This is a genomic window from Gracilibacillus ureilyticus (assembly GCF_900111195.1).
In the GTDB taxonomy this organism is placed as follows: Bacteria; Bacillota; Bacilli; order Bacillales; family Amphibacillaceae; genus Gracilibacillus; species Gracilibacillus ureilyticus.
Genome location: NZ_FOGL01000014.1, coordinates 1 through 51,485, shown reverse-complemented (window position 1 = coordinate 51,485; position 51,485 = coordinate 1). Strand labels below are relative to the sequence as shown.

Annotated in this window: 57 protein-coding genes and 2 pseudogenes; 41 read left to right on the top strand and 18 right to left on the bottom strand. The window is 36.2% G+C overall.

All coding sequences use genetic code 11. The annotated features are described in order from the left end of the window. A pseudogene (locus tag BMW36_RS20610) lies at nucleotides 1–64 on the bottom strand (helix-turn-helix domain-containing protein); the annotation flags it as partial. A 165-nt stretch (nucleotides 65–229) separates the two neighbouring features. On the opposite strand from BMW36_RS20610, the gene cbpB reads away from it, so the two are divergent. The 3 genes from cbpB (at nucleotide 230) to BMW36_RS13495 (ending at nucleotide 2,676) form a co-directional block, all read left to right on the top strand. Beyond that, the gene (gene cbpB, locus BMW36_RS13505) at nucleotides 230–673 is read left to right on the top strand and encodes a cyclic-di-AMP-binding protein CbpB (RefSeq protein WP_089741991.1); all 444 of its coding nucleotides are present in this window, start codon (nucleotides 230–232) and stop codon (nucleotides 671–673) included. A 67-nt stretch (nucleotides 674–740) separates the two neighbouring features. Next, complete coding sequence (gene dapD, locus BMW36_RS13500; protein ID WP_175480470.1) at nucleotides 741–1,463, top strand: 2,3,4,5-tetrahydropyridine-2,6-dicarboxylate N-acetyltransferase; 723 nt, start codon at nucleotides 741–743, stop codon at nucleotides 1,461–1,463. A gap of 94 nt (nucleotides 1,464–1,557) precedes the next feature. After that, nucleotides 1,558–2,676, top strand: coding sequence for an N-acetyldiaminopimelate deacetylase (locus BMW36_RS13495; protein ID WP_089741989.1), 1,119 nt, complete (start codon nucleotides 1,558–1,560; stop codon nucleotides 2,674–2,676). Nucleotides 2,677–2,704: 28 nt separating this feature from the next. On the opposite strand, the gene BMW36_RS13490 is transcribed toward BMW36_RS13495, so the two are convergent. After that, nucleotides 2,705–3,526, bottom strand: a complete 822-nt coding sequence (locus BMW36_RS13490; protein ID WP_089741987.1) for a mechanosensitive ion channel family protein — start codon at nucleotides 3,524–3,526, stop codon at nucleotides 2,705–2,707. Nucleotides 3,527–3,716: 190 nt separating this feature from the next. On the opposite strand from BMW36_RS13490, the gene BMW36_RS13485 reads away from it, so the two are divergent. From BMW36_RS13485 to BMW36_RS13465, 5 genes are all read left to right on the top strand, one after another. Then, nucleotides 3,717–4,259, top strand: coding sequence for a peroxiredoxin (locus BMW36_RS13485; protein WP_089741985.1), 543 nt, complete (start codon nucleotides 3,717–3,719; stop codon nucleotides 4,257–4,259). 74 nt (nucleotides 4,260–4,333) lie between these two features. Further along, on the top strand, nucleotides 4,334–4,783 hold the full coding sequence (locus BMW36_RS13480; protein WP_089741983.1) for a TlpA family protein disulfide reductase: 450 nt from the start codon (nucleotides 4,334–4,336) through the stop codon (nucleotides 4,781–4,783). Between the two features lie 250 nt (nucleotides 4,784–5,033). Beyond that, on the top strand, nucleotides 5,034–6,785 hold the full coding sequence (locus tag BMW36_RS13475; RefSeq protein ID WP_089741981.1) for an ABC transporter ATP-binding protein: 1,752 nt from the start codon (nucleotides 5,034–5,036) through the stop codon (nucleotides 6,783–6,785). Nucleotides 6,786–6,799: 14 nt separating this feature from the next. Further along, complete coding sequence (locus BMW36_RS13470) at nucleotides 6,800–8,638, top strand: ABC transporter ATP-binding protein (protein WP_089741979.1); 1,839 nt, start codon at nucleotides 6,800–6,802, stop codon at nucleotides 8,636–8,638. Between the two features lie 96 nt (nucleotides 8,639–8,734). After that, on the top strand, nucleotides 8,735–9,406 hold the full coding sequence (locus BMW36_RS13465) for a potassium channel family protein (protein WP_089741977.1): 672 nt from the start codon (nucleotides 8,735–8,737) through the stop codon (nucleotides 9,404–9,406). Nucleotides 9,407–9,434: 28 nt separating this feature from the next. On the opposite strand, the gene rnjA is transcribed toward BMW36_RS13465, so the two are convergent. Together rnjA and BMW36_RS13455 are read right to left on the bottom strand one after the other, a co-directional pair. After that, the gene (gene rnjA, locus BMW36_RS13460; RefSeq protein WP_089741975.1) at nucleotides 9,435–11,102 is read right to left on the bottom strand and encodes a ribonuclease J1; all 1,668 of its coding nucleotides are present in this window, start codon (nucleotides 11,100–11,102) and stop codon (nucleotides 9,435–9,437) included. 2 nt (nucleotides 11,103–11,104) lie between these two features. Continuing rightward, a complete protein-coding gene (locus BMW36_RS13455) occupies nucleotides 11,105–11,314 on the bottom strand; it encodes a DNA-dependent RNA polymerase subunit epsilon (RefSeq protein ID WP_089741973.1) in 210 nt (69 codons plus the stop codon). Between the two features lie 456 nt (nucleotides 11,315–11,770). Here BMW36_RS13455 and BMW36_RS13450 point away from each other — a divergent pair, with 456 nt between their 5' ends. After that, entirely contained in the window at nucleotides 11,771–12,547 is a 777-nt protein-coding gene (locus tag BMW36_RS13450; protein WP_175480469.1) for a Cof-type HAD-IIB family hydrolase, read from the top strand. A 53-nt stretch (nucleotides 12,548–12,600) separates the two neighbouring features. Here BMW36_RS13450 and def read toward each other — a convergent pair whose 3' ends face one another. Next, entirely contained in the window at nucleotides 12,601–13,155 is a 555-nt protein-coding gene (gene def / locus BMW36_RS13445) for a peptide deformylase (RefSeq protein ID WP_089741968.1), read from the bottom strand. A gap of 190 nt (nucleotides 13,156–13,345) precedes the next feature. Between def and BMW36_RS13440 the strand changes: the two genes are divergently transcribed. After that, on the top strand, nucleotides 13,346–13,990 hold the full coding sequence (locus BMW36_RS13440) for a YkyA family protein (RefSeq protein WP_089741966.1): 645 nt from the start codon (nucleotides 13,346–13,348) through the stop codon (nucleotides 13,988–13,990). Between the two features lie 63 nt (nucleotides 13,991–14,053). On the opposite strand, the gene BMW36_RS13435 is transcribed toward BMW36_RS13440, so the two are convergent. Together BMW36_RS13435 and BMW36_RS13430 are read right to left on the bottom strand one after the other, a co-directional pair. After that, complete coding sequence (locus BMW36_RS13435; RefSeq protein ID WP_089741964.1) at nucleotides 14,054–15,697, bottom strand: methyl-accepting chemotaxis protein; 1,644 nt, start codon at nucleotides 15,695–15,697, stop codon at nucleotides 14,054–14,056. A 19-nt stretch (nucleotides 15,698–15,716) separates the two neighbouring features. Continuing rightward, a complete protein-coding gene (locus tag BMW36_RS13430; protein WP_089741963.1) occupies nucleotides 15,717–16,685 on the bottom strand; it encodes a BMP family lipoprotein in 969 nt (322 codons plus the stop codon). 562 nt (nucleotides 16,686–17,247) lie between these two features. Between BMW36_RS13430 and pdhA the strand changes: the two genes are divergently transcribed. From pdhA to BMW36_RS13405, 5 genes are all read left to right on the top strand, one after another. After that, nucleotides 17,248–18,330, top strand: coding sequence for a pyruvate dehydrogenase (acetyl-transferring) E1 component subunit alpha (pdhA, locus tag BMW36_RS13425; protein WP_089741960.1), 1,083 nt, complete (start codon nucleotides 17,248–17,250; stop codon nucleotides 18,328–18,330). Between the two features lie 3 nt (nucleotides 18,331–18,333). Continuing rightward, nucleotides 18,334–19,311: an alpha-ketoacid dehydrogenase subunit beta gene (locus tag BMW36_RS13420; protein WP_089741958.1), complete on the top strand. Its 978-nt coding sequence runs from the start codon at nucleotides 18,334–18,336 to the stop codon at nucleotides 19,309–19,311. A gap of 26 nt (nucleotides 19,312–19,337) precedes the next feature. Continuing rightward, the gene (locus tag BMW36_RS13415) at nucleotides 19,338–20,630 is read left to right on the top strand and encodes a dihydrolipoamide acetyltransferase family protein (protein WP_089741956.1); all 1,293 of its coding nucleotides are present in this window, start codon (nucleotides 19,338–19,340) and stop codon (nucleotides 20,628–20,630) included. Between the two features lie 3 nt (nucleotides 20,631–20,633). Further along, entirely contained in the window at nucleotides 20,634–22,043 is a 1,410-nt protein-coding gene (gene lpdA, locus BMW36_RS13410; protein WP_089741954.1) for a dihydrolipoyl dehydrogenase, read from the top strand. A 75-nt stretch (nucleotides 22,044–22,118) separates the two neighbouring features. Further along, nucleotides 22,119–23,006, top strand: coding sequence for a polysaccharide deacetylase family protein (locus BMW36_RS13405; protein WP_089741952.1), 888 nt, complete (start codon nucleotides 22,119–22,121; stop codon nucleotides 23,004–23,006). A 27-nt stretch (nucleotides 23,007–23,033) separates the two neighbouring features. Here BMW36_RS13405 and BMW36_RS13400 read toward each other — a convergent pair whose 3' ends face one another. Next, a complete protein-coding gene (locus BMW36_RS13400) occupies nucleotides 23,034–24,506 on the bottom strand; it encodes an aminotransferase class I/II-fold pyridoxal phosphate-dependent enzyme (protein ID WP_089741950.1) in 1,473 nt (490 codons plus the stop codon). Between the two features lie 216 nt (nucleotides 24,507–24,722). On the opposite strand from BMW36_RS13400, the gene BMW36_RS13395 reads away from it, so the two are divergent. After that, nucleotides 24,723–24,995 carry a UPF0223 family protein gene (locus BMW36_RS13395; protein ID WP_089741948.1) on the top strand — a complete coding sequence of 91 codons (273 nt, stop codon included), beginning with the start codon at nucleotides 24,723–24,725 and terminating at the stop codon, nucleotides 24,993–24,995. Nucleotides 24,996–25,012: 17 nt separating this feature from the next. Here the strand turns inward: BMW36_RS13395 and BMW36_RS13390 are convergent, their stop codons facing one another. Next, the gene (locus BMW36_RS13390; protein ID WP_089741946.1) at nucleotides 25,013–25,630 is read right to left on the bottom strand and encodes a DUF1054 domain-containing protein; all 618 of its coding nucleotides are present in this window, start codon (nucleotides 25,628–25,630) and stop codon (nucleotides 25,013–25,015) included. 139 nt (nucleotides 25,631–25,769) lie between these two features. On the opposite strand from BMW36_RS13390, the gene BMW36_RS13385 reads away from it, so the two are divergent. Then, nucleotides 25,770–26,573: an inositol monophosphatase family protein gene (locus tag BMW36_RS13385; protein WP_089741945.1), complete on the top strand. Its 804-nt coding sequence runs from the start codon at nucleotides 25,770–25,772 to the stop codon at nucleotides 26,571–26,573. A 24-nt stretch (nucleotides 26,574–26,597) separates the two neighbouring features. Here BMW36_RS13385 and BMW36_RS20405 read toward each other — a convergent pair whose 3' ends face one another. Beyond that, nucleotides 26,598–26,771, bottom strand: coding sequence for a DUF5325 family protein (locus tag BMW36_RS20405; protein ID WP_175480468.1), 174 nt, complete (start codon nucleotides 26,769–26,771; stop codon nucleotides 26,598–26,600). A 92-nt stretch (nucleotides 26,772–26,863) separates the two neighbouring features. Here BMW36_RS20405 and BMW36_RS13380 point away from each other — a divergent pair, with 92 nt between their 5' ends. Further along, nucleotides 26,864–27,223, top strand: coding sequence for a YlaH-like family protein (locus tag BMW36_RS13380; RefSeq protein ID WP_089741943.1), 360 nt, complete (start codon nucleotides 26,864–26,866; stop codon nucleotides 27,221–27,223). 39 nt (nucleotides 27,224–27,262) lie between these two features. Here BMW36_RS13380 and BMW36_RS13375 read toward each other — a convergent pair whose 3' ends face one another. Beyond that, a complete protein-coding gene (locus BMW36_RS13375; protein WP_089741941.1) occupies nucleotides 27,263–27,469 on the bottom strand; it encodes a YlaI family protein in 207 nt (68 codons plus the stop codon). A gap of 122 nt (nucleotides 27,470–27,591) precedes the next feature. Here BMW36_RS13375 and BMW36_RS13370 point away from each other — a divergent pair, with 122 nt between their 5' ends. Continuing rightward, nucleotides 27,592–27,852 carry a hypothetical protein gene (locus BMW36_RS13370; protein WP_089741939.1) on the top strand — a complete coding sequence of 87 codons (261 nt, stop codon included), beginning with the start codon at nucleotides 27,592–27,594 and terminating at the stop codon, nucleotides 27,850–27,852. Between the two features lie 19 nt (nucleotides 27,853–27,871). Here the strand turns inward: BMW36_RS13370 and BMW36_RS13365 are convergent, their stop codons facing one another. Beyond that, complete coding sequence (locus tag BMW36_RS13365; protein ID WP_089741937.1) at nucleotides 27,872–28,465, bottom strand: YhcN/YlaJ family sporulation lipoprotein; 594 nt, start codon at nucleotides 28,463–28,465, stop codon at nucleotides 27,872–27,874. 87 nt (nucleotides 28,466–28,552) lie between these two features. After that, on the bottom strand, nucleotides 28,553–29,014 hold the full coding sequence (locus BMW36_RS13360; protein WP_089741934.1) for a hypothetical protein: 462 nt from the start codon (nucleotides 29,012–29,014) through the stop codon (nucleotides 28,553–28,555). 166 nt (nucleotides 29,015–29,180) lie between these two features. On the opposite strand from BMW36_RS13360, the gene BMW36_RS13355 reads away from it, so the two are divergent. Together BMW36_RS13355 and BMW36_RS13350 are read left to right on the top strand one after the other, a co-directional pair. Continuing rightward, nucleotides 29,181–29,462, top strand: a complete 282-nt coding sequence (locus tag BMW36_RS13355) for an Fpa/YlaN family protein (protein ID WP_425431952.1) — start codon at nucleotides 29,181–29,183, stop codon at nucleotides 29,460–29,462. Between the two features lie 153 nt (nucleotides 29,463–29,615). Further along, a complete protein-coding gene (locus BMW36_RS13350) occupies nucleotides 29,616–30,839 on the top strand; it encodes an FtsW/RodA/SpoVE family cell cycle protein (RefSeq protein WP_089741933.1) in 1,224 nt (407 codons plus the stop codon). Nucleotides 30,840–30,895: 56 nt separating this feature from the next. Here BMW36_RS13350 and BMW36_RS13345 read toward each other — a convergent pair whose 3' ends face one another. Continuing rightward, nucleotides 30,896–31,786 (bottom strand): COX15/CtaA family protein, encoded by an 891-nt coding sequence (locus BMW36_RS13345; RefSeq protein ID WP_089741931.1) that lies wholly within the window; start codon nucleotides 31,784–31,786, stop codon nucleotides 30,896–30,898. Between the two features lie 330 nt (nucleotides 31,787–32,116). Here BMW36_RS13345 and cyoE point away from each other — a divergent pair, with 330 nt between their 5' ends. The 7 genes from cyoE (at nucleotide 32,117) to BMW36_RS13310 (ending at nucleotide 38,638) form a co-directional block, all read left to right on the top strand. After that, nucleotides 32,117–33,055 (top strand): heme o synthase, encoded by a 939-nt coding sequence (cyoE, locus tag BMW36_RS13340; protein WP_089741929.1) that lies wholly within the window; start codon nucleotides 32,117–32,119, stop codon nucleotides 33,053–33,055. 81 nt (nucleotides 33,056–33,136) lie between these two features. Beyond that, nucleotides 33,137–34,192 (top strand): cytochrome c oxidase subunit II, encoded by a 1,056-nt coding sequence (gene coxB / locus BMW36_RS13335; RefSeq protein WP_089741927.1) that lies wholly within the window; start codon nucleotides 33,137–33,139, stop codon nucleotides 34,190–34,192. Between the two features lie 59 nt (nucleotides 34,193–34,251). Continuing rightward, entirely contained in the window at nucleotides 34,252–36,102 is a 1,851-nt protein-coding gene (ctaD, locus tag BMW36_RS13330) for a cytochrome c oxidase subunit I (RefSeq protein WP_245711690.1), read from the top strand. Further along, nucleotides 36,102–36,722, top strand: coding sequence for a cytochrome (ubi)quinol oxidase subunit III (locus tag BMW36_RS13325; protein WP_089741923.1), 621 nt, complete (start codon nucleotides 36,102–36,104; stop codon nucleotides 36,720–36,722). The genes ctaD and BMW36_RS13325 overlap by 1 nt, the downstream gene beginning before the upstream one ends. 3 nt (nucleotides 36,723–36,725) lie before the next feature. After that, on the top strand, nucleotides 36,726–37,049 hold the full coding sequence (gene ctaF / locus BMW36_RS13320) for a cytochrome c oxidase subunit IVB (RefSeq protein ID WP_089741921.1): 324 nt from the start codon (nucleotides 36,726–36,728) through the stop codon (nucleotides 37,047–37,049). A 207-nt stretch (nucleotides 37,050–37,256) separates the two neighbouring features. Beyond that, complete coding sequence (gene ctaG, locus BMW36_RS13315) at nucleotides 37,257–38,132, top strand: cytochrome c oxidase assembly factor CtaG (RefSeq protein WP_089741919.1); 876 nt, start codon at nucleotides 37,257–37,259, stop codon at nucleotides 38,130–38,132. Between the two features lie 50 nt (nucleotides 38,133–38,182). Beyond that, complete coding sequence (locus tag BMW36_RS13310; protein ID WP_089741917.1) at nucleotides 38,183–38,638, top strand: DUF420 domain-containing protein; 456 nt, start codon at nucleotides 38,183–38,185, stop codon at nucleotides 38,636–38,638. 24 nt (nucleotides 38,639–38,662) lie between these two features. Here the strand turns inward: BMW36_RS13310 and ytvI are convergent, their stop codons facing one another. Both ytvI and BMW36_RS13300 read right to left on the bottom strand, forming a co-directional pair. Continuing rightward, the gene (ytvI, locus tag BMW36_RS13305) at nucleotides 38,663–39,718 is read right to left on the bottom strand and encodes a sporulation integral membrane protein YtvI (RefSeq protein WP_089741914.1); all 1,056 of its coding nucleotides are present in this window, start codon (nucleotides 39,716–39,718) and stop codon (nucleotides 38,663–38,665) included. 93 nt (nucleotides 39,719–39,811) lie between these two features. Continuing rightward, nucleotides 39,812–40,180, bottom strand: coding sequence for a YugN family protein (locus BMW36_RS13300; RefSeq protein WP_089741912.1), 369 nt, complete (start codon nucleotides 40,178–40,180; stop codon nucleotides 39,812–39,814). A 150-nt stretch (nucleotides 40,181–40,330) separates the two neighbouring features. On the opposite strand from BMW36_RS13300, the gene BMW36_RS13295 reads away from it, so the two are divergent. From BMW36_RS13295 to coaD, 7 genes and pseudogenes are all read left to right on the top strand, one after another. Then, a complete protein-coding gene (locus BMW36_RS13295) occupies nucleotides 40,331–41,356 on the top strand; it encodes a CAP domain-containing protein (RefSeq protein WP_175480467.1) in 1,026 nt (341 codons plus the stop codon). Between the two features lie 89 nt (nucleotides 41,357–41,445). Then, the gene (gene ylbD / locus BMW36_RS13290; protein ID WP_245711684.1) at nucleotides 41,446–41,859 is read left to right on the top strand and encodes a YlbD family protein; all 414 of its coding nucleotides are present in this window, start codon (nucleotides 41,446–41,448) and stop codon (nucleotides 41,857–41,859) included. Nucleotides 41,860–41,871: 12 nt separating this feature from the next. After that, nucleotides 41,872–42,105: a YlbE-like family protein gene (locus tag BMW36_RS13285; RefSeq protein ID WP_089741907.1), complete on the top strand. Its 234-nt coding sequence runs from the start codon at nucleotides 41,872–41,874 to the stop codon at nucleotides 42,103–42,105. Between the two features lie 66 nt (nucleotides 42,106–42,171). Further along, complete coding sequence (locus BMW36_RS13280) at nucleotides 42,172–42,612, top strand: YlbF/YmcA family competence regulator (protein ID WP_089741905.1); 441 nt, start codon at nucleotides 42,172–42,174, stop codon at nucleotides 42,610–42,612. A 24-nt stretch (nucleotides 42,613–42,636) separates the two neighbouring features. Next, nucleotides 42,637–42,912 carry a YlbG family protein gene (locus BMW36_RS13275; protein WP_089741903.1) on the top strand — a complete coding sequence of 92 codons (276 nt, stop codon included), beginning with the start codon at nucleotides 42,637–42,639 and terminating at the stop codon, nucleotides 42,910–42,912. Nucleotides 42,913–43,170: 258 nt separating this feature from the next. Beyond that, nucleotides 43,171–43,728, top strand: a pseudogene (gene rsmD / locus BMW36_RS13270) (16S rRNA (guanine(966)-N(2))-methyltransferase RsmD); the annotation flags it as partial. Nucleotides 43,729–43,734: 6 nt separating this feature from the next. Beyond that, nucleotides 43,735–44,220 (top strand): pantetheine-phosphate adenylyltransferase, encoded by a 486-nt coding sequence (gene coaD / locus BMW36_RS13265; protein ID WP_089741899.1) that lies wholly within the window; start codon nucleotides 43,735–43,737, stop codon nucleotides 44,218–44,220. Here the strand turns inward: coaD and ylbJ are convergent. Then, nucleotides 44,211–45,401, bottom strand: coding sequence for a sporulation integral membrane protein YlbJ (gene ylbJ, locus BMW36_RS13260; protein WP_089741896.1), 1,191 nt, complete (start codon nucleotides 45,399–45,401; stop codon nucleotides 44,211–44,213). The genes coaD and ylbJ overlap by 10 nt on opposite strands. 142 nt (nucleotides 45,402–45,543) lie before the next feature. Here ylbJ and BMW36_RS13255 point away from each other — a divergent pair, with 142 nt between their 5' ends. Then, entirely contained in the window at nucleotides 45,544–46,557 is a 1,014-nt protein-coding gene (locus BMW36_RS13255; RefSeq protein ID WP_089741895.1) for a SepM family pheromone-processing serine protease, read from the top strand. A gap of 39 nt (nucleotides 46,558–46,596) precedes the next feature. On the opposite strand, the gene BMW36_RS13250 is transcribed toward BMW36_RS13255, so the two are convergent. Beyond that, nucleotides 46,597–47,796, bottom strand: coding sequence for a nucleotidyltransferase (locus BMW36_RS13250; RefSeq protein WP_175480465.1), 1,200 nt, complete (start codon nucleotides 47,794–47,796; stop codon nucleotides 46,597–46,599). A 184-nt stretch (nucleotides 47,797–47,980) separates the two neighbouring features. Here BMW36_RS13250 and BMW36_RS13245 point away from each other — a divergent pair, with 184 nt between their 5' ends. From BMW36_RS13245 to BMW36_RS13225, 5 genes are all read left to right on the top strand, one after another. Then, nucleotides 47,981–48,502, top strand: a complete 522-nt coding sequence (locus BMW36_RS13245) for a YceD family protein (RefSeq protein ID WP_089741892.1) — start codon at nucleotides 47,981–47,983, stop codon at nucleotides 48,500–48,502. A 14-nt stretch (nucleotides 48,503–48,516) separates the two neighbouring features. Then, nucleotides 48,517–48,690 (top strand): 50S ribosomal protein L32, encoded by a 174-nt coding sequence (rpmF, locus tag BMW36_RS13240; RefSeq protein ID WP_089741890.1) that lies wholly within the window; start codon nucleotides 48,517–48,519, stop codon nucleotides 48,688–48,690. A gap of 157 nt (nucleotides 48,691–48,847) precedes the next feature. Then, nucleotides 48,848–49,303 (top strand): RsfA family transcriptional regulator, encoded by a 456-nt coding sequence (locus BMW36_RS13235; RefSeq protein WP_089741888.1) that lies wholly within the window; start codon nucleotides 48,848–48,850, stop codon nucleotides 49,301–49,303. 174 nt (nucleotides 49,304–49,477) lie between these two features. Next, entirely contained in the window at nucleotides 49,478–51,100 is a 1,623-nt protein-coding gene (gene bshC / locus BMW36_RS13230; protein WP_089741886.1) for a bacillithiol biosynthesis cysteine-adding enzyme BshC, read from the top strand. Between the two features lie 168 nt (nucleotides 51,101–51,268). Then, nucleotides 51,269–51,485: transposase family protein (locus BMW36_RS13225; protein WP_139180322.1), on the top strand; the 217-nt coding region annotated here is incomplete at its 3' end.

Genomic DNA, 51,485 nt, shown 5'->3' with positions numbered 1-51,485 from the left:
CTAACATTTTGTTATAGACAAAGCGAACACAACCAAAGGTTTTATGCATCAACAAAGCCTGTTCCTCCGTTGGACTACGGCCTTCACACGCTTGAAGAGGGAGACTTCTGTCGGAAGTTCGTTAAAATGGGCTTCCACGACATACGATATACACACTTTTTCAAAAATTATGTTAAAATAGGAAGGGTGAGTACATTACTCCTTCACCAAAATTAAAAGGAGTGTCAACATGTCCAGTATATTAAAGCAGAGATTAGAAGGATTAAAAGTAAGTGATATAATGATACCTGCAGAGAAAGTAGCACATGTTCAAATTGGAAATCCGGTTGAACACGCTTTGCTTGTTTTAGTAGAGTCAGGCTATTCATCTGTACCTGTGTTAGATTTAGATTATAAATATAAGGGAACAATTGCAAAGACTCCTATTTTAAAAAGTGTAATTGGTATGGAACGGTTTGAAATGGAAAGATTATCAGACATCAAAGTAGAGGGTGTGATGCATAAAGATCAGCCAACAATTAAGCAAGATACAGACTTTCTGACTGCATTAAAGGTTGTTATTGATCATGCTTTTGCATGTGTGGTAGATAATGAAAATTTCTTTGTTGGAATACTGACAAGAAGAGCGATCTTAAAAGAAGTAAATAAAACTCTCTATATTGAACAATCATAAATGCTTGTACATGAATCATATTTTTAGTACATTATAATAAATACAAATTATTTTGGAGGAAATATTAATGAAAATGATGGATGCTAACGAAATTATTTCGTTTATTTCAAACAGTAAGAAGTCAACACCTGTAAAAGTTTATGTAAAAGGGAGCGGCCTAGATAAAGTGGAAGCTGCAGGGTCTGTTCAAACTTTTTTAAATGACACAACTGGTGTGATCTTCGGTGAGTGGAAAGAAGTGAATGAACTTCTAAATACATATAAGGAACAAATTGAAGATTATGTGATCGAAAATGACCGCAGAAATTCAGCAATCCCATTACTTGATATGAAAAATATAAATGCCCGTATTGAGCCTGGTGCTATAATTCGTGAACAAGTGGAAATTGGTGATGGAGCAGTTGTGATGTTCGGTGCAATGATTAATATCGGTTCTGTAATTGGAGAAGGAACAATGATTGATATGAATGCATGTCTTGGTGGAAGAGCAACTGTTGGTAAAAATTGCCACGTAGGTGCTGGAGCAGTATTAGCGGGTGTAATTGAGCCGCCTTCAGCACAGCCGGTAGTGATCGAAGATGGTGTTGTGATTGGTGCAAATGCAGTCGTACTAGAAGGTGTACGAGTAGGGGAAGGTGCAGTTGTGGCTGCAGGAGCAATTGTAACTAAGGATGTACCTCCTAACACAGTAGTTGCAGGTACACCAGCAAAAGTAATTAAAGAAATTGATGACCAGACGAAATCAAAAACTGAAATTATTGAAGCATTGAGAAAGCTTGATAATGAATAATGAAGAAACCGGCAAGACAGGATGTTGATTTCCTGTCTTTTTTTTTCACAGTGTGAAACTTAATAAAATGAACCTTATTGGGGGGTGTTCTTAGATGAATAAAGAAGAACTGATCAAAATTAGAAGAGATCTGCATCAGATCCCTGAGCTCGGATTCCGGGAATTTAAGACACAGGAGTATTTGCTTGCAACGATCATGCAAATGAATCGCACTAATATTCATATAACAAAATGGGAAACTGGCTTATTTGTATTTGTTAAGGGATTAAATCCAAAGAGAACAATAGCGTATCGGACAGATATTGATGGATTGCCTATCGTGGAAGAAACCGGCTTGCCTTTTGGTTCTGTTCATCGAGAGAATATGCATGCTTGCGGGCACGATCTCCATATGACAATAGCATTAGGAGCTTTAGATGAGATTTCATCCAATCCAATTAATGATAATGTGCTTTTTATATTTCAACCAGCAGAGGAAGGGCCCGGCGGAGCGGAACCGATTCTTAAATCGGACACTTTTAAACAGTGGGAAATAGATAAAATCTTTGCTTTACATATAGCTCCCGAATTACCTGTTGGTACTGTATCCAGCAGGGAAGGGATCCTTTTTGCTAATACAAGTGAGTTATTTATTGATTTTAAAGGCAAAGGGGGCCATGCGGCATACCCACATTTAACAAGGGATATGATTGTAACTGCCAGTACATTTGTCACACAATTACAACATATAATCTCAAGAAAAGTGGATCCATTAGACAGTGGGGTCATTACTATTGGGAAGATGACTGCAGGGACTGTCCAGAATATTATTGCAGAGAAAGCACGTCTGGAAGGGACTATTCGTACACTCCAGCCTGAAACAATGTCAATTATAAAAACAGAACTGGAGAACATGATTGCCGGATTTCAAATTGCATATGACTGCGAAATAACGACAGATTATGGTTCTATGTATTATCAGGTATATAACCACGGACAGTGTGTAAGTGAATTTAGGGAGATAATGAAGGATGCAGGGATTCATTATACTGAAGCAAATTCAGCAATGACAGGTGAAGATTTCGGATATTTCCTGAAAGACACTCCTGGTTTTATGTTCTGGTTAGGTGTGGAATCAGATTATGGTTTACACCATAGCAAGCTGAATCCAAATGAGGATGCGATTATTGTTGGAGTAAAAGCAGTGACAGACACACTTCGGAAAATGAAATAACCGGGGAATAAAACCCCCGGTTATTATTTTAGTTTTCTTTTGTTACGTTTACCTGATGAGGATATGGAATCTCAATGCTATTTGCATCAAAGGCTTCTTTGATCCGCTTTCTAATATCTCTTTCAGCTCCCCACTGAGCCATGTTTTCCGTCTTGCCAATCACACGTAAAACCACTTCACTTGATCCAAATGACTGTACACCAAGCACATCCGGCCCTTCAGTAAATCGCTCGTCGTTTTCAAATTCTGTACAGACATCTTTTAATACCTGGATTGCCTGATCAATATTGTCCTCGTAGCTTATTCCGATATCAACCAATGCACGCATATTGCCTCTGGAATGGTTACTAACCCCTGAAATCTCACGATTTGGAACAAAATGCAATGTACCGTCAAATCCTCTAATTTGTGTTGTTCGGAGGCCGATTTCTTCGACTATGCCATCGTATCCTGCTACAGTAACGTAATCCCCAACATCTACTTGCTTTTCCAGTAGAATAAAGAACCCTGTCACAATATCACTGACAAGTCCCTGAGCTCCAAATGCGATCGCTAAACCAACCACACCGGCGCTGGCAATCAGCGGGCCGATTTCTAATCCAATGATAGCGAAGAACATAACAATGAATACGAAAATTAACGTATATGAAAATATATTAATTAGTAATTTTTCTAACGTTACAGCTCTTGGCTGAGGGACGTTTTTATGGGAAGTCGATCTTTGTATCAGCCTGGAAATGGCTTTCTTCCCGAGTGGTGAAATAATGAGAAAAGCTATGATTAATACAATCAGCTTTACTCCAATTTCTAAACTTTGCTGCAGCAGGTAATCTAAATCAAAACTAAACATGTTTTTCCTCCTCTTATGATGATATACATATCATAAGTGAAAACATTAGAGACAATCAAATATTTCATAAAAATGTTGGAAATAACTTCCTTAATCATGAAGTGTGAGTAGATTTGTTGACGTTATAAATTCTATCTCTTATAATTTTGGTGAGAAAATAAATAGAATTTGTACGGAGGGATAATTTATTATGGCTGAACGTATGGTAGGAAAACAAGCACCACGTTTTGAAATGGAAGCAGTATTAGCTAACAAAGAATTTGGAAAAGTATCATTAGAAGAAAACATGAAAAATGATAAATGGACAGTATTGTTCTTTTATCCTATGGACTTTACATTTGTATGTCCAACCGAGATAACTGCACTATCCGATCGTTACGACGAATTTGAAGATTTAGATGCTGAAGTTATCGGTGTTTCTACTGATACTATTCATACACACCTCGCATGGATTAAAACATCAAGAGAAGATAATGGCTTAGGAGACTTAAACTATCCTTTAGCAGCTGATACGAATCACCAGGTAGCAAAAGACTATGGTGTGTTAATCGAGGAAGAGGGAGTTGCTCTTCGCGGTCTGTTTATTATCAGTCCTGAAGGTGAATTACAATACCAGGTAGTGAACCACAATAATATCGGTCGTGATGTAGATGAAACACTTCGAGTACTTCAAGCATTACAGACAGGTGGTTTATGTCCGGCGAACTGGAAACCAGGTCAGGAAACTTTATAATAAACAGGAAGGTCTAACGACATGTTAGACCTTCCATCTTTATATTAACTGAGATACTTTGGGAGGATTTACTAATGAAATTGAGAGCTCCAATGCCTGAACTTGAAGGGGCAACAGAATGGTTAAACGGTGAAGTGAAAAAAGAAGACTTAATTGGCAATAAACCAACCCTTATTCATTTCTGGTCAGTAAGCTGCGGTCTTTGCAAAGAAGCAATGCCTAATGTGAATGAATTTCGTGATGAATATAATGACGAATTGAATGTCATCGCTGTACACATGCCTCGTTCAGAAAAAGATTTAGACCTTGACAAGGTTAAAGAAGTGGCAAAAGAACATGACATTAAGCAGCCTATCTTTGTTGATAATAAACACGCCTTAACTGATGCGTTCGAAAACCAGTATGTGCCTGCGTACTATGTATTTGATGAAGAAGGTAACTTAAGGCACTTCCAGGCTGGCGGTGGCGGAATGAAGATGCTCCGCAAACGTGTAAACAGGGTGCTTGGAAAAAATGAAAAATAAAAATGTCCTTTTTAGGGCATTTTTTTATTTTATTTAATAAATAATTTGCCAAAGGCGAGTTAGTCCACTATTCACTAACATTCAAATCATCCAAAAGAAGGAAACAGTTTGTCTGAAAGGTTACCGAAATTTAATGGCATATCTATTTCTTAGTTTTTATATAAAAATTTTAGAAATTAAGTCGAAAAGGTGGAAATTCATTTCGGAAACCGTTATATTTATATTTACGTAAAATTAGGGGGTGCAAAGTTTGGAAACATTTAAAAAATTAAAGCAATTTTACTGGCCTTTTAAGAAGTACTTCTATTTTTCTGTTTTATCTGTTTTATTTGTAACCGCAATCACTGTGGTTTATCCAATTATTCTCCAAATTACAATTGACGATGTCGTTACACCTGGGGAATATCAATTAATACCATACTTAGCAATTGCATTTATCGCTTTAATGGTAATAAAAGGTGTTGCTAATTTTCTGCAACAGTACTTAGGAGATTTATTTGGAGTAAAATCAGTTTATGAATTACGTAATGAGTTGTATAAAAAACTGCAAAGGTTATCATTCACTTATTATGATAATGCGCGTACCGGTGATTTAATGTCACGTTTAACGATGGATGTAGAGGGATTCCGGTTCTTTCTTGCTGCAGGTTTTAAAGAACTGATACGGGTGACACTGCTTATTATTATCAGTCTAAGTGTTATGTTTTATTACTCGGTACCATTAGCTTTAGTGACAATGGCGGTTATGCCTTTTCTTGCGGTTATTGTCTACCGTTTTGACAAAAAAGTTCACCCGGCATTCCGAAGTATTCGACGGTCACTTGGATCATTAAATACGAGAATTCAGGAAAATGTCAGTGGAATGAACACAGTAAAATCTTTATCAAAAGAAGATTTTGAAATTGACCGCTTTTCAACAAATAATATTAATTACCGTGAAGTAAATATAAAAACTTCGAATATTTGGGCGAAGTATTTTCCTCTGATGGAGTTCATTGGAAACGTTAGTATGGTAGCATTGCTCGTATATGGCGGGTATTTAGTTATTAATGACCAGCTAGCATTAGGTGAGTTAGTTGCCTTTTTCAGTCTCGTGTCATATATACTTGGACCGTTAATGCATTTAGGTTTCATTGTTAACCAATTCTCACAGGCAAAAGCTTCTGGGGAAAGACTTTTGGAAATCCTTGAAGCAAAAGAGGATATTGTCGAAGAAGAGCAGCCGTTGAGCGCTGATCAATTTAAAGGTCATGTTACTTTCCGTGATGTCTCTCTGACATATATAGCGGATGACGATGCGGCTTTAAGGAATATTTCGTTTGATGCACCTCCAGGTAAAGTCATTGGGCTAATTGGTCCCACTGGTGCTGGTAAAACGAGTATCACACAGCTTATTACAAGGTTTTATGAGCCGGATCAAGGAGAGGTATTGGTTGATGGAAAACCAACAACGGCATATGAACTGAAAGGATTAAGAAAGCACATCGGGTTTGTGTTGCAAGAATCTTTCTTATTTTCCACTACCATTAAAGCTAACATTGCATACGGAAATCCTGAAGCATCAATGGAAGAGATTATCGCTGCTGCGAAAAGAGCTCAAGCTCATGAATTTATTATGGAAATGCCGAACGGATACGACACCATGCTCGGAGAACGGGGTATGGGGTTATCTGGCGGGCAGAAGCAAAGAATAGCTATTGCGAGAGCTATTCTAATTGATCCAAGGATTTTAGTGCTTGATGATGCGACATCGGCTGTCGATATGGAGACAGAGTTTCTTATTCAGAAAGCGTTAAAAGAAGTGATGAAAGACAGAACAACATTTATTATTGCCCATCGTATTTCGTCATTAAAACATGCAGATGAGATTTTAGTATTAAATGACGGGTCTATTGTAGAAAGAGGTACACATCAGCAGTTAATTAAGCAAAACGGTGCCTATAGAAGAATATATGATATTCAATACAAAGATAGAGATACAGTAATGCAATCTATGAAATAAGGGGAGGGATAGAAATGGCTAAATCATTATCTGCCAGAGAAATGAAGAAAGACAGCCCGCACTTGAAAAGGTTTTATTATCCATTAGACCAGGCGGTTGAAAAACCTTTTAACTGGAAGCAAATGTTACGGTTGCTGGAATACTTAAAGCCGTATGCCAAAAAGCTTCTTCCAGCTGCTATATTTGCTATGCTTATATCTACGATAGTCCGGTTGGTAGTCCCGATATTAATAGGGAATGTGGCAATAGACCGGGCGATAACTGAAAATAACGTAAGTTTGCTAACATATTTGATCATCGGGATTTCAATCTTATATTTATTAAGTTATGTAGCGAACATGTTTCGAATTAAATGGGTCAATATACTGGGACAAAGAGTTATTTATGACTTAAGAAGCAGACTTTTCTCCCATGTACAAAGATTGTCTCACAACTTCTTTGACAAAAGATCAGCAGGTTCCATTCTGGTAAGAATTTTAAATGATGTTAACTCTTTACAGGAGTTATTTACAAACGGGATTATTAATTTATTAATGGATGTCGTTATGTTAATAGGTATAATTGTTATCCTGTTTGCTTTGAGTCCGCCTTTAGCTCTAGCGGTATTAGTAATATTACCAATCATGTTTTTTATTTCGACTAAATTACGCCGGAACATCCGCAGGTCATGGCAAGATGTACGTATCCAGAAATCAAGATTAAACTCACATTTAAATGAGAGTATGCAGGGAATCCGTATTACCCAGTCATTCTCTCAGGAAAAAGAAAACACAGAGTTTTTTAATGGTGTAAATACAGATAATTATGAGATGGAACGTGTTGCGATGAAGAAGAGTGCCTACTTTGGACCATTTGTGGAAATGAGCAATGCAGTAGGAACTGTAATTTTGATCTCCTTTGGCGCACATTTGATTATTACAGGTGATATCGGTGTAGGTACATTTGTATCTTTTGCATTTTATCTTGGTATGTTCTGGGAACCAATCTCACGGTTAGGTCAAATATACAATCAGTTGTTAGTTGCAATGGCTTCTTCTGAAAGAATATTTGAATTTTTAGATGAACAGCCAAATGTAAAAGAAAAAGCTGATGCAAAAGAATTTAACGATATGAAAGGGCATATTGAATTTGATAAAGTTCAATTCTCATACAACGAAGACCGAATCGCACTACATGAGATTTCACTGGAAATGAAACCTGGCCAGACTGTAGCGTTAGTTGGTCATACAGGCTCAGGAAAATCAACAATCGCAAACTTAATCAGCCGTTTCTATGACCCGACGAAGGGTGCGGTGAAAATTGATGGGCATGATCTAAAAGATATGAAGTTAACAAGTCTTAGAAACAACATATCCGTTGTTCTGCAGGATACTTTTATTTTTTCCGGTACTATCATGGAAAATATCCGATTTGGTCGTCCTGAGGCGACGGATGAGGAAGTGAAGGCAGCGGCACGAGTGGTTGGTGCAGAAGACTTTATTAACCGTCTTTCTAAAGGCTATGAAACTGAAGTAGAAGAGCGTGGAAACATATTATCAGCAGGGGAGAGACAACTTTTATCATTTGCTCGAGCTTTGCTGGCAGATCCCAGAATACTTATCCTCGATGAAGCAACCGCAAGTATTGATACGGAGACAGAGGTTAAGATTCAGCAGGCACTGAAAAAGTTACTTGAAGGAAGAACAGCTATCATGATTGCACACCGATTATCAACGATCAGAGAGGCAGATAAAATTATTGTGTTAGAACATGGCCGTATACTTGAGCAAGGCAGTCATGATGAATTAATGAACAGAAAAGGCGAGTACTACGATTTAGTAAAGTCCCAATTTGATATGTTAGATGCTTTGTAATCAGATTGATTTAGAAGGTGTGACTGCAAACAAGTTTCATGATATGGTAAAATAAGCAGGTAATCATTTATATTGAACTGTTTTGGAGGAAGATTGATGAAACGTGAATTTGCAGTAATAGGTTTAGGTCGATTTGGAGGAAGTATCTGCCGTGAATTAAGTGCTGAGGGAATGGATGTATTAGCAATTGATATCCATGAGGATAAAGTGAATGAATTCAAAAGCATTGCAACACATGCAGTAATTGCTGATACAACAGATGAGAGTGTTCTGAAGGAATTAGGAATCAGGAACATAGATCATGTGATTGTAGCAATTGGAGATAATATTCAAGCAAGTATTTTAACAACACTTATGTTAAAAGAACTGGGAATAAATAAGATAACTGTCAAAGCGCAAAATGATTACCATGAAAAAGTATTAAATAAAATTGGTGCAGACCATGTAGTTCACCCTGAAAGGGATATGGGGCGGAGAATTGCGCACAGTATAATCTCGACAAACATACTGGATCATCTGGAACTTTCGGATGATCACAGTATAGTGGAAGTGAAAGCAGGGAAGAAGATGCATGGAAAGACACTACTCGAATTAGATATTCGTGCACAGTATGGTTGTAACGTCGTTGCAATTAAAGAAGCGAATGAGAAAGGGATCAATGTTTCTCCAATGGCGAATCAGCAATTAGTAAGGGATGATATTTTAATTGTTATCGGAGCAGACAAAGATATATCACGGTTTGAAAAGAACCTAGTTTTAGAAGATTAAAAAACCCTGACAAATGTCAGGGTTTTTCTTATACTTCCATAATGATAGGCAAGATCATTGGACGGCGTTTCGTTTTCTCGTAAAGATATGGAGCAATAGTGTCTGTAATTTCATTTTTTATTTCCGACCATTGTGTTGTTCGTCGTTCCATTACTTTATCGAGGTGTTTTGCCACGATTTTCTGAGCATCATTGATTAAATCTTCTGATTCACGCATATACACGAATCCTCTGGAAATAATATCTGGCCCTGAAGCAATTTTGAATTCTTTCATATTTATACTTACCACAACAATTACTAATCCTTCTTCTGATAAAATACGACGGTCTCTTAGAACGATATTACCTATATCACCAATACCACTGCCATCCACATAAACAGATCCTGAAGGGATTTTTCCAGCAATGCCGGCCTGGTCTTTACCAAGTGCAAGGACTTCACCGTTATCCATTATAAAACTGTTTTTTGGTGGAATGCCACAACTTTCAGCTAATTTAGTATGCTCTTTTAGCATTCTGTACTCACCGTGTATCGGTAAGAAGAACTTAGGTTGAATCAGACGTAACATTAACTTTTGCTCTTGCTGCCCGCCATGACCGGATGTATGAATATCGTTTAATGGACCATGAATGACATCTGCACCTGCACGATATAATTGATTAATAATTTTGCTGACACTTAGCGTGTTCCCAGGGATTGGCGAGGAAGAAAACACGACAGTGTCACCAGGTATTATTTGAATCTGGCGGTGAGTACCATTGGCAATCCGTGACAATGCTGCCATTGGTTCACCTTGGGATCCTGTACATAATATCGTTACTTCGTTTGCTGGAAGCTGATTGATCTGACTTGCTTCGATAAAAGTATTTTTAGGTGCACGAATATAACCTAGTTCTTGTCCAATTTTAATGGCGCCTTCCATACTTCTGCCGAAAACTGCAATTTTACGGTTGTGTTTGACAGCAGCTTCTACGACTTGTTGTAAACGATGGATATTGGATGCGAATGTAGCGAAAATTAACCTTCCGTCTACTCTAGAGAAAATGTCATTAATACTTTCACCAACTACACGCTCAGATAGAGTGAAATCAGGGACTTCGCTATTCGTACTATCGGACAGAAGACATAAAACGCCTTCCTTCCCAATCTCTGCCATCTTTGTCAGATTAGCGGGTTCTCCGACTGGAGTAAAATCGAATTTGAAATCACCAGTATGCACAATATTACCTGGAGGTGTTTTTACTACAATACCATAGGAATCAGGGATGCTGTGTGTTGTTCTAAAGAAAGATACAGCGGTCTTTCTAAATTTGAAAATATCATCTTCTTGATATGTGTGCAGCTTTGCTTTTCTTAATAATCCATGTTCATCCAATTTATTTTTGATTAAGCCAATTGCTAATTTCCCAGCATATATAGGAACATTTATTTCTCTTAAAAGGTAAGGTATACCGCCAATATGGTCTTCATGACCATGAGTGATAAAAAGCCCTTTAATTTTATCCTGATTTTGCACCAGGTAAGTATAATCAGGTATGACATAATCAATTCCTAATAATTCATCTTCGGGGAATTTAATCCCAGCATCAATAAGAATGATTTCGTCCTGGAACTGAACAGCATATGTGTTCTTCCCAATTTCACCTAGCCCACCTAATGCAAAAACTGCGGTTTGATCATTTTTTACAAATTTCATAATCAGTCATTCACCACACGGAAAAATTCTGATTGTTGTTCATATGCTAGGTGTGCTTCATCTAATAATTGGATTAATTCGATATTAATATTTTTTTCTTTTAATAACTGTCTAACTTCCCTTTCGGAGCTAGCTTCGATATATAAACTTTTTGTATGTTCACGTACCGGTATTTCTAATGAATCTTCTTGATATAGTACTTTGTATACCATTTTATCTCTCCTTCTAGTTACATTACTGAATTATTTCCATTGATCCCTTTGGTTTATAGTAAATTACTGTATTATTTAGAACGTTGTATTGTAGTTGGTACACGTCTTCTAACAACATCTCGCCACCGTTTTTTTAGTTTTTCCTTCAAACGTTTTAACATAACTACTTCCAACTCCTTCCTAATCATTAGAAAAGAAAAGCAAGTACTCAATGAACCGATCCAATCCCTATTACTTTATAGTATAGTATGATTTCACTTTTTTTGAAACAAAAAAGGTAAAATCTCTAAAAAGAATTTTTCGTAAACCTTTAAGAAAAGGAAGTTTTTTCTCTTGAACGATTATTACTAATCCTTATTTTTCACCATCTGAAGATAGTTATTCGCTTGATTGCAATGATATAATATTGTATGGGGACAAAAAACTTTATGTGATAGAAAGAGAGGCAGAATGTTTGTGGACAAAAAAGTCGTGTTTTTAGATATTGATGGAACTATATTAGATCATGGTAAGAAAATACCTGAATCTGCGAAAGAAGCTGTAGCAAAATTGAAAGAAAATGGTGTCATTGTGGCCATTGCAACAGGCAGGGCACCTTTCATGTTTCAGGATATTTTAACAGAACTTGATATTGATTCCTTCATAGGGTTTAACGGACAATACGCAGTTTATCAGGGAGAAGTTATCCATCAGAATTCATATAATGTTGAGCAGATGGAGCAGTTGCTTGAATTTAGTAATAATTCCAATCATCCATTAATTTTCCAATCAGTTGAAGGTATGAAAGCAACAGTTGCTGAGCATAAGTTTATTGAATCAGGTATGAACAGCTTAAAAAGGAATCATCCTGAAATGGATAAAGAATTCTATAAAAAAGTTCCTATCTTTCAAGCTTTACTTTTTAATGAAGAGCATGAACAATCAGCTTATGAAACGAATTTTGACCAGCTAAGATTTGTCAGGTGGCATAAGTATTCCTGTGATGTCCTGCCAAAAATCGGTTCGAAAGCACATGGAATTGAACAGTTTATTAAAGCACTGGATATAGACTGGAAAGATACGTATGCATTTGGGGATGGTTTAAATGATCTGGAAATGATTGAAACAGTGCGTTATGGAATAGCCATGGGTAATTGTGTGGAGGATTTAAAAGAAAAAGCATATTTCGTAACAGAAGATGTAGCAGATAATGGGTTAAGTAATGGTTTGAAAAAATTAGGTCTTATCGATTGATAATGAAGAAAAAACAAGCGCGAAGCCGTATTGATGGCTTTGCGCTCTTATTTTCAGGCATCACACGCAGTGGAATTTTCCGGAACAAGGAAGGGGTCTTCCTTATTAAGGTGATCATAAAACATAACACCATTTAAATGGTCAATTTCATGCTGGAAAACAATTGCCGCATATCCTTTTAATTTTAATTTTATTTCGTTATTTTCAAGGTCATATGCTTTAACTGTTATCTTATTATATCTTGGTATATAGCCAGGGACTTCTCTGTCAACAGATAAACACCCTTCGCCACCACTTAAGTATGTTTTTGCAACGGAATGGCTCACTATTTTTGGGTTAAATAAGCCATAAGTATATTGTTTTTCATCAAAATCCTGAAAGTGCACGGCAATCATCCGTTTTGAAATACCGATTTGGGGTGCTGCAAGACCAACACCTGCTCTAAGTCCATATTTTTGTGCAATTTCTTCATCCTGGCTATTTTTTAAAAAGGTAAGCATCTCCTTAAGTGTTTCCTTTTCTTCATTGGATGGAGGCAATTCCACTTCCTTTGCTACCTGGCGGAGAACAGGGTCTCCTTCTCTAACGATATCTTTCATTGTTATCATTTATAACACCTCTTTTGAACAAATTCCTATTTTTATTTCATATAAAAAGTTATATTAATGATATAGAGAAATATACTTTCTATGTACTAATCATAATAGCATAAAATTATGTATTGCAAGCAAAGTATAATTTCTTAAATATGTTATACTTAAACCCATTGATTTTATTAACACAAAAGGAGTCAAAAAGATGAAGAAATTATTGATTGGTATTACACTTGTATTATTAATTTCAGGCTGTAGTGGAGAATCAACTGCCAAACAGATGTATGCACATTTAGAAAAAGCATGGGAACTTGAAGAGACTTTTGCTGATCAACAGGACCCATTTACGCAATTAGAGGAAAAAGATAACGAGATTTATAATGAACTAATTGAATTGTCTGCTGACGAGGAGGATAAAATCACTGAACTACAAAAAGAAGCCTTTGATAATATTGAGGAACGAAGATCTTTGCTTGAAACTGAAAAAGAAAGTATTGAGAATGCGGAAGAGGAGTTCACAAAGGTAAAGGACTATGTGGAAGATTTAAACGAGGAGGTCAAACCAACTGCTGAAGAAATGATTAAAGCAATGGAAAACAGATTCAGCAAATACTATCAACTTTATGAAGCCTACCTTAACTTACTAGATGAGGACCATATATTATATGAGCTTTTTGCGAAGGAAGATTTGACAGAAGATGAGTTGATCGGTCAAATTAATGTAGTAAATGAGAAATTAGAAAATGTTAGGGAATTAAATGCTTCATTTAATCAATTTACAGATTCGTACAATGAGTTAAAAGAGCAGTTCTATGAAGAAGCGGGACTTAACGTAGAATTTGAAGAATAGCCTCCATTGACTGGAGGCTGTTTTAACTCAGTTACCCTGAGATACCTGCATAAGACGCACATTTTATGAGAGAGTGAACCTGCTGATATTGTCCTGTAATTCCTTTGCAGCTTCTGCCAGATCTTTTGCAGCAGAGGACACTTGCTGAACAGATGAAGTTTGTTCTATGGTAGCATCTGCTACCTTACTTGAATGAGTCGAAGCTGATTCTGATATCATTTTTACCCTTTTCATTGAAGTCAATAAAATCGTTTTATTATTATTAATCATGTCAATTGATGCAGTTGCTTCATTCATTCGCTGTTTAATCTTCTCAATTACTTCTGTTATCTTGTTAAATGAATCATTTGCCTCATCTGCCAGTACCATCCCCTGTTTTACCGCATTATTGCCATTTTTCATTGACGAAATGACCATACCTGTTGTTTGCTGTATAGAATTAATTAATTCACTTATCTGTCTTGCCGAATTACCAGACTTCTCTGCAAGATTTCTTACTTCCTTTGCGACAACTGCAAAACCTTTTCCATGTTCGCCTGCTCTTGCTGCTTCAATGGCAGCATTTAATGCTAACAAATTTGTTTGCTCAGCAATATCAGAAATTAATTCAACGATCTTATTTATCTCTTGTGAATGTTGATCCAAAGTTTTAATGACCATATCGGTATCTTTCGAATGTTGATGTATTGTTGTCATTTGATCATTCATTCTCAAGATTGTAACAATACCTTGCTGTGAGCGCCTTGATGCTTCATTTGAGGATTCTGTCACTAACTGAATTTGATCCGATATCGTGTCAATGTCTTTTGCAATTTGATGGACATTTTTGTTGGAGTCATTAACAAGACGATACTGCTTAACTGAACCTTCAGATACTTCAGTGATATTTTTTGATATAGTTTCATTGATACCGGAGCTTTGGTCTGCATGTGTACTTAACTTTTCGCTGGATGAGGAGACATTGTGAGAAGTTTCATATACATTGGTGATTAATCCTTTTAAGTCCTGATTCATTTTAACAAAGGTGTTCTGTAATTGTCCTATCTCATCCCTGCGCCTTGAGATATGTAATGTTTGTCTCAGATTACCACTTGCAATTTCGTCGGCCTGCTTTACCAGCCGTCTTATGGCAGCTGCCAGCCGATTTGTCATTACAAAAGAGAAGCCGCCTGTACATAACAGTAAAGCAATTCCTGAAACAATAGTGAAAATGATGATGAAATTAATCATATTTGTTTGTTGAGAGACTGAGTCCTGGTAATTTTGATCGATAATGAGTTTTAACAAGTGAATATCGTTTAATATTCCGTGAGTTCTGATGGCTAGTCTTTGAGCTTCATCAATATCTTTCCTGTCCAGACTGTCTGTTACATTTTGTTGAAAATTTTTAAGTTTGTTTTCGATCTTGTTAGTTTGATTCACAGCATTCTCAGTATTTTTAAAAGATGTGAGAGAAACTAGACTTTGCTGTAATTTAGTATGGACAGATTCTGCGTCATTATCTGATCTGCTTAAAGTAAAACTGTTTAATCCTTGCTCAACAGACAGAATAGTATTATTTAGTTTTTCAACTTCTACAAGTTGGTCGACCCTGTCGTTATTTGATGAATGGATTTGTGTCATTTGAATGATAATAATCGCCATAATAGTACAGGCAATAAATAGTGGAAATAATGTAATCAATCTTAGTTTCTGCTTAATATTCATAGGATTACCCGCTTTCTTTTTACTCGTCTGCCATGTTAGCACTTGATTTTACTTTATTAGTTAGTTCTTTCAGACGTTCTTTTTCAGACTCTGTCATAGCTATGTTCCGTACAGGGGCAATCCCCACCCCATCTTCCTTTAATCCGAGTACTAAATCACTGCTTGGTAAATGACCATTGAGCTGCCATTCTTCTGCTATAATATAAATTGCTTTATCTACATTTTTAATCATGGAACTTACGACAGTTTTTTCACCTGTGAAAAACTGATCAGAGTCTGCACCGAATGAATATACTCCTGTTTCCTCTGCTTTATTTATGACTCCTTCACCTGTCATTCCTGCTGTAGTATACAAATAATCTGCACCTTCTCTTATTACTTCAAAAGCAGTTTTTGCTCCGAGATCGTAATCGTCAAAGCTGCCAGTGAACTGATCTAGTACAACTGCTTGCCGGTTAGTGGCAGCAACTCCCTGTTTAAATCCACTCAAGTACTTCCGGGTTACCGGTGTATCCTCACCACCTATAAAAGCAACAGTGTCTGTATTTGTTTTTATTCCGGCAAGTGCACCGATAAGGAAGCTTCCTTCATCTTCTTTAAATTGGATGCTCCATACATTAGGTAAGTCAATCTGACTATCAATTATTACGAATTGCTGTTGCGGAAATTGTTGAGCCACTTCCTTCAGATCGTTTTTCACCTTAGTTCCCAGGCTTATTATTAAATCATTGTCTTGTTCAATTAACTCTACTAATCCTGTTTTATAATCTTCTTCATCACCTGGTTCAATGTAATCAAATAAGATACCAAGCTCATCTCTTGCTTTTTCCAATCCGTAAAAGGCAGAATCATTCAACGATCGGTCCCCAAGCCCATCCGGCAACAAAATCCCGATCTTCGTTGTTTTTTCAAAGGCCGAAGTGGGTGCTGAGCATCCTGTAATTAAAATTATTAAAAATATTGATAGGAAATTTGTCCACCTTTTCATCTAATCCCTCCCAATTCCATTTGTGTGACTTTTAACCTGGTTAACATTCCTTAAAGTAACATATTAATTTCCATTCACTACTGTTTTTTACAAATAATTTACATAAAATTAATGTTGTGTATCCTGGATGAGATGGGGGGGCGGGTTGAGAATTTGCCGAAATATCACTGCTTAATAAGGAAACATATATACATACAAATCTGGTGCTGTAATGAGAAGATTACAATTAGTACAGAGGAGAAAAGAAAATGAAACAGATGACAGATACAACAAATTGGTTTCGTGTAATACACCATGTTTCCTATCTTTGCAAAAATATATACTAATTATTGCAAAGTGTTTGACCAAAGCCACTCAATGAGCTAAACTATACATGAGTAAAAATTGTACCAATATTATTTAGCGAAACATATGTAACAGATTATAGTTAAGACGATTTGATTATTTTTTTAATTAAATGGGTATAGCAATAATAATGACTTTGGTACAGATTTTTTAATCTTTTGGGAAAGCTAATTTTGATAAATTAATTTTGGATTTGGAAAGGAAGAGGTGAATTTTTTTGAAACGTACAGTAGAAAACATTGAAGAACAGTTTGAAACGTTTCAAATTCTGAATGAAGAAGGAAAAATTGTAAATGAAGAAGCAATGCCTGAACTTTCAGATGAAGAATTAAAAGAATTAATGTATCGCATGGTTTATACACGAATTCTTGATCAGCGCTCAATCGCTTTAAACCGCCAGGGTCGTTTAGGATTCTATGCCCCTACAGCAGGTCAGGAAGCATCACAATTAGGTACACAATTTGCTCTTGAAAAAGAAGATTTTATATTACCGGGTTATCGAGATGTTCCACAGCTTATTTGGCATGGCCTTCCATTATACCAGGCATTTCTATTTTCTCGTGGGCATTTCCATGGAAATCAATTTCCTGAAGGTGTAAATGCACTCAGTCCACAAATCATCATTGGAGCACAATATACTCAAGCTGCAGGTGTGGCACTAGGGATGAAGAAGCGTGGTAAGAAAGCTGTTGCTATTACTTACACTGGTGATGGCGGAACATCACAGGGTGATTTCTATGAAGGAATTAACTTCGCAGGTGCTTATGGTGCACCAGCAATTTTTGTTGTGCAAAACAACAGATTTGCAATTTCTGTTCCGGTCGAGAAACAAACTGCCGCTAAAACATTAGCTCAAAAAGCAGTAGCTGCCGGAATTGAAGGCATTCAAGTTGACGGGATGGACATTCTTGCCGTTTATGCAGCAACAAAGCAGGCGAGAGAGCGAGCGGTAAATGGAGAAGGACCGACACTAATCGAAACACTTACTTACCGTTATGGTCCACATACAATGGCTGGTGATGACCCGACACGCTACCGTACGGAAGATATGGACAGTGAATGGGAGAAAAAAGATCCAATTGTCCGTTTCCGTAAATTCCTTGAGGAAAAGGGCTTATGGTCTGAAGAGGAAGAAAACGAAGTAATTGAAAAAGCAAAAGAAGAAATTAAAGCAGCAATTAAGAAAACTGACGAACAACCAAAACAAAAAGTAACTGAACTTATTAATAATATGTATGAAACACTTCCAGCTCACTTGCAGGAACAATTGGAAGAATATCAAGCAAAGGAGTCGAAGTAAATCATGGCTCAAATGACAATGATTCAAGCAATCACTGATGCATTACGTGTTGAGTTAAAAAATGATGAAAATGTCTTAGTATTCGGGGAAGATGTTGGTCAAAACGGCGGGGTTTTCCGTGCAACAGAAGGATTACAAAAAGAATTCGGTGAAGACCGGGTATTTGATACACCATTAGCTGAATCAGGAATTGCAGGTATTTCCGTTGGTTTGGCAACACAAGGGTTCCGTCCAGTACCAGAAATTCAATTCTTTGGCTTTGTTTATGAAGCAATGGACGCAATTAATGGGCAAATGGCTCGATTACGCTACCGTTCTGGTAACACAATGAATGCGCCAGTTACTATTCGTTCACCATTCGGTGGCGGGGTTCACACACCAGAACTTCATGCGGATTCATTAGAAGGGCTTGTTGCACAACAGCCAGGTTTGAAAGTAGTAATTCCTTCAGGTCCATACGATGCGAAAGGTCTATTAATTCAGTCTATTCGTGATAATGATCCGGTAGTTTTCCTTGAACATATGAAATTGTACCGTTCTTTCCGTGAAGAAGTTCCGGAAGATGATTATACAATTGAATTAGGGAAAGCTAATGTTGTCCGTGAAGGTAATGATGTAACACTTGTTGCTTACGGCGCTATGGTTCATTCCGCATTAAAAGCCGCGGAAGAACTGGAAAAAGACGGAATAGACGCGGAAGTTATTGATTTACGTACAGTTATGCCTGTTGATTTTGATACAATTGTCAAATCAGTAGAGAAAACGAACCGTATGGTGATGGTTCAGGAAGCACAACGCCAGGCAGGTATGGCAGCTTACATTATTTCAAATGTACAAGAACGAGCGATCCTTCATCTGGAAGCTCCAATACTAACTGTAGCTGCTCCTGACACAGTATATGCATTTACTCAGGCAGAAGAAGTTTGGTTGCCAAATTATCAGGATATTATCGAAAAAGTAAATAAAGTCATTAATTTCTAATAATAACAGAGACGGGAGGTCATCAAATGGCTTTTGAATTTAAACTGCCGGATATTGGTGAAGGTATCCATGAAGGCGAAATAGTAAAATGGTTTGTAAAAGCTGGTGAAGAAATTAAAGAAGATGACGTGCTATGTGAAGTGCAAAATGATAAGGCAGTCGTAGAAATCCCTTCTCCAGTTGACGGGACGGTAAAAGAAGTACACTTTGAAGAAGGTTCAGTGGCGACAGTTGGCCAGACAATTATCACAATTGATGCAGAAGGGTATGAAGATGCTGAATCTGCAGAACAGCCTAAAGCTGAAGAGCCAGATGCACCAAAAGAAGAACCTAAGGAGCAAGAGGAATCAAAAGGAGCTAAAGAAACAGATGATACTTCGGCTAAAGATCCTAACAGTCGTGTAATTGCTATGCCATCTGTTCGTAAATATGCCAGAGATAATAATGTGAATATAACAGAAGTGCAAGGTTCCGGTAAGAATAATCGTGTACTTAAAGAAGATATTGATGCTTTCTTAAATGGTGATCAATCAGCGCCAGCTGCTAGTGAAAAGACAGAAGCTGCTTCTTCAGAGCAGACTCAGGCTGCTGCGAGCACAACAGTTCCTGAAGGTGAGTTCCCTGAAACTCGTGAGAAAATGAGCGGAATTCGAAGAGCTATTGCAAAAGCAATGGTAAATACTAAGCAGACAGCACCTCACGTAACACTTCATGACGAGGTTGATGTAACGGAGTTAGTGGCACACCGGAAGAAATTTAAACCAATTGCTGCAGAACAGGAAATCAAGTTAACTTATCTGCCTTATGTAGTAAAAGCACTTGTTTCTGCTTTAAGCAAATATCCGGCTTTAAATACATCATTGGATAATGATACAGATGAGATTGTCCAAAAACATTACTACAATATCGGAATTGCGGCAGATACAGAAAAAGGTCTTTTAGTACCTGTTGTTAAAAATGCTGATCGCAAATCAGTTTTCGGTATTTCTAAAGAAATTAATGAATTAGCAGGAAAAGCTCGTGACGGCAAGCTTGCTCCAAATGAAATGAAAGGTGCTTCTTGTACTATTTCAAACATCGGTTCAGCAGGTGGGCAATGGTTCACACCGTTAATTAATCAACCTGAAGCTGCTATTTTAGGTATCGGGCGTATCGCTGAAAAGCCTGTTGTTAAAGATGGTGAGATTGTTATTGCACCTGTTCTAGCATTATCTCTAAGCTTTGATCACAGAATCATTGATGGTGCAACAGCACAAATGGCTTTAAATCAAATTAAACGATGTTTAGCTGACCCACAACTAATTATGATGGAGGGGTAAAAGATGGTAGTAGGAGATTTTCCAATTGAATTAGATACTCTTGTTGTTGGTGCTGGTCCAGGGGGATATGTAGCTGCAATTCGTGCGGCTCAGACTGGCCAGAAAGTAACAGTTGTAGAAAAAGGTACTGTTGGCGGTGTGTGTTTAAATGTCGGCTGTATACCTTCTAAAGCATTAATTCAGGCAGGACACCGAGTTGAGTATGCTCATGGAGAGGATTCTATGGGTATAAAAGCTGAGAATGTTACTGTTGATTTCTCTAAAGTTCAGGAATGGAAATCATCAGTAGTTAAAAAGTTAACTGGCGGTGTAGAAGGACTACTTAAAGGTAATAAAGTAGATATCGTGAGTGGCGAAGTTTATTTTGTTGATAAAAATACAGTGAAAGTAATGGATGATAAGAGTTCACAGACTTATACGTTCAAAAACTGTATCATTGCAACAGGTTCATCACCAATTGAATTACCATCATTTAAGTACTCTAAGCGTGTACTTGATTCAACAGGTGCTCTTAATTTACAAGAAGTTCCTAAAAAGTTAGTCGTAATTGGCGGTGGATATGTTGGAACTGAATTAGGTACCGCATATGCAAACTTTGGAACAGAAGTAACTATCCTTGAAGGTATGAAAGATATTCTTGGTGGTTTTGAAAAACAAATGAGTGCACTTGTTAAAAAGAAATTAAAGAAAAAAGGTGCAACAATTGTTACGGAAGCAATGGCTAAAGGTGTAGAAGAGTCTGAAGACGGCGTTAAAGTAACATATGAAGCAAAAGGAAAAGAAGAAACTGTTGAGGCTGATTATGTATTAGTTACAGTAGGCCGTAAAGCAAATACTTCTGATATTGGCTTGGAACAAGTTGGTATTGAAATGGACGATCGCGGTCTGATCAAAATCGATAAGCAGTGTCGTACAAATATTGAGAATATTTATGCTATCGGTGATATTGTTGCAGGTCCCCCACTTGCACATAAAGCATCTTATGAAGGTAAAATTGCCGCAGAAGCTATTGCAGGGGAAAATGCAGAAATTGATTATAATGCTATTCCTGCTGTAGTATTCTCTGATCCGGAATTGGCATCAGTAGGATATACTGAGCAAGAAGCAAAAGATGCAGGATACGAAGTGGTAGCATCCAAGTTCCCATTTGCTGCAAATGGCCGTGCATTATCGTTGAATGCAAGTGATGGCTTCATGAAGTTAATAACACGTAAAGAAGATGGATTAATTATTGGTGGACAAATCGCAGGTCCTAATGCTAGTGACATGGTTTCCGAAATTGGTTTGGCTATCGAAGCAGGCATGACTGCAGAAGATTTAGCTCTAACTATTCATGCTCACCCTACTTTAGGTGAGATTACTATGGAAGCAGCTGAGGTTGCCATCGGAACACCAATCCATATCGTAAAATAATTGTAATAAAAGAGTCTGCATATAAAGCAGGCTCTTTTTGTTAAAGTTCAATTTAAAGGGAGGAGTCAGCAAGTAATGAAAAAGTTAAAGGTATTATTGTTTATTCCTTTATTTTTCGCTTTAGCTGCCTGTAATTCAGGCGTTCAGGAGCAACCCGCAGATGAAGAGAAGACCACCGATAGAAACGGAATGGAAGAAAGCGAAAATGTGTTGGACGTAGAGGAATCAGCAGATATGAAATCAGAGGATGAACAAACAAAGACTAAGGAAATTGAAGCTGAGGTGAATCAAACTGTTTCTGAACCATTATATGAATTAACTGATTCCTGGAGTATTGTGCCCATAAAAGAGGAAACGGACGAAAATGTAATATTATTAACTATTGATGATGCTCCAGAGCACTATTCTCTTGAAATGGCTAACACATTAAAAGAACTTGATGTCCCAGCTATATTTTTTGTAAATGGTCACTTTCTTGAATCAGGAGCAAAAAAAGAAGAATTAAAGCAGATACATGAAATGGGATTTGAAATTGGTAACCATACATACAATCATCAGCGTCTCACAGAAGTGGATGAAGCAACGCAAAAGGAAGAAATTTTGTCACTTTCTAATCTTATTGAAGAGATTACTGGCGAGAAGCCGGAATTTTTTCGGGCACCAAATGGGGCTAACACCGAATACGCTACAGCACTAGTGGAAGAAGAGGGTATGCTGTTAATGAATTGGACATATGGGTACGATTACTTTGAACCATACATGGATACCGAGAAACTAAAAACGGCAATGATAACAGGAGAAGGACCGGAAGTTGATGTACCATACTCCTTATTAAAGCCTGGTGCGATCCTGTTAATGCACGACAGACAGTGGACAGCTGAGGCACTTGCAGATATAGTGAATGGCTTAAGAGAAAAAGGGTATGAATTCGCAGACCCTGAAGCAATTAAATTACCAGAGTAAGAAAGAAGCTGTGGACTGACACAGCTTCTATTTAAATGCTCTATGTTCTTTTAGTACCCGAATCGTTTTTAATGTTGTATCATGGAGCCCCTGTACTGGTAAATTTGAATCTAAATTATTATATATATACTGAATGTTATCATCTGAGATGATTTCCCCCGGGATAAAAATAGGGATACCCGGCGGATAAATCATAATAGATTCCGCACTTATGCGTCCGGCAGACTGTTCGAGTAATATGGTTTCATATTCTGCATAAAATGCATCCCTCGGGCTTACTGCAAGAAGAGGGATCTCAGGAACATGCACTTCCAATTGGTGTGCAGGAAGAGTTGTTTCAAAGTTATCCGCTAAATGTTTTAATGCCTGAATCAAATAATTTATTTCTTTCTCACTGTCAGCAGGTGTAATTATACACAGGATGTTGTACATATCTGATAATTCTACTTCTATCTGGTAATTTTCCCTCAACCACACTTCCACATCATGACCTGTAATTCCCAATCCTTTTACCGAAATAATTATTTTGGTTGGATCATAATTATATGTTGCTTCTGTACCTAACAATTCCTCTCCAGGGCAATACAGATAAGGGATCAAATTAATTTCATTTCTTAACGAATTTGATAATCCAATTGTCTCTGATAATAAATCGTGGCCATGCATTGCAAGATAATTTCTTGCCATGTCTAAAGATGCAAGCAAAATATATGAAGTAGAAGTTGTTGTTAACATTGACATTACAGCCTGTACACGTTCATGATTTACGAGACCACCGCGTATATTTAAAATAGAACTTTGAGTCAAAGACCCGCCAAGTTTATGAACACTTGTTGCTGCCATATCTGCACCTGCCTGCATTGCAGACAGAGGTAACTCATCATGAAAGTGAATATGGACTCCGTGGGCTTCATCAACTAATACAGGAATACTGTAACTATGTGAAATAGAAACAATCTTTTTTAGATCTGCCGCTATACCAAAATAAGTTGGATTAATAACAAATACCGCTTTTGCATCAGGATTAGCTGATAAAGCTTTCTCTACAGCATTTGGAGTAATACCATGCGAAATACCGAGCTTGTGATCAATTTCCGGGTGAATAAATATGGGAATAGCACCAGAAAAAATAATAGCAGATGTTACTGATTTATGGATATTGCGGGGAACGATTATTTTGTCCCCTGGCTGGCATACACTCATAATCATTGTCATAATTGCACCACTTGTTCCTTGTACCGAGAAATACGTATGCTCTGCACCAAATGCTTCTGCAGCTAGTTGCTGTGCGTGTTTTATCATCTTCTGGGGATGGTGAAGGTCATCCAATGGTTCAATGTTAATTAGATCTATTGCTAGTGCATTTTCACCTATAAATTCTCGAAATCTGGGGTTCATTCCTTTCCCTTGTTTATGGCCGGGGATATGAAACATAGTAGGGCTTTTTTCTATATGTGTTAATAACCCATTGAAAAGTGGCGTGTCATTTTGTGTAAACATCTATGTGCAGTACTCCTTCTATAAAAAAATATAAAACAAGACGTATTATAGCAAATACATAAAATAATAGCTAGTTATAAATTGATGCAAAATTACACTGGGAAAAGTATCTTGTCATTATATGTATGTCTTTAGCCTTATCATGAAAATTATACATATGTCATGAAAACCATGATACAATAAAAACAGGTACCAATTATAAATGGGGTGTTGTTAATGAATTACAGTTATCCTTTAAATGATAGCTGGTCAACAGAAGAGATTGTTGATGTTATTAATTATTATTCTTTTATTGAAAAAGCATACGAGAAAGGAATTATCCAACAGGATCTATTGCTTGCATATAATCGCTTCAAACAAATTGTTCCCTCAAAGAGTGAAGAAAAACAACTTGATCGTGAGTTTGAAAAGCAATCGGGATATATTCCTTTTCGTGTAATAAAGTATGCAAAAGAAAAACGAGGAAATGATCTGATAAAAATGAAATAGAGCGCAGGTTAGGCGCTCTACTTCATTGAAGAAAGGTATAAAGGAGAAACAGTCTGAAAGGTGTCTTTTATTTCTTTTATTAATGCTTTTCCATCATGAACAACTGGATCTGACGAATTGAACTTTCTTCCTATTAAAAACTCACCCTTTTTGACTTTTTTAAATCTCTCTAAAGACTTCGCTAAATTAACTTGAGTAATAGGCTCCGCTTCGTTTTTCATATGGTCAAGTGAAATTTCGTAATTCTGCGGAATGAGGGACTTTATAGTATCAATGTCACGCAAGAACTTTTCTGCTATTTCCGTTTTATGAGGTAATTCATATATATATGCTAACCAGATAAATAAATTATCGTGCCATAATCCTATTTGAAAATGGGGATGCTTTTTATAACCTCTCTTATCATGGCAATATGCTGACCATGTATCTTTTGGCGGATTAACCGTTCTCCTTGCATGCTTGGCGATATGAAGGTGCATCGGATGTCCCACCGTTTTCTCAAGATCCTCTATGATTAACTCGTTTATCGCACGAAATTTTGGTTGGATTCTTTCTTGTATTGCACTCATTCTCTCATCTAAACCCTCAATATAAAATGTTTCAAAATCTTCTTTATTAAATCCGTTGAATGTCATTCTACTCATCCTTTTTTGTTTATTATCATTATAATATTATATTAATTATAATCTGATTGCAATAGAAGTGATTATTTTTAATATATGAGTAATTTTGCTAAAATAGGAAGTATCCTAATTCAGGAATGGAGGAAAGGCGATGCAAAAAGCCATTCGACAGAATATCTTTGATAATGCTAAACATTGGGTATATGAAGCTGGTGAGAGAATCCGGGATCACATGCAGCAACAATTCCAAATCGACACAAAATCTAATCCTAATGATTTAGTAACAGAAGTAGATAAAGCGACAGAGCAATTCTTTGCAGAAAAAATAAGAAGTACGTACCCTGATCATAAGTTAATAGGTGAAGAAGGTTATGGGGATAGAGTGGAGAGTGTGGATGGAACCATATGGATAATTGATCCGATTGATGGAACAATGAACTTTGTTCATCAAAAGAGAAACTTTGCCATATCCATAGGGATATATTCTGACGGGATAGGCGAAATTGCTTTAATATATAATGTGATGGATGATGTATTATATACCGCATTAAAAGGTGAAGGGGCTTATCGAAATCAGGATAAATTACCAATGTTAAGTGAGGAAGTCAAACTTGAAACAAGTATCATTGGAATGAACAGTATACTGGCCTGTGAGAACAAACGGGTTAATGAGAAAAGGGTACAGCAGTTAATAAAAGATACACGAGGTACAAGATCATATGGGTCGGCAGCACTGGAATTTGCATATGTAGCGGAAGGGATTATGGATGCATATATAACAATGAAACTTGCACCATGGGATTTTGCTGCAGGCTACATATTAGTAGATGAAGTCGGTGGTATGACGACACAAGCAACAGGCGAACCTGTAAATGTATTAACAAATAATACTATTGTTACATGCAATAAGCAAATTTACCAAAGTATCATTAAAGAATATATTGAATTTAAATAAGAGAGGCTCTTGACTGAGCTTCTCTTATTTTGCTTCTTTTCTTTTTAATGAAATACCATAACCCATTATAACAAATCCTAAAATTATGGAGAGAACGATTACCCACATACTTTTCAGTGCTATACCTACACCTGCTGCAGAAAAAGAGAAGATGACTAATACAGCAAGAAAAAGTTTGAACCACTGGATATTATTCATTTTTTCACCTCATATAATTCTATCTTTTACTAGCATAACATAATCTAATTTAGTATGATAGATTCTGTGGATATAATTAATGGAGGTTTATCATGAATAATACTGTCATAGAATTGCCAGATGACTTATCCCCAATTACAAGTTTCTTTATGCAAGGATTAGGGAATGAAGTGAATTTAGCAAATGATGAAGAAATGGGATTATTACTAAGAGGAATTTTCTTTTTATATGTAACTGTGGCTGTATTAGCTATACTTGCTTATAAATTCGGTTTTGCAAAAAAACTAACCCCACTCAAATCTATGGTTATATATATACTATTATTAATTGGTATGTTTTTTCTTACCATTTTATTCTGGGTTTCTCTCCCACTTGCAGAAAGCTTGTTAATCATTGCTTTAGTTATGGGCATTTACCGTTTACGGCTTCATCAGGAAAGAAAGAAAAGATAATAAAAACAACCGGCTTACAAATGCAGCCGGTTGTTTTTATTATGATAAGAATTCATCTTCCACCATATCTTTTCTATATAAACGAAATTTTCCTGTTTTGTGTCTTTCTTTTGTTTTAACAGTAATCCTGTCATTACATTCAGGGCACATATAAGTGTGTATCAGGCGGTTTCTCAACTTCTTAGCTTGCGGGCTGTCATTATCAATACGGTTTATTCCGTCACATATTACACATTTTACTCGCATAAGTCACCTCAAGAATTTGTTCAAAATCAAACGCACATTCATTATACCATAAATTCGTTGTTTTAGCTTCTTTAATCAGGGTATAAGAACAATAAGTATCATAATGAAAGGATGATTATGTCATGCGTAAAACGAAGATGGCCAATATTATCGGTGGAGCAGCAGTCGTTGGTGGATTATCATATGTATTGATGGATAAAACACGAAGAGATAATGTGAAAAGTAAGTTTAAAGAAATTAAACAATCTGTCTCAAATAACAATAGCAGTCATTTACCTGTTGACGAAGCAGGAGATCCTGGTAAACAAGGAATCCAAAATTCAAATATGGTAGCAGAAGGGTCTCAGTTTGGTGTTAATTACTACAACAAAATAAGACAGTAATAATAAAAAAGGATCGTTTTTAACGATCCTTTTGCTGGTTTGATTGTTCGTCAGTAATTTGATCCAATTCCTGTTCTTTTTGTTCATCCAGTATCTTTTTATTTTCGTCAATATTTTTTGTTTGTTTCTCATTTACTGGGATTTCAGGCATCAACCGACCTGTAATGTTTGCAAGCTCTTCCGTGAATGCTTCAACAGGGTGTCCTTCCTGAATTTTCGTACCGATTCCTCTCATTCTCTCATATATATCCGGATCAGCAACAATAATGGCGTTTTCTCCCTGGGGATCATGCTGTAATGCTTCTAATACGGAGTACTTAATGGAACCAACGTGGGAACGGTCTAAATCATCCTTTACGTCAATGCTTACTATAGCCCCTCTGTTAGTAATCAATGCCGTAGCATTGTCTACATTCGGCACTTTACTCGCAAGATTTGCAAGGTATTGAGCTTTATCCTGATTATCAAGCGGCTCTAGTTGTTCAGGGTTAGAATTTCCTACCTGCACAAGTCCATTATTGTCAGGAGATGCTTGTTCAGACTGGTTGTTATTTTGTTGGCAACCAGCAGTTATAAAAATAATTAACGATAAAAAAATGAAAAAATATTTCACTTGTTTATCTCCTCCTTTTATGTTTATACATATTTTCCGTATCCAGGCGAAAATTATACATAAGCATAAGAAGGAGAGGGCTTTATATTAATGAATATATATTTCCTTTACGTTCTTAATTGGATTATCTTTATTCGATCCATCTTTAAAATAAAAATATGCTGGCCCTTCATTCACAATTTGTTTGCCGTCAATGGAAAACTGAAGCAGCCCGTTTAGCAGTTGTTCAACAGATATATCGATCGAATTATTATCCGATTTTAATGTAACCATGGAGGCATTTTCATTTACTTCTGCATTTTTCACAAAATCATAAATGGGCATTACATAAGAATTGTTCAATAATTCATTTTTATTAAATTTTTTTATGCTGTTATGTACCTGAGGTTTTATTCGATTACTGTCCTGTCCGGAGAATTCTTCTGTATTTTCTTCCATTTGTTTTTTGTTGAAAGCTTCTTCTAATATTATTTTCCTGTCATCAAAGATCCATACACTAGGATCAAGCGTTATAGGGAATTTAACATTTCCTTTAATTTGTATAATCATTTTCCATCACCTCAAGTATAAGAATAGCAGACTCTTATAAAAAATGCATTAACCGCAGATATGAATAATAGAATAAATTAGATGGTTTCCTTGTATTATCTTGCAATTTTGCTATTTTCACGATAAAATCAATAATAGAAGTTTTTTATTGACGGAGGGGATTTCTTTGATACCTGATGTGGCTGTAAGTAAAGAAGAGCAAGCATATGCCCTTCTAAAAGCAGATGCAGATAAAATTTTGCAATTGATTAAAGTTCAAATAGATAATTTAACAATGCCGCAATGTCCTCTGTACGAAGAAGTGTTGGATACACAAATGTACGGATTATCAAGAGAAATAGATTTTGCTGTACGTCTGAATCTAGTAGATGAAAAAGATGGAAAAAAACTATTGGAAGATCTGGAACGGCAGTTAAATGTATTACATGAAGCTTCACAGAATCTGTAGTTTTTTAGAAAACTTTGCCACTCTTAGGCAAGGTTTTTATTTTGGTAAATATTAGTTCGTCTTATATGAAAATAAAAAGAATTATCTATATTCTATCAGTCTCCCTGTATGATAAAATAATAGTAGATAAAGAAGATATAAAGAGGTATCGTTATGAAATTAAATCGTAAAACCTTTGACTTTCTGTTAATGCTTCCACCGTTACTGTTGTCCAGCTTTGGGATCGTGATGATTTACAGTGCGAGTATGGTTACAACATATATTGCTGACAAACCTGCATATTCCATGATGTTAAAACAATCGGTCTGGTTTGCAATTGCTATTTTTGCTTTTTTATTTGCCTGTTTTTTCAATTATAAAATTTATCAGCGAATGACCAAAGTTATTATAGGAATTCTAACTATTTTGTTAGTAGCTGTCATGCTATTCGGGACAGAAATAAATTACTCAAAATCCTGGTTATATATCGGTCCTTTTTCTGTTCAGCCCTCAGAGTTTGTAAAGATTGGTTTAGTCATGTATTTAGCATCTGTATATACTAATAAACAGGAATACATAGACGATTTTTTTAAAGCTGTTTTACCACCTCTTGTCATAACGAGTTTATTATTAGGGTTAATTATACAGCAACCCGATATCGGAACTGCTGGAATTATCTTCTCTATTGCCTGTGTGGTGATTTTCAGTTCAGGTATAAAATTTCGCCACCTGTCTTTGCTAATTGGTGTCGGAGCGGTCTTATTAGTTGCCCTTGGGCTGCAGATGATGACAGATGAGAAGATTTCCAGATTTACAGGTGCATATCAGCCATTTGCAGATCCAGAGCATTCAGGATATCAATTAATACAGTCCTATATTGCCATTGCAACAGGTGGAATCTCAGGAACAGGTATTGGACAGGGAATTCAGAAGCTTGGTTACTTGACCCAGGCAGAAAGTGATTTCATTATGGCTGTAATTGCAGAGGAATTAGGGTTGTTTGGGGTACTGTTCGTGATTGTCTGTATCGCCATTATCGTTTTAAGAGGTTTTTTTATTGCAATGAAATGTGAAAATAAGTTTGGCAGTCTGCTTGCAATTGGAATCTCAGCTATGTTTGGGATTCAAACAATTATTAATTTAGGTGCAATTAGCGGTCTGTTGCCAATAACAGGCGTACCACTTCCATTTGTAAGTTATGGCGGAACCTCGTTATTAGTCTCATTGTTCTCAGTGGGTGTACTAAATAATATAGCAAGACATGTTAATTATAACAGATATCAAGAAAGAATTATCGAAACGGAACAAGAGAATAAACCTGATTCATATACATCAGAGAGAAGAGCCAAAAAAAGTAATAGTTACTCAAGTATTAAAAAAAGCAACGCATTAAAGTAAATGCGTTGCTTTCTTTTTTGCGTATATCTAAGTAACTTCGTTTAAGTATGGTGCAATTACTTTTGCACACTCCTGTAGGAAAGTAGAAGGAAATAACACAGAAGTCCAAAAAATAAAGTGATTATCAGTGCATGTAATAATGCGATAAAGAGATTGACTTTCGTAAAAATAACTAAAGCACCTAGTATTACCTGTAGAGTAATAAAGAATGTCTGGATCATCCAGCCTTGTTTCATTACCTTAATATTCGGGTAATCTTTTTTAATAGCAAAGAATAAGATCCATGTCCAAATAAACGCGATTCCTGCTAATACCCGGTGCCCCATCTGGACCCATTGTCCGAGATGATAGTCAAAGGACAATGGTGCATCATTCGTACAGAACGGCCAACTTGGACATGCTAAACTTGAATCGATATGTCTAACAAGTGCCCCGGAATATACAACAACCATCAGATACACAGTTAATAGAATAAACTGCTTCCGGAAGAAAGGGGTAATTACAAGAGCTTCTGCATCAAACTTCTGATCAACTTCAAAAATTAAAATAGTTAACAGCAATACTGCAGCAAAGGAAATTAATGAAATACCAAAATGTAAGGCCAGAACAAAATCAGACTGTGACCAGAGTACAGCAGCTGCACCAATTAATCCCTGGAATACCAGAAAAAAGATTGAGATGAACGATAAGAATTTTGTTTCTCTTATATGTCCAATTTTGAACCAGGAAAGAACAGACAATAGTAAAACGAAAATTCCAGCAAGACCGGAGACTACCCGGTGACTTAGTTCGATAAACATTTCCATTGACCATTCTCCATAACAAAATGGCCAATTCGCTCCACAACCCATCCCGGATTCAGTTTTGGTAACAAGTGCTCCACCAACTAAAACAAATATCATTAATAATGTAGAGATAATAGATAATATCTTCAAACCCTTTACCATAAATACACCTCATTATTCTTTTCATCAACAAATTTCTGTTTGAATATATAAAACGCTTGCCAAACATAAATAAACTATGCTAGAAATAAATAGTATGCGTTCTTTTAATAACATGCCATTAATTTAACAAAATCCTATCTATTATAACAAAAAATGTGTTGGAAATGTGCATACAAAAAAAGATAATTAAAAAGTTCACAAAACTGTCAAAAATTCAAAACAATGATAAAGTTGAATAGCGAACGTCTGCAATCCATGTTACAATAACATTGCAAATAATATCGGTACATAACTTACCCGAAATAATAGAAAGGAGGGTAACAACAGAATATGAATAAAATGGAATTCCCTGCAAGTGAGTCCATTTTGGAGAGCCGTTCTAGCAATTACTTATTTAAGTGGTCAGATTTAAAAGAAATAATGAAAATCGGAATTATTAATTCTAATACAATGACTGCATTTGCTGGTTTCTGGTTAGCTCTATACTACACTGGCGCCTCCTTCTATTTAAACTGGCATGTTCTGCTGGTTTGTGTTATCGGCACAGCTTTTGTTATTGCAGGCGGATGTGTTATTAATAACTATTATGATCGCGATATTGACCAGAAAATGCTCCGAACAAAAACAAGACCGACTGTTACCGGTTCTATTGATTTACAACATGTCTTAGTAATTGGTATAGGCTTTACCATTGCAGGGCTGTTAATATTATCTCTGGCCTCCATTCAGACAGCGATGATTGGATTTGCCGGCTGGTTCAGTTATGTAGTCCTCTATACAATTTGGTCGAAGCGAAGGTATACAATCAATACGGCGATTGGCAGTCTTTCAGGGGCTATTCCGCCATTAATTGGCTGGTCTGCGATTGATCAAAATTTACATCCTGTCGCATGGGTTTTGTTTTTACTGATATTTATATGGCAGACTCCCCATTTTTTAGCGATAGCAATGAAAAAAGTAGAGGATTACCGAATAGCCAATATACCTATGTTACCGGTAATTCACGGTTTTGCTATAACGAAAAGGCAGATGGTTATCTATGTAACATGTCTGATCCCTATCCCGTTTTTTTTATACGGATTAGGGTATAGTTTTGTTATAATCGCATCATTACTAAATATTGGTTGGTTACTGTTAGCTGTTAGAGGCCTTTCAAGTAAAACAGATGATATAAAATGGGCAAACCAGATGTTTATTTATTCTCTAGTCTATTTAACCGTTATCTTTTTTGCTATGATAATTATAAGCCTGTTTTCCATAATTTTATAACATTAGGTAAGTAGAACTTGATTATTTTCAAGTTTTTCTAAATATTTACAAAAGTTTACTCATAGAAAGAGAGGTATAAAGATGAAAGATTGGATGGGAAAAATCCGAACTCTGTCTGTATTCTCACTAATGGTTGTATTTCTTTCTGCATGTGGAAGAGATAATCTAACTGCATTAGTTCCTAAAGGGTATGGGGCAGAGGAATCATTAAGAGTCATTATTATTACTGTTATAGTGATGATTGTTGTGTTTATTGTTGTTATGGCGATCTTCATTTTTGTATTAATGAAGTACCGTCAAAAGAAAGGTCAGGAAAACATGATTCCGAAACAGACCGAAGGTAATAAAACTTTGGAAATTGTCTGGACAGTTATTCCGATCTTGTTACTTATTGTTATTGCTATACCAACAGTTGCTGTTACATATGACTTAGCTGATGAAACTGAAAAAGAAGACAGCCTTAACATTAATGTAACAGGTAAGCAGTTCTGGTGGCATTTTGAATATGCCGAGGAACAAATCCAAACAAGCCAGGATTTATATATTCCTGTTGGACAAAAAGTATACTTAAACATGTTATCGAGTGATGTAATTCATTCATTCTGGGTACCATCACTTTCCGGTAAAATGGATGTGAACCCTGATAATGAGAACACCATGTATATTGAAGCATACGAAGAAGGTGTATATTGGGGTAAGTGTGCTGAATTCTGCGGTGATTCTCACTCTCTAATGGACTTCAAGATTGTAGCAGTAAGTCAAGAAGAGTACGATCAGTGGGTTACAGATATGCAGAATGTAGACGCAGAGGCTGTACCTGAATCAACAACTGCACAGGAAGGAAAAGCACTGTTTGAAGATAGTTGTTTAAGTTGCCATGCTGTTGGTAATACTCCATCAGTTGGACCAAATTTATCAAATTTCGGTGACCGTTCCACTATTGCAGGTGTTCTGGAACACTCAGAGGAAGAATTAGTTGAGTGGATTCTGGATCCAGGCTCTAAAAAACCAGGTAATGGAATGTTAGACGCTCCATATCTGGAGGAAAAAAGTGTCAGTGAAGAAGATGCTGAGAAAATTGCTGAATATTTATTGCAACTTAAAGCATCAGAAATAACACCAGATAGTGCCCAATAATAAAGTTTGTTGATTGGACGCAAGAGAACAAAGAGGGAGGTTAACTCAACGTGAGTACAATGGTAGCTAATAATAAGAGAAGTTTTGGCTCAACATTGTGGGATTACTTAACAACAGTAGACCACAAAAAAATTGCCATATTGTATTTGGTTGCAGGTGGATTCTTTTTCATCATTGGTGGATTAGAAGCATTAGCTATCAGATGGCAATTAGTAAAACCTATGAACGACTTCGTTAGTGCTGGTCTTTATAATGAATTAATTACAATGCACGGAACGACAATGATTTTTCTGGCAGCAATGCCTTTGATCTTCGCATTTATGAATGCCGTCGTACCTTTACAGATTGGTGCTCGTGATGTTGCTTTTCCATTCCTTAATTCATTAGGTTTCTGGTTATTCTTATTCGGAGGAATCATGCTTAATGTCGGGTGGATTACTGGAGGAGCAGCAGACGCAGGCTGGACAGCATATGCACCGCTTTCTACCACATCACCAGGTGAAGGTGTAGACTATTATGTCCTAGGATTACAGATTTCAGGTGCGGGTACGTTAATAGGGGGGATTAACTTCCTTGTAACTATTGTAAATATGCGTGCACCGGGTATGACATATATGCGTATGCCATTATTTACTTGGACAGCTTTTGTCGCAAGTGCACTTATTTTATTTGCATTCCCTGCTTTAACTGTAGGTCTATTCTTAATGATGTTTGATCGTTTATTTGGTTCAGGGTTCTTTGATCCAAACATGGGCGGTAATTCCGTTATCTGGCAGCATTTATTCTGGATATTTGGCCACCCCGAAGTATACATCCTAGCATTACCTGCTTTTGGGATATTCAGTGAAATTATCTCTACATTCTCGAGAAAGAGATTGTTCGGATATTCTGCAATGGTATTTGCGACAGTATTGATTGGTTTCTTAGGATTCATGGTTTGGGCCCACCACATGTTCACAGTAGGTATGGGACCTGCAGCTAACTCTATTTTCGCTGTTGCGACAATGGCAATTGCTATCCCTACTGGTATTAAGATCTTTAACTGGTTATTTACATTGTGGGGCGGAAATATCCAAATTAATACACCAATGCTCTGGTCTTTAGGTTTTATTCCAACATTTACACTTGGTGGTATGACCGGGGTAATGGTTGCTGCAGCATCTGCTGACTATCAGTTTCATGATAGTTACTTTGTTGTCGCACACTTTCACTACGTAATTGTTGGTGGGGTTGTATTCGCATTATTTGCTGCTACGCATTACTGGTGGCCAAAAATGTTTGGTAAAATCTTAAATGATACATTAGGTAAAGTAACATTCTGGTTATTTTTTATCGGTTTCCATTTAACTTTCTTTATTCAACACTTTTTAGGGTTAATGGGTATGCCGAGAAGATATTGGGTGTTTTTAGAAGACCAGGGATTAGATTTAGGTAATGCAATTAGTACTACTGGTGCCTTCCTAATGGGACTTGGCACGATCGTATTACTTTACAATATTGTTGTAACATCAGTAAAAGGTGAGAAAGTCGGATCAGATCCGTGGGATGCGCGAACACTTGAATGGGCAATCCCGTCTCCTCCGCCGTTCTATAACTTTAAGCAATTACCTTTAGTCCGTGGTTTAGATCCATTATGGATTGAAAAGACGGAAGGTAGGAAAGGTATGACACCTGCTGAACCGATTAGTGATATTCATATGCCAAATAACTCATTCTTGCCATTTGTCATGTCATTAGGTTTCTTTATAGCAGGATTTGGTTTTATTTATCAGAAATATGACTTGGTTTGGTTAAGTCTTGTATTTATCGGTATGGGTATTGCACTTGGTGCAATGCTAATGAGGTCAGTTAAAGACGACCTTGGTTATCATATCCATAAGGAAGATTTAGTAAAGGAGGCTAAGGAATAATGAGCGAACATGATGTATTAAATCCGAAACAAATGCCTCTTAATCCTGAAAAAGCCACCTTGGAAGGCAAAAACAAATTTATTGGGTTCTGGTTTTTCCTTGGTGGAGAGACAGTGCTGTTTGCTAGTTTATTCGGAACATATCTAGCTCTGAATGGTTCTACAAATGGTGGAAGTTCATCCCAAGAGCTATTTGGTTTAGAATTAGTGTTCATTATGACAATGCTGCTTCTCACTAGTTCATTAACGAGTGTTTATGCAATGTACCATATGAAGAATAATGAATTTAAAAAAATGCAAATCTGGCTCGGAATTACTGTGGCACTTGGGATCGGATTCTTATGTTTTGAAATATACGAGTTCTATCACTATATCCACCACTATGAATTCACTATGCGTTCTTCTGCATTTGGATCAGCATTCTACACATTGGTAGGTTTCCATGGTGGACACGTAGTATTTGGTTTATCCTGGATAATCGCATTAATGATAAGAAATGCAAAAAGAGGATTAAACTTATATAATGCGCCAAAGTTTTATATTGCAAGTTTGTATTGGCACTTTATTGATGTTGTCTGGGTATTTATCTTTACAGTAGTATATCTAATGGGGGTGTTGTAGGAAATGGCAGAGAAAACATCTCTTCATCCGGCACAGTTAGATTATGAGAAACAAAAACGTAAAGAAGAAATGAAACAGCAAGTGATTACGTTTGCTCTAATGATCATCTTTACTATCATTGCTTTTTCAATGGTTATTGCTGAGCTAAACAAGTTATTTGTTATTCCAGTTATCTTCGTATTAGCAGCAGTACAAGTTGGGTTTCAATTGTATTATTTTATGCATATGAGCCATAAAGGTCATGAGATGCCGGCATTTATGCTGTACGGAGGCGTATTCGCTGCTTTCTTAACAATCCTTGCACTAGCTGCATTGGTTTGGTGGTAAATTAAACATGGACCTGTGTAATAAGTACACCTTATTACACAGGTCCTGTTTTATTTATAATTTTCTATAATTAAAAGTATCAAGTAAGAGAATGAGCTTTTAGTGTTCATTAAATTGTTGAAAATAAGTTGTTTAATTCCTTTTTAAATAGTGATTGTTCCGTTATAATAGTATCTGATGGATTGAAACGATATTGGAGTGAATATCATGTGGCAACAATTACAAATTTTTGGTTTTAGAGCATTATGGAGTCCATACTTTGCTCTGTTTATTGCATTACTGTCGATTGCTTACTTTTTAATCTTTATTAATCGTAAAGATGGCAGAAATGTCACACTTGAACAAAGTGTATCCTTCTATACTGGAATAATATTGCTTTATTTAATTAAAGGATCTCCAGTTGATTTACTGTCACATATCATGTTTACCGCACATATGGTACAGATGGCATTGTATTATTTATTATTTCCTATCCTTATTATTAAAGGACTGCCAAAATGGTTTTGGCAAGGAATATTTGATTTGAAAATTATTGGAAGTATTCTACGACTACTTACAAAACCGCTGATTGCATTGTTATTGTTTAATGGCTTGTTCTCGTTCTATCATATCCCTGTTATTTTTGACTTTGCAAAGGGAAATGAGATTGCACATGCTTCAATTACAGGAATTATTCTAATTGCTGCATTTATTATGTGGTGGCCAATTTTTACTCCATTAAAAGAAATGGACAAACTATCCCCATTATTGAAAATCGGTTATATTGTCGCAAATGGGGTGCTCATTACACCTGCCTGTGCATTAATTATTTTTGCTACGACTGGTCTATATAGTACGTATGGAGCAAGCGGTGGTTGGATTCAGGCATTAGCGCTGTGTGTTCCACTGGATGTTTTAAGTGGATTATCCTTAAGCGGTCCTGAAATGTTTTCTCCATTAGGTCTTGTAGAAGATCAGCAATTAGGCGGTATATTAATGAAAATCACACAAGAAATCATCTATGGTATTTTACTTGCAAAAATCTTCTTCCCATGGTTCAGAAGTGGTGAAAATAAGATTGATCCATTGCCAGCTCATGAATAGATTTAAAGAGAGATCTAATAAATATTACTACTTAAGGGAAGGGAAATACGATGCATTTATTACCAACTATTAGTACATTTTTTATTATTCTTAGTGCCATTCTTGTTGCAATAGGCTGGAGACAGATAATTAAAAATAATTTTAAGGCCCATCGTAAAGCGATGATATCTGCTGCGTATAGTGCGTTAGCTTTTTTCATTATATATATATCAAGAACGATATTTATTGGTAATACCAGTTTTGGCGGGCCGGAAAATTTGAAAATATATTATACGATCTTTTTGATCTTTCATATTTTCCTTTCAACAACTGGTGCCATATTTGGAGTGATCACCTTAACACTGGCCTTCAAACAAAATATTAAAAAGCATCGCAAAATTGGTCCCGTTACGAGTATTATTTGGTTTGGCACCGCTATAACGGGTGTAGCTGTATATATACTACTTTATGTATTATATGATGGCGGAGAAACAACCAGCTTAATTAAAGCCATTTTAGGCACATAAAAAAACTACCTGATGGTAGTTTTTTTATATCTTAAAATTCCACTTTATGATACCAGCTTCTTTCGCAGAGTTAAATGCGATAACTAGCAGTGGTCCTACAATGAAACCGAGAATCCCTAAAATTTGGAGTCCGATATACATTGCGATTAATGTAGCTAACGGAGATAAACCAATATGTTTACCCATTACTTTAGGTTCTACTGTCCTTCTGATCGCAAGTAAAATAATAGCAAGAACAGACAATTGTACCCCTGTAACTGGATCACCTGCAATAAACATATATAATGCCCATGGACCTAAAATAACAATAGAACCAATGATTGGAACGAAGTCTATTAGCCAGATAATCAATGACATAATAAGCGCATATTCTGGGGCAATTATCCATAGTCCGATTAGGGAAATAATAAATATGATAATACTGACAAGAAATTGTGCTTTAAAGAAACCCAGTATTACATAAGATAATCGTGCATTCATAAATTTTACTTTTTCTGCCGTTTTCTCTTTTAAATGTTTGTACACATTAGCCTTCAACTTAGGGAGTTCAAGCATAAACAAAAATAAAGCAATTAAGTAGACAATCAGACTTACTATTAGTTCAGGGACAAGACTGACTACTTTCGCCAGTCTTTCAAATTTAAGCACTTCTTTTAAACTGTTGCTTAATGTTAATATGGTTGATTCTATTTCATCTTTTATCTGTTTCATTAAATCTTCAGGAATATCTGACGTAAAATGGTCTAGATCTGCTTGCCACACTATTATCTGGTCATAAATTTGTAAGATATAATCAGGTACTTTTTCAGCAAAATTGATAACCTGTGTCACAGTTTTAGTTATCGCAAATGTCCCGATAACACTAATTACTAATAAAAATAATAGAAAAACAAATGTGACAGCTAGTTTTCTGTTTATCTTAAATTTAGCAATAAACCATCTAATTAATGGGTTTAGAATTAACGCAGTAAAGAAGGCAAGAATCAATGGAATGGAAACAGGTAATATGTAGTATCCGACGATTAATGTAACGGCTATAGTTAAGATTAACTTCCAATATTGCTTCGTGAAATTCTTCATTAAAGTAAGTACGAGCTCCTTTCCACTAGATAGAGACAATGTGTTGAATTTTTAAAAAAACGGCTGTAAGAATACAGCCGAGTATGTATGGAATCATGATTTAGCAAATGGTTCAATATTTGCTTTTACATTTTGCAAAATACTTGAGGCACGATTAACAAGTGATTCGGGAAACTCCTCATTTTCACCATATTCGATCCCGTGAGGGTAGTAATGTTTACCTAACAATGGTGTTAGTAATTTTATTACTGCATCACCTTTGTCTACATCACCTTCTAAAGCATAGCCTTGTACTCTAATATAATATGTAATGTTTTTCTCAGGTGACCCAACTTTATAGTCATAAGTTACACGTTCATAATCCCATTGGGAAGCAAGGACAAAATTAGCTTTTTCCATTCCGTTATTAAGTGGTTTTAAATCAATAATTAAGTCTTCAATTCCTGTGTCTAAAATCTTCAAAATATTCACCCCATCTAATATTTTCACTAAAACTATAATAGTATGAATTGTTGAAAGATGCAATTTATATTCAACAATCTGTATTAAAATTCTTACTTTGATTATATATTCTAGTATAACCTATTTTACTTAAGGATGGTGTCTGTATTTATGAAAAAGATATTAATTTTTCTATTAATTGCTGCTGCAATAGGGATTTTTTTCATATTCTATGAGGAAGAACTATATTCAGGTAATAATCAATATATAAAAATGTCAGTCATAGATACCAAAACAGAAGTGATCGAAAATCATCCCAGTATCATGTACAATCAATCTCTTTGGCGGTATATAGGTAAAAATATTGATGAATTTGAAAAGGAATATGGAGAAGCTTCCCGGACTGATTCGACTCTATATGGTTATGAATGGAAAATATATCAATCGGATGATGATTATGTCCAGGTAGGGGTTGCCGATCAACACATCGTTACACTGTACACAAATTCAAAAAAAAGAGACATGCTTCCATTTGCAATCGGTATGACTTCTGAAGAACTTAAGCAGACATATAAGCTTGTTGATTCCATAGAATTTGATCATTTACGTTTTAAGCTAACTAGTAAAGATGTTAGTGAAAGACCGGTAATACAGCTGGAAGAAAACATATTCGCTCAATTATTTATTGATACGTTTACGGATAAAATTGCAGGCATAAGGTTTATGGATAAAAAGGTTTTTGAATTACATAAACCTTATGAAGTTTATTATTACGGGGAAATTAAAGAACCAGAGGAGCCAAGTGATCAGGATTGGGGACAAATAGAAAAGGGGATGGAAAATCAGATTTATGATATTACTAATGCCATAAGAACAAGTTACGGGGTAAGCACATTACAATGGGACGAAAAAGCGAGTATAGCTGCAAAAGCACATAGTACGGATATGAAGAAGCAGAACTATTTCTCACATTACAGGCTAAATGGAGATGGGCTGCAGGAGAGGTTACTGGAAGCAGGTGCATATTATTTTTCCGCAGGTGAAAATATCGCAGCACATTATGTAGATGTTCCTGCAGTTATGCATGGCTGGTTAAATAGTGAAGGACACAGAGAAGCCTTATTAAAAGAAGATTATACACATCTTGGTGTTGGTGTATACCGGCTATACTACACTCAAAATTTCCTTGAAAAATAAAATAGTTGCACCATTAACACGATATTCGCCGTGCCATCATAAACTGAAAAGAGAATTATGATAAGCACCTGTTTTATAAAGGAAGTGATATGGTGAAAAAAACAAATAATCCTTCTGTACAGCAATTTAAAGATTTCCTGCATCGGAATCCTCAACTTATTAAATCAATACGTTCCGGTAATATTAATCTCCAGGAATGTTTTGAGCAATTTGTATTGTTAGGTGAGAATGATCCGGTGTGGGAACAATACGGTCAATCAGCAATGGAAGGTAATAATGATCATAACAGTAAGTATGAGGATGAAAAAAAATTTAGTAAATGGTTAGACAAAATCAGCCAGTTAGATCTTAATCATGTGGAAAAGCATATTCATGATTTACATGGAGCCATTGACCAGGTAATAAAAGTTATTGATCAGTATAAGCATTTTACAAATGGAGGAAATGATAGGCAATCGATCCAGTCAGGGAGAGATCCATTCTCATTTCGTATTAGAGATTAGGAGGTTTCGAATTTGGAACCAGAGAGTTATTATTTTTTAGAACACCGTCAGGACTTATGGACCTTTATTCGAAGGAATCCCGAATGGTACAGATATTTAACGAGAGATACTGAAAGAATAAATGAAATAGACCAGTTAGCTAAGCAATATTTTGGCAAGACAATTCCTCAAAGGTTAGAAAAAGCACAGCATAACATACAATTGGTGAGAATGTTAATAGATATGGCAGGGGCGTTTCGTGATTAATGAAAACCCCTGCCTCTTTTATTTTGGTCAAAATGTTGGTATGATACCATTATGGAGGTGTTAAATATGTTAGCAACAATGGAAATTGTTGATATTTTAGATAAATCAGAAGTATTAGGTCAAGTTATTTTACAATCAGAAGTGAAGCAGTCATTTGATGAAGCGAAAGAAAGGATGGAAAACGATAAAGAGGCACAACTACTCATTTCTAAATTCAATCAGATGAAAGACTTATATGAAGAAGTAGAGAGGTTTGGACGCTACCACCCTGACTATAGTACAATTATGAAAGAAATCCGTGTAGCAAAACGGGAAATGGATATGCATGAAACAATAGCCGCTTATAAAGCTGCTGAAACGCAACTTCAGCACCTATTAGATGAAGTTAGTCAAATTGTCGCATATAGCGTTAGTGACAAAGTGAAAGTACCAAAAGACGGAGCATTATTAACAGATGGCGGCTGTGGATGCGGCTCAGGTGGAGGATGCGGCTGCAAAGCTTCGTAATTTTGAAAAAAGCGAGGAAGAACAATGTTAACAAAAAGACAAGCTATTATTGTGTGGTTTCATCATATGAAAAATGTGAAACAATTAAAGAGGTATGGTCATCTGGTGCATGTATCAAAAAAATTGAAATATGCAATGATCTATGTGAACCAGCATGATTATGAGGAATCCCTCAAGATGTTTAAGAGGTTACCATATATTACAAGAGTGGAACCTTCTTATAAACCATTCATTAAAACAGATTATGAAAATGCAGCAACAGATAAAGCGAAAGAGTATGATTATAAAATGGGAATATAATTTCTAATAAAAAAACCTGCAACTGATCAATAAGTTGCAGGTTTCTTTTTATTTTCTTTTCGAAAATAAAAAGAATAAAGGGAGAGGAGAAACCGGAGGAAGAACTTATGGGGAATGGTAAGTCTTCTCCGAATAAAGCAACTTTTGTTGCTTTATCTAAAGTTTGTACAACAATGCTTCTGTTTATACATCATAATTTGAGGAAATAAAATTTCCGTGCTATAGTAAGATAGATTTCACTCAGAGAAAGAAGGGAATAAATTGAGAGTTATCGCTGGAAAATATAAAGGTCATCGAATACAGGCTGTTCCGAATAAGTTAACAAGACCAACATCTGATAAAGTAAAGGAATCCCTCTTTCAGATAATTGGACCGTTTTTCGATGAAGGTATTTGTCTTGACCTTTTTGCTGGCAGTGGATCACTAGCTATCGAAGCCTTAAGCAGAGGGATGGAACAAGCTATTCTGGTCGATAAACAACCGAAAGCCATTTCTGTTATCAAATCGAATGTAAACCATATAGGGCTGGAAAAACATGTAGAAATATACCGTAACGATGCAATCAGAGCCCTTAAAGCGATAAAAAAGCGGGATATAAAATTTGATATTATTTTCTTAGACCCACCCTATTATAAAACTTCTTATGAGAAATTACTAAATACGATAGATGAATACGACTTAGTGAAAGATAATGGACTGATTGTATGTGAACATGACGCATCATATCAGTTGGATGTTGATTTTAGTAATTACCGTCTGAAGAAAAGAGATAAGTTAGGAAATACGACAGGAATTTCCATATACGAGAAAGGATGAACACTTATGACTAAGTTAGCCATTTGCCCAGGCAGTTTTGATCCAGTTACATATGGTCACCTGGATATTATCCAGAGAGGGGCCAAAATTTTTGATGAAGTGATTGTGGCGGTTTTCAATAATCAGTCAAAATCACCTTTATTTACTGTGGAAGAAAGGGTGAAACTGTTGGAGGAATCAACGAAGGATATTGTCAATGTACGTGTTGATTCCTGTAATGGATTATTAATGGATTATGCAAAAAGCCAAAATGCCCAGGCGGTGTTGAGAGGTTTACGGGCGGTAACAGACTTCGAGTATGAAATGCAAATAACATCAATGAACCGGAAGTTGAATGAAGAGATTGAGACATTTTTCATGATGACTAATAATCAGTATTCTTTCCTGAGTTCCAGTATGGTGAAAGAAGTCGCCAAATATAACGCAAATGTCTCAGATCTCGTGCCATTCATTGTGGAACAGGCTTTAAGAAAGAAATATAATCACTTGTAAGAGCGTTGTTTAATAGTTAAAAATATAAAAACAATAAGACTTATGATGGTTAATTCCATCCCAACTTCCTGAACTGCTGTATAGAGAGTATTTGATCGGTCTGAGATATATTCACTCCAGACCGGCTGGGCTCCTTGACTATTACCAACTAAATATACCGGTCTAAATAGGGCTATTACAAGGAAGGACGCAAAAATACCGTGAAGAAGCCTCGCGAAAAAATATGGGTAAAAGCGTATATCCGTTTCAGCTAACAAACTGGCTACCTGTGCTTGGACAGATAAACCGTTAAATGCAAGGATAAATGATAACAAAATAGCATACACAAGCGTACTGCCTGTTCCAGAAGCTATTTGCTGAGCACCTAATGTGATTTCAAATAAACCTGATAAAAATGCTGGTGCAAGTTCGACCGGTAAGTGGAAAAAATCGAGAATAACAGCCAAAAAATTTGCCAGAACAGTCATTACCTTTACCTCATGAAATATTCTTGTTAACACAGAGAATAATGTAATAAAACCACCTATTAATAGTAAAGTATGTATGGATTGAATGATAGAGTCACCTAGTATTTTCCCTAATGGACGGTTATCGTTCATTCTCGTTTGATGAAGTTTTTCAAAAGCCTTTTTAAAGGAAAAAGGTTCTTTTTTGGTTGCGGATCTTATATTTCTTTTATAAAATCTCATGCAAATCCCGACAAAAAAATTACTGATATAATGAGTTAAAGCGAGCAGTATTCCGAGCTGCTGGTCATGAAAAAAACCAATAGATACTGCTCCAATAATAAAAAGCGGGTTGGAAGCATTAGTAAAAGAAACTAAACGTTCCGCCTCTATCTTAGATAATTGATTCTCCTGCCTTAATCGAACAGTAAATTTTGCACCAGAAGGATAACCGCTTGCCATCCCCATTGCCCATACAAATCCTCCTACCCCTGGAACATTAAATAACGGGCGCATGATCGGCTCGAACAACACACCAATAAAATGGACAACCCCAAATGCTATAAATAACTCTGCAACGATGAAAAAAGGCAATAGTGAAGGGAAAACGACGGATGCCCACATCTCAATCCCTTTTTTGCTGGATTCTAGGACAGCTTGGGGCAGCATGATAATGGAAAGTGCCATAAAAAGGGCGAATAGGGCATACATTATTGAAATGGCTTTATATTTCACACATATCCTCCTTAATAAATACATTTCTGTACGATTGATAAAAGAAGTAGTAAAATGGTATGGTGGCAGCTTGTCTATAATAAAATTTATATGATGATATATCTAAATATATACATTAACGATAGTCAGAGAGGGCGATGACATGAAAAAACAATGGCTGAGTATTGCTTCCATAACAGTTTTAGCAATACTTTGTGCGCTATTTTTTGTTTATGAACTGCCGTATTACATTTATAAACCGGGTAGTGCGGATGCGTTAAATCCAATTGTAAAGGTTGAAGGTGGTTATGAAAGTGAAGGTGATATGCATCTTGTGACGATTCAAGGTGGACAGGCTACACCATTTTATTATCTCATGGCAAAACTAAGAGATTATCATCAGGTCGTACCAATAGAAGAAGTTTACCATGATGGAATATCACAAGAGGACTTTAAGCAAATGCAGTTAATGATGATGGAGAGTTCTCAGGAGGCATCAACCGTTGTTGCATATGAAGCAGCAAAGGCTGAAATAGAGATTCAGTACAATGGGGTATATGTTGTTTCAGTGATAGAGGACATGCCTGCAGCAAAAGTCCTGCAAACAGGAGATCGGATTATTGAGATAGATGGCATGGGAATAGCGGAAGCAAATGATTTAATTGATTTTGTGACAACGAAACAGGTTGGTGACAGAATAACGTTGACAATTATCAGGGGAGAGGAACAGATGAAGAAGTCCCTCACTCTAGCGGAACTGCCGGAGAATAATAAACCTGGAATTGGCATACAGCTCGTAACAGATCGGGAAGTTAATGAAGAACCTGAATTAACATTTTCAAGTGGAGATATTGGTGGTCCAAGTGCCGGCTTAATGTTTGCTCTGGAGATTTATGATCAGTTAACTGAGGAAGATTTGACGAAAGGCCATCAGATTGCGGGAACAGGAGAAATTGATTATGAAGGAAATGTCGGGAGAATCGGCGGGATTGATAAAAAAGTAATTGCAGCAGACCGTGAAGGTAATGAAATCTTTTTTGCTCCTAATGAAGGTGGGAGAGAGGACTCTAATTACCAGACAGCTAAAGAGGTAGCAGAAAATATTAATACAGATATGAAAATTATTCCTGTTGACACTTTTGATGAAGCGATACAATATTTGCAGTCATTGGAATAGCTGGTGAATTGGAGGAGATTTCCAGGCAAAAGCAAGACTTTAAGCCTTTATAAATGGTGGCTTGAAGTCTTGTTTTTTTGCAATGATTTGCCTTTCTGTTTCAAGAATACTATAGTATGCGGAAGCAATCCTGTTATCTAAGTCGTAATCCGGATAAGGTTTTTTATTGCTAGTATAGAACTTTATCTCCTCATTTTTTAAATTATGTAAGTATTCTTTTCCGGTCGCAGACATTGCTAATATGCGCAGTGGAGGAGAGCCGCTTAATTTCTCTTCTATATCAGCTTTTGTAATATTTGTAATAATATTTACCAAAATTCTTTGTAGACTTGTCCAGGTATATCTTTTTGTTTTAAGATTTGTCATAAACTGCTGAAAGTTTGATGCATCCTTCATTGAACGGATGAGACGGTTTTCCAGCCCTTCCTTTACCCCGTGAATTTGTTTTAAATAACTCGTGTTAATTGTTAAAATACGGTAACGCAAGTAAGAGAAGTATTGATCCCAACTGTGGAAACCTCCGAATTGATTTCTGTAATTGTTCAGTATTTCCGTTGTTTGTATCGGGACGGTTTCAGCTATATCTGTTGGCGGTTTATTTGAGAATAACTCCTTACGAATACTTGTAGCACTAGCAAATGGTTTTGTTAAAGACTGGTCGTGATACTCATTTTGCTGTCTTTTAATAGTAAATGGTTGTATAGATGGATCAATTTGCAAGATCTTTTCCAAATATTGTGTACCTAAAACATTGTTAGGTTTTGTAAAGTCGATTGTTAAAAAATTTCCGCCTATTTTCCGGTATGCTGCTTCATGTGCTGCCGGATAAGCATTTCCTTCTTTTAAGGCGTTTTTAAGATGTTGATGGTATTCTCTATAATTTCCATTGATTAAGTTAATTATTTCATAAAATTCATTAATTTCTCCGTGTTCACTGCCAAAACAGATAGAATCTGCTTTAAGGAGACTTAAAATTCTAATTGCACCTTCAGCAAACAACTCGCTGTGTTGTACGGCGTAGTAATAAGGCAGTTCAATGACTAGATCTGCTCCTTGTGAAACAGCGAGTTGCGCTCTGTGGTGTTTATCTATAACAGCCGGCTCTCCTCTTTGCAGGAAATTTCCGCTCATTACTGCAATCATACAATCCGCATTCGTCATTGCTTTTGATTTATTTAGATGGTATTTATGACCATTATGGAAAGGGTTGTATTCAACAATTAATCCACATCCTCGCACAGGTATAACCTCCAAACTTTGCAATATCAGTTCATTCTTGTTAAAGTGGGGGAAAGGTATATTTATTTTCTATTGTTACAGTATAGCATATATCGAGCATTTTTTTATGTTACTGTAAAGAAAATATGTTGACAAATAGCTCATTTCCTTTTAAAATATTTCTTGTTGCCTTGAGGTGATTCTAATGAAAATTTCGTTACAAAAATTAAAACAATCCCATGGTAATCCATTTTCATTTGATGAGATGGTAGATGTTTCAGAATTGGAGAAATTAGATAATGATATTAGAAAAATTAATCCGGTTCAAGTGAAAGGAACCGCAAGGATAGACGGTACGGAAATCACATTTGTTTTTGATATCACAGGGGAGATGATATTGCCTTGTGCCAGAACGTTAGTTGATGTTCCATACCCGTTCACAATTCATGCTGCAGAGACATTCACGACATCATCTTATCGAAGTGACGATGAAGACGTGCATAAGATTGATACAGAGGTGCTTGACTTAACACCTTATATCAAGGAAAATATAATCTTAGAGATACCTTTCCGTGTATTTGCCGAAGAAGAAGTATTAAAAGCGAATACTATTTCGGAAGGTAAAGGTTGGACACTGATGACAGAGGAACAAAACAGTAAAAAGGTTGATCCTCGTCTTGAAAAGTTAAAAGCCTTATTAGATGACAACAATAATGAATCTCTTTAAAGGAGGTGTAAGGCATGGCAGTACCTAAGCAAAGAACATCAAAAAAAGTGAAAAGACAAAGACGTACACATAAAAAATTGCATGTACCAGGAATGGTAGAATGTTCAAATTGTGGTGAATTAGCAAAACCACACCATGTATGTAAATCTTGTGGACACTATGACGGAAAAGAAGTTGTAGCTCAATAATTTATATACAGTGTACAAAGAATAGTGTAAGTAGACAAACCTACTTACACTATTTTTTTATGCAATTTTTCTAAATTTAGTAAAATTTTTATTAGAAAAATTCTATCTCATCTATTATATGCATACATTGATAGCAGGAAATAGAGGAGGTGGATAGATGCAGGGACATCGTCAAGATGCATGGACAAAAGACGAAGATGTAATTCTGGCTGAGACGGTATTACATTATATTAGAGAAGGAAAAACACAGCTTGAGGCTTTTAAGGAAGCGGGAAATAAACTATCTAGGACATCAGCTGCTTGTGGTTTCAGGTGGAATGCAACTTTAAGGAAACATTATGAGCAGGCAATTCAATCAGCAAAAAACAATCGGAAAAAAGTAAACCCATATACTGATGCAGAAGCGGTACAAGAAATGGACCAACCTAATTTTACACAGGTTATTCAATCTTTGGAGAAGATTTCACAATACTATCAAACGATCGATCAGGCGAAAAAGTGTAAGGAATTAGAAGAGGAAAACCGCCAACTGATTGATAAATTGCAATTATCCAATCACTTATTAGAAGAAATTAAAAAAGTACTGGACAAATGGGATAAGTCGCATAATTAAAAATATGTTGTATTTCAGGACTTCATCACTGGTGAAGTTCTTCTTGTTTAATTCCCCCATTGTCATCCACTTCGTAATAACTGCTTGAAACAAATTGTGTGCGTTTCGTATCTTATTTATGTAAAATACAAGTGAACTAATACATATTATCGAAAATAAAGGAGCCTGTTATCGATGCATATCGAACATATAACACTCAACTCATCCAATAAATTCCTTACAGATTACTTCGCCCAGAGCAAGGAGTTAATGCAGCATTATGATTATCGTCCATTTGATCATAATGTTTTCATGCAACGGGTAAATGATCTGAAAGAAAGGACATTTGATAGAGAGAATTTAGCGGATGTGTTAGAAAAATTGAACAATAGATGGGAAGCTTCGGAACAAACATTTGAAAATATTGATAGAATACGAAGACCGGATAGTGTGGTTGTGATCGGTGGACAGCAGGCAGGGCTATTGGGTGGGCCGCTATATACCGTACATAAAATTATTTCTATTTTGCAATTAGCTCAGGAGCAGGAAGCGAAATTAAATATCCCTGTCATACCGGTTTTCTGGATTGCTGGAGAAGACCATGATTATGATGAGGTAAACCATATTTATCTGCCTGTTGAAAATGAGCTGCAAAAACTGATTTGGAATGATAAGTCCCATGAGAAAGCTTCTGTTTCCAACCGCGAAATCAATCAGGTGCAAGGATTAAACTGGCTGAATACAGTATTCTCTAAATTGGAGGAGACGGCATTTAGTAAGAGTCTGTACAATAAAATTAAAGACTTGTTAACTCAATCCAATACTATGGTTGATTTCTTCGGGCGATTTATGCATGAGCTATTCAGAGAAACAGGTATTGTATTTGTCGATTCCGGTGACAGGTTAGTGAGACAGTTGGAAAAACAACACTTTCAGGCTTTAATAGAGAAGCAGTCAACATATAGTAAAGAAGTTTTCCAATCTTTACAAAGTATGAGAATAAAGGGTTACAATGTTTCCGTAGAAGTGGAAGAAGATGATGGCCATTTATTTTATCATTACGATAACCAGAGAATCCTCCTGAAACGCGATGGGCAGGAGTGGATAGGAAAAAATAATGAATGCAGACTGTCCCATGAGGCTTTACTGGAAATCGCTAACAACCAGCCCGAATTACTTAGTAATAATGTAGTAACAAGACCTGTTATGCAAGAAATGCTCTTCCCAACATTAGCTTTCTTTGGCGGGCCAAGTGAAGTAGCTTACTGGTCAATACTTAAGCCGGTGTTTCGTGCAATAGAGATAAAAATGCCGCCAGTGCTTCCTCGTTTTTCTATCACGATTGTTGAGAAGAAAATAAAAAAAGCGATGGAGCAGTATGCTATTAAGACAGATGAAGCTATATCCGGAGGGGTAATGACGAGTAAGCAAAACTGGCTAAACTCCCAATTAACTCCTCCTGTGGAATTATTAACAGACCAGGTTAAACAAATGATCACTTCGGCACACAAACCTCTGGTGGATCAGGCGAAAGGAATAAAGACAGATATAGGAGAATACGCTGAAAAAAATCTGCAATATATTTTGGATCATGTAGAGCAATTATCTAATCGAATGAATAAAGAGCTTCAACTGAAATTTCAGAAAGAACTAGCAGATTTTGATAAAGTACTGGTGCATCTTCGTCCGGAAGAGGGTTTACAGGAGAGATTATGGAATGTGATTTACTTTCTGAATAAATACGGACCGGATTTCTTGAGAAATAACCTTATCCAAAACTATGAGGATATTCAAAAACATCAGGCTGTTTATTTGTAAATATAATGGAAGAAGTGAGATCTAGCAGAAGCTGGGTCTCTTTTTTTAGGCTCTAAAATATATGTTGGGGTAAAGAGAAAATTCAAACAAATTAAAACACGCAATCTCCTAATTTTGTTACACTTTGTTTAGACCAATAAACAAATCACAAAAAGGAGATGCGTGTAATTGAATTCTAACATTTCTTTACCAGGATTAGAAGGGGTTATCGTTACAAAGTCATTCGAACAAGATGGCAATTACCAACTTCATGTGGAATTGGAGCGTGTCCCTCATCATTGTCCTAGTTGTAACCAAGTAACAGAAAAAGTGCATGATTATCGAATACAAAAAGTGCAACATCACCATATTTTCGGTAGACAAACCACGTTATTTTATCGAAAAC

Bases quoted from the DNA above. Each gene is read 5' to 3' on its own strand.
- BMW36_RS13470 (WP_089741979.1), top strand. From the start codon at position 6,800: ATGGCTAAATCATTATCTGCCAGAGAAATGAAGAAAGACAGCCCGCAC.
- BMW36_RS13400 (WP_089741950.1), bottom strand. From the start codon at position 24,506: ATGTTTACACAAAATGACACGCCACTTTTCAATGGGTTATTAACACAT.
- BMW36_RS13380 (WP_089741943.1), top strand. From the start codon at position 26,864: ATGAATAATACTGTCATAGAATTGCCAGATGACTTATCCCCAATTACA.
- rnjA (WP_089741975.1), bottom strand. From the start codon at position 11,102: ATGAAATTTGTAAAAAATGATCAAACCGCAGTTTTTGCATTAGGTGGG.
- lpdA (WP_089741954.1), top strand. From the start codon at position 20,634: ATGGTAGTAGGAGATTTTCCAATTGAATTAGATACTCTTGTTGTTGGT.
- BMW36_RS13245 (WP_089741892.1), top strand. From the start codon at position 47,981: ATGAAAATTTCGTTACAAAAATTAAAACAATCCCATGGTAATCCATTT.
- BMW36_RS20405 (WP_175480468.1), bottom strand. From the start codon at position 26,771: ATGAATAATATCCAGTGGTTCAAACTTTTTCTTGCTGTATTAGTCATC.
- cyoE (WP_089741929.1), top strand. From the start codon at position 32,117: ATGAATAAAATGGAATTCCCTGCAAGTGAGTCCATTTTGGAGAGCCGT.
- BMW36_RS13275 (WP_089741903.1), top strand. From the start codon at position 42,637: ATGTTAACAAAAAGACAAGCTATTATTGTGTGGTTTCATCATATGAAA.
- BMW36_RS13360 (WP_089741934.1), bottom strand. From the start codon at position 29,014: ATGATTATACAAATTAAAGGAAATGTTAAATTCCCTATAACGCTTGAT.
- BMW36_RS13390 (WP_089741946.1), bottom strand. From the start codon at position 25,630: ATGACATTCAACGGATTTAATAAAGAAGATTTTGAAACATTTTATATT.
- rpmF (WP_089741890.1), top strand. From the start codon at position 48,517: ATGGCAGTACCTAAGCAAAGAACATCAAAAAAAGTGAAAAGACAAAGA.
- cbpB (WP_089741991.1), top strand. From the start codon at position 230: ATGTCCAGTATATTAAAGCAGAGATTAGAAGGATTAAAAGTAAGTGAT.
- BMW36_RS13385 (WP_089741945.1), top strand. From the start codon at position 25,770: ATGCAAAAAGCCATTCGACAGAATATCTTTGATAATGCTAAACATTGG.
- ytvI (WP_089741914.1), bottom strand. From the start codon at position 39,718: ATGAAGAATTTCACGAAGCAATATTGGAAGTTAATCTTAACTATAGCC.
- BMW36_RS13405 (WP_089741952.1), top strand. From the start codon at position 22,119: ATGAAAAAGTTAAAGGTATTATTGTTTATTCCTTTATTTTTCGCTTTA.
- BMW36_RS13325 (WP_089741923.1), top strand. From the start codon at position 36,102: ATGAGCGAACATGATGTATTAAATCCGAAACAAATGCCTCTTAATCCT.
- ctaD (WP_245711690.1), top strand. From the start codon at position 34,252: ATGGTAGCTAATAATAAGAGAAGTTTTGGCTCAACATTGTGGGATTAC.
- ctaG (WP_089741919.1), top strand. From the start codon at position 37,257: ATGTGGCAACAATTACAAATTTTTGGTTTTAGAGCATTATGGAGTCCA.
- BMW36_RS13455 (WP_089741973.1), bottom strand. From the start codon at position 11,314: ATGGTATACAAAGTACTATATCAAGAAGATTCATTAGAAATACCGGTA.
- BMW36_RS13465 (WP_089741977.1), top strand. From the start codon at position 8,735: ATGAAACGTGAATTTGCAGTAATAGGTTTAGGTCGATTTGGAGGAAGT.
- BMW36_RS13395 (WP_089741948.1), top strand. From the start codon at position 24,723: ATGAATTACAGTTATCCTTTAAATGATAGCTGGTCAACAGAAGAGATT.
- BMW36_RS13375 (WP_089741941.1), bottom strand. From the start codon at position 27,469: ATGCGAGTAAAATGTGTAATATGTGACGGAATAAACCGTATTGATAAT.
- BMW36_RS13235 (WP_089741888.1), top strand. From the start codon at position 48,848: ATGCAGGGACATCGTCAAGATGCATGGACAAAAGACGAAGATGTAATT.
- dapD (WP_175480470.1), top strand. From the start codon at position 741: ATGAAAATGATGGATGCTAACGAAATTATTTCGTTTATTTCAAACAGT.
- BMW36_RS13440 (WP_089741966.1), top strand. From the start codon at position 13,346: ATGAAGAAATTATTGATTGGTATTACACTTGTATTATTAATTTCAGGC.
- BMW36_RS13490 (WP_089741987.1), bottom strand. From the start codon at position 3,526: ATGTTTAGTTTTGATTTAGATTACCTGCTGCAGCAAAGTTTAGAAATT.
- BMW36_RS13415 (WP_089741956.1), top strand. From the start codon at position 19,338: ATGGCTTTTGAATTTAAACTGCCGGATATTGGTGAAGGTATCCATGAA.
- BMW36_RS13495 (WP_089741989.1), top strand. From the start codon at position 1,558: ATGAATAAAGAAGAACTGATCAAAATTAGAAGAGATCTGCATCAGATC.
- BMW36_RS13480 (WP_089741983.1), top strand. From the start codon at position 4,334: ATGAAATTGAGAGCTCCAATGCCTGAACTTGAAGGGGCAACAGAATGG.
- BMW36_RS13295 (WP_175480467.1), top strand. From the start codon at position 40,331: ATGAAAAAGATATTAATTTTTCTATTAATTGCTGCTGCAATAGGGATT.
- BMW36_RS13370 (WP_089741939.1), top strand. From the start codon at position 27,592: ATGCGTAAAACGAAGATGGCCAATATTATCGGTGGAGCAGCAGTCGTT.
- BMW36_RS13420 (WP_089741958.1), top strand. From the start codon at position 18,334: ATGGCTCAAATGACAATGATTCAAGCAATCACTGATGCATTACGTGTT.
- BMW36_RS13435 (WP_089741964.1), bottom strand. From the start codon at position 15,697: ATGAATATTAAGCAGAAACTAAGATTGATTACATTATTTCCACTATTT.
- ctaF (WP_089741921.1), top strand. From the start codon at position 36,726: ATGGCAGAGAAAACATCTCTTCATCCGGCACAGTTAGATTATGAGAAA.
- BMW36_RS13350 (WP_089741933.1), top strand. From the start codon at position 29,616: ATGAAATTAAATCGTAAAACCTTTGACTTTCTGTTAATGCTTCCACCG.
- BMW36_RS13485 (WP_089741985.1), top strand. From the start codon at position 3,717: ATGGCTGAACGTATGGTAGGAAAACAAGCACCACGTTTTGAAATGGAA.
- BMW36_RS13255 (WP_089741895.1), top strand. From the start codon at position 45,544: ATGAAAAAACAATGGCTGAGTATTGCTTCCATAACAGTTTTAGCAATA.
- bshC (WP_089741886.1), top strand. From the start codon at position 49,478: ATGCATATCGAACATATAACACTCAACTCATCCAATAAATTCCTTACA.
- coaD (WP_089741899.1), top strand. From the start codon at position 43,735: ATGACTAAGTTAGCCATTTGCCCAGGCAGTTTTGATCCAGTTACATAT.
- coxB (WP_089741927.1), top strand. From the start codon at position 33,137: ATGAAAGATTGGATGGGAAAAATCCGAACTCTGTCTGTATTCTCACTA.
- def (WP_089741968.1), bottom strand. From the start codon at position 13,155: ATGATAACAATGAAAGATATCGTTAGAGAAGGAGACCCTGTTCTCCGC.
- BMW36_RS13310 (WP_089741917.1), top strand. From the start codon at position 38,183: ATGCATTTATTACCAACTATTAGTACATTTTTTATTATTCTTAGTGCC.
- ylbD (WP_245711684.1), top strand. From the start codon at position 41,446: ATGGTGAAAAAAACAAATAATCCTTCTGTACAGCAATTTAAAGATTTC.
- BMW36_RS13280 (WP_089741905.1), top strand. From the start codon at position 42,172: ATGTTAGCAACAATGGAAATTGTTGATATTTTAGATAAATCAGAAGTA.
- BMW36_RS13430 (WP_089741963.1), bottom strand. From the start codon at position 16,685: ATGAAAAGGTGGACAAATTTCCTATCAATATTTTTAATAATTTTAATT.
- BMW36_RS13345 (WP_089741931.1), bottom strand. From the start codon at position 31,786: ATGGTAAAGGGTTTGAAGATATTATCTATTATCTCTACATTATTAATG.